This is a genomic window from Caulobacter sp. Root487D2Y (genome assembly GCF_001427165.1).
Classification (GTDB): domain Bacteria; phylum Pseudomonadota; class Alphaproteobacteria; order Caulobacterales; family Caulobacteraceae; genus Caulobacter.
In genome coordinates, this window is record NZ_LMFD01000015.1 from 64,608 (window position 1) to 122,278 (window position 57,671).

Annotated in this window: 43 protein-coding genes, 1 pseudogene and 1 riboswitch (2 of these 45 cut by a window edge); of the genes and pseudogenes, 28 read left to right on the forward strand and 16 right to left on the reverse strand. The window is 69.1% G+C overall.

Translation table 11 applies throughout. The annotated features are described in order from the left end of the window. The 3 genes from iolD to ASD38_RS21825 form a co-directional block, all read right to left on the reverse strand. Positions 1-837 carry the 5' end (the start) of a 3D-(3,5/4)-trihydroxycyclohexane-1,2-dione acylhydrolase (decyclizing) gene (iolD, locus tag ASD38_RS21815; protein ID WP_056463429.1) on the reverse strand. 1,011 nt of this gene lie to the left of the window's left edge, so only the first 837 of its 1,848 coding nucleotides appear in the window; it begins with the start codon at positions 835-837; its stop codon lies beyond the left edge, outside the window. Beyond that, a complete protein-coding gene (locus ASD38_RS21820; RefSeq protein ID WP_056463432.1) occupies positions 837-2,762 on the reverse strand; it encodes a bifunctional 5-dehydro-2-deoxygluconokinase/5-dehydro-2-deoxyphosphogluconate aldolase in 1,926 nt (641 codons plus the stop codon). Before ASD38_RS21820 ends, iolD begins: the two co-directional genes overlap by 1 nt. Before the next feature lie 114 nt (positions 2,763-2,876). After that, entirely contained in the window at positions 2,877-3,764 is an 888-nt protein-coding gene (locus ASD38_RS21825; protein ID WP_056463436.1) for a MurR/RpiR family transcriptional regulator, read from the reverse strand. Between the two features lie 170 nt (positions 3,765-3,934). Here ASD38_RS21825 and iolG (ASD38_RS21830) point away from each other — a divergent pair, with 170 nt between their 5' ends. Both iolG (ASD38_RS21830) and iolG (ASD38_RS21835) read left to right on the forward strand, forming a co-directional pair. Next, on the forward strand, positions 3,935-4,921 hold the full coding sequence (iolG, locus tag ASD38_RS21830) for an inositol 2-dehydrogenase (RefSeq protein WP_056463438.1): 987 nt from the start codon (positions 3,935-3,937) through the stop codon (positions 4,919-4,921). 17 nt (positions 4,922-4,938) lie between these two features. Further along, entirely contained in the window at positions 4,939-5,925 is a 987-nt protein-coding gene (gene iolG, locus ASD38_RS21835) for an inositol 2-dehydrogenase (protein ID WP_056446999.1), read from the forward strand. A 178-nt stretch (positions 5,926-6,103) separates the two neighbouring features. Here the strand turns inward: iolG (ASD38_RS21835) and ASD38_RS21840 are convergent, their stop codons facing one another. Further along, positions 6,104-7,345, reverse strand: coding sequence for a histidine-type phosphatase (locus tag ASD38_RS21840; protein WP_235523929.1), 1,242 nt, complete (start codon positions 7,343-7,345; stop codon positions 6,104-6,106). A gap of 213 nt (positions 7,346-7,558) precedes the next feature. Here ASD38_RS21840 and ASD38_RS21845 point away from each other — a divergent pair, with 213 nt between their 5' ends. From ASD38_RS21845 to ASD38_RS21865, 5 genes are all read left to right on the forward strand, one after another. Beyond that, positions 7,559-9,592 (forward strand): phytase, encoded by a 2,034-nt coding sequence (locus ASD38_RS21845; protein ID WP_056463446.1) that lies wholly within the window; start codon positions 7,559-7,561, stop codon positions 9,590-9,592. A 119-nt stretch (positions 9,593-9,711) separates the two neighbouring features. Further along, positions 9,712-10,410, forward strand: coding sequence for a NifU family protein (locus ASD38_RS21850; RefSeq protein WP_082554915.1), 699 nt, complete (start codon positions 9,712-9,714; stop codon positions 10,408-10,410). A 146-nt stretch (positions 10,411-10,556) separates the two neighbouring features. Next, positions 10,557-10,814: a MoaD/ThiS family protein gene (locus ASD38_RS21855; RefSeq protein WP_056447006.1), complete on the forward strand. Its 258-nt coding sequence runs from the start codon at positions 10,557-10,559 to the stop codon at positions 10,812-10,814. Positions 10,815-10,816: 2 nt separating this feature from the next. Then, complete coding sequence (gene moaB, locus ASD38_RS21860; RefSeq protein ID WP_056447010.1) at positions 10,817-11,386, forward strand: molybdenum cofactor biosynthesis protein B; 570 nt, start codon at positions 10,817-10,819, stop codon at positions 11,384-11,386. After that, entirely contained in the window at positions 11,383-12,570 is a 1,188-nt protein-coding gene (locus ASD38_RS21865) for a molybdopterin molybdotransferase MoeA (protein WP_056463449.1), read from the forward strand. The genes moaB and ASD38_RS21865 overlap by 4 nt, the downstream gene beginning before the upstream one ends. Here the strand turns inward: ASD38_RS21865 and ASD38_RS21870 are convergent. After that, positions 12,459-13,121, reverse strand: coding sequence for a hemerythrin domain-containing protein (locus ASD38_RS21870; RefSeq protein ID WP_235523930.1), 663 nt, complete (start codon positions 13,119-13,121; stop codon positions 12,459-12,461). The genes ASD38_RS21865 and ASD38_RS21870 overlap by 112 nt on opposite strands. Positions 13,122-13,306: 185 nt before the next feature. Here ASD38_RS21870 and ASD38_RS21875 point away from each other — a divergent pair, with 185 nt between their 5' ends. The 3 genes from ASD38_RS21875 to moaA all read left to right on the forward strand — a co-directional run bounded on the left by ASD38_RS21875 (position 13,307) and on the right by moaA (position 17,961). Continuing rightward, a complete protein-coding gene (locus ASD38_RS21875) occupies positions 13,307-15,571 on the forward strand; it encodes an adenosylcobalamin-dependent ribonucleoside-diphosphate reductase (RefSeq protein ID WP_056447019.1) in 2,265 nt (754 codons plus the stop codon). Positions 15,572-15,623: 52 nt separating this feature from the next. Further along, a complete protein-coding gene (locus ASD38_RS21880) occupies positions 15,624-16,799 on the forward strand; it encodes an NnrS family protein (RefSeq protein WP_056447023.1) in 1,176 nt (391 codons plus the stop codon). 57 nt (positions 16,800-16,856) lie between these two features. Further along, positions 16,857-16,994, forward strand: a riboswitch (molybdenum cofactor riboswitch). After that, positions 16,984-17,961, forward strand: coding sequence for a GTP 3',8-cyclase MoaA (gene moaA / locus ASD38_RS21885; protein WP_056463454.1), 978 nt, complete (start codon positions 16,984-16,986; stop codon positions 17,959-17,961). Its footprint overlaps the riboswitch before it by 11 nt. Before the next feature lie 9 nt (positions 17,962-17,970). On the opposite strand, the gene ftrB is transcribed toward moaA, so the two are convergent. After that, a complete protein-coding gene (ftrB, locus tag ASD38_RS21890) occupies positions 17,971-18,741 on the reverse strand; it encodes a transcriptional activator FtrB (RefSeq protein ID WP_056463634.1) in 771 nt (256 codons plus the stop codon). A 270-nt stretch (positions 18,742-19,011) separates the two neighbouring features. Between ftrB and ASD38_RS24115 the strand changes: the two genes are divergently transcribed. From ASD38_RS24115 to hemN, 11 genes are all read left to right on the forward strand, one after another. Further along, positions 19,012-20,370 carry an MFS transporter gene (locus ASD38_RS24115; protein ID WP_056463457.1) on the forward strand — a complete coding sequence of 453 codons (1,359 nt, stop codon included), beginning with the start codon at positions 19,012-19,014 and terminating at the stop codon, positions 20,368-20,370. Between the two features lie 17 nt (positions 20,371-20,387). Then, a complete protein-coding gene (locus ASD38_RS24120; RefSeq protein ID WP_056463460.1) occupies positions 20,388-21,803 on the forward strand; it encodes an MFS transporter in 1,416 nt (471 codons plus the stop codon). Then, a complete protein-coding gene (locus ASD38_RS21905; RefSeq protein ID WP_056463462.1) occupies positions 21,800-25,531 on the forward strand; it encodes a nitrate reductase subunit alpha in 3,732 nt (1,243 codons plus the stop codon). The genes ASD38_RS24120 and ASD38_RS21905 overlap by 4 nt, the downstream gene beginning before the upstream one ends. Beyond that, entirely contained in the window at positions 25,528-27,051 is a 1,524-nt protein-coding gene (narH, locus tag ASD38_RS21910; RefSeq protein WP_056447040.1) for a nitrate reductase subunit beta, read from the forward strand. The genes ASD38_RS21905 and narH overlap by 4 nt, the downstream gene beginning before the upstream one ends. Before the next feature lie 4 nt (positions 27,052-27,055). Further along, the gene (gene narJ, locus ASD38_RS21915) at positions 27,056-27,775 is read left to right on the forward strand and encodes a nitrate reductase molybdenum cofactor assembly chaperone (RefSeq protein WP_056447042.1); all 720 of its coding nucleotides are present in this window, start codon (positions 27,056-27,058) and stop codon (positions 27,773-27,775) included. 2 nt (positions 27,776-27,777) lie between these two features. After that, complete coding sequence (gene narI / locus ASD38_RS21920) at positions 27,778-28,557, forward strand: respiratory nitrate reductase subunit gamma (RefSeq protein ID WP_056447046.1); 780 nt, start codon at positions 27,778-27,780, stop codon at positions 28,555-28,557. Between the two features lie 3 nt (positions 28,558-28,560). Next, entirely contained in the window at positions 28,561-29,667 is a 1,107-nt protein-coding gene (locus tag ASD38_RS21925) for a peptidylprolyl isomerase (RefSeq protein WP_056463465.1), read from the forward strand. Between the two features lie 89 nt (positions 29,668-29,756). Beyond that, complete coding sequence (locus ASD38_RS21930) at positions 29,757-30,314, forward strand: hemerythrin domain-containing protein (RefSeq protein WP_056447051.1); 558 nt, start codon at positions 29,757-29,759, stop codon at positions 30,312-30,314. Continuing rightward, positions 30,311-30,973 carry a carbonic anhydrase gene (locus tag ASD38_RS21935; protein WP_056447054.1) on the forward strand — a complete coding sequence of 221 codons (663 nt, stop codon included), beginning with the start codon at positions 30,311-30,313 and terminating at the stop codon, positions 30,971-30,973. The genes ASD38_RS21930 and ASD38_RS21935 overlap by 4 nt, the downstream gene beginning before the upstream one ends. Positions 30,974-30,975: 2 nt before the next feature. Further along, the gene (locus tag ASD38_RS21940) at positions 30,976-31,620 is read left to right on the forward strand and encodes a molybdenum cofactor guanylyltransferase (protein ID WP_056447057.1); all 645 of its coding nucleotides are present in this window, start codon (positions 30,976-30,978) and stop codon (positions 31,618-31,620) included. Between the two features lie 54 nt (positions 31,621-31,674). Then, positions 31,675-33,060, forward strand: a complete 1,386-nt coding sequence (gene hemN, locus ASD38_RS21945) for an oxygen-independent coproporphyrinogen III oxidase (RefSeq protein ID WP_056447059.1) — start codon at positions 31,675-31,677, stop codon at positions 33,058-33,060. Positions 33,061-33,244: 184 nt separating this feature from the next. Here hemN and ASD38_RS21950 read toward each other — a convergent pair whose 3' ends face one another. The 6 genes and pseudogenes from ASD38_RS21950 to ASD38_RS24820 form a co-directional block, all read right to left on the reverse strand. Beyond that, positions 33,245-34,396, reverse strand: a complete 1,152-nt coding sequence (locus ASD38_RS21950) for an NAD(P)/FAD-dependent oxidoreductase (protein ID WP_082554917.1) — start codon at positions 34,394-34,396, stop codon at positions 33,245-33,247. After that, positions 34,378-35,283: a ubiquinone anaerobic biosynthesis protein UbiV gene (ubiV, locus tag ASD38_RS21955; RefSeq protein ID WP_056447062.1), complete on the reverse strand. Its 906-nt coding sequence runs from the start codon at positions 35,281-35,283 to the stop codon at positions 34,378-34,380. Before ubiV ends, ASD38_RS21950 begins: the two co-directional genes overlap by 19 nt. Next, positions 35,280-36,272, reverse strand: coding sequence for a ubiquinone anaerobic biosynthesis protein UbiU (gene ubiU, locus ASD38_RS21960; RefSeq protein ID WP_056463469.1), 993 nt, complete (start codon positions 36,270-36,272; stop codon positions 35,280-35,282). Before ubiU ends, ubiV begins: the two co-directional genes overlap by 4 nt. Further along, entirely contained in the window at positions 36,272-36,826 is a 555-nt protein-coding gene (ubiT, locus tag ASD38_RS21965; protein ID WP_082560847.1) for a ubiquinone anaerobic biosynthesis accessory factor UbiT, read from the reverse strand. The genes ubiU and ubiT overlap by 1 nt, the downstream gene beginning before the upstream one ends. 137 nt (positions 36,827-36,963) lie before the next feature. Next, positions 36,964-38,481, reverse strand: coding sequence for an acetolactate synthase large subunit (locus ASD38_RS21970; RefSeq protein WP_056463472.1), 1,518 nt, complete (start codon positions 38,479-38,481; stop codon positions 36,964-36,966). 82 nt (positions 38,482-38,563) lie between these two features. Then, positions 38,564-41,125, reverse strand: a pseudogene (locus ASD38_RS24820) (FAD-binding protein); the annotation flags it as partial. A gap of 275 nt (positions 41,126-41,400) precedes the next feature. Here ASD38_RS24820 and ASD38_RS21990 point away from each other — a divergent pair. The 3 genes from ASD38_RS21990 to tpiA all read left to right on the forward strand — a co-directional run bounded on the left by ASD38_RS21990 (position 41,401) and on the right by tpiA (position 44,781). Then, complete coding sequence (locus ASD38_RS21990; RefSeq protein ID WP_056447075.1) at positions 41,401-41,808, forward strand: hypothetical protein; 408 nt, start codon at positions 41,401-41,403, stop codon at positions 41,806-41,808. Between the two features lie 300 nt (positions 41,809-42,108). Continuing rightward, positions 42,109-43,959: a phosphoenolpyruvate carboxykinase (GTP) gene (locus ASD38_RS21995; RefSeq protein WP_056463484.1), complete on the forward strand. Its 1,851-nt coding sequence runs from the start codon at positions 42,109-42,111 to the stop codon at positions 43,957-43,959. Between the two features lie 78 nt (positions 43,960-44,037). Then, positions 44,038-44,781 carry a triose-phosphate isomerase gene (tpiA, locus tag ASD38_RS22000; RefSeq protein ID WP_082560848.1) on the forward strand — a complete coding sequence of 248 codons (744 nt, stop codon included), beginning with the start codon at positions 44,038-44,040 and terminating at the stop codon, positions 44,779-44,781. A gap of 9 nt (positions 44,782-44,790) precedes the next feature. Here tpiA and ASD38_RS22005 read toward each other — a convergent pair whose 3' ends face one another. From ASD38_RS22005 to ASD38_RS22020, 4 genes are all read right to left on the reverse strand, one after another. Next, complete coding sequence (locus tag ASD38_RS22005; RefSeq protein ID WP_056463487.1) at positions 44,791-45,801, reverse strand: cupin-like domain-containing protein; 1,011 nt, start codon at positions 45,799-45,801, stop codon at positions 44,791-44,793. A 36-nt stretch (positions 45,802-45,837) separates the two neighbouring features. Next, a complete protein-coding gene (locus tag ASD38_RS22010; protein ID WP_082560849.1) occupies positions 45,838-47,184 on the reverse strand; it encodes an alpha/beta hydrolase family protein in 1,347 nt (448 codons plus the stop codon). Beyond that, positions 47,181-48,314: an endo-1,4-beta-xylanase gene (locus ASD38_RS22015; protein ID WP_442857063.1), complete on the reverse strand. Its 1,134-nt coding sequence runs from the start codon at positions 48,312-48,314 to the stop codon at positions 47,181-47,183. The genes ASD38_RS22010 and ASD38_RS22015 overlap by 4 nt, the downstream gene beginning before the upstream one ends. Positions 48,315-48,508: 194 nt before the next feature. Then, positions 48,509-51,769, reverse strand: a complete 3,261-nt coding sequence (locus tag ASD38_RS22020; protein WP_056447087.1) for a TonB-dependent receptor — start codon at positions 51,767-51,769, stop codon at positions 48,509-48,511. Positions 51,770-52,117: 348 nt separating this feature from the next. Between ASD38_RS22020 and ASD38_RS22025 the strand changes: the two genes are divergently transcribed. The 4 genes in view from ASD38_RS22025 to ASD38_RS22040 are tightly spaced (each overlapping or abutting the next) and all read left to right on the forward strand, a layout consistent with a single transcriptional unit that may run on beyond the window. Then, positions 52,118-53,650 carry a tryptophan halogenase family protein gene (locus ASD38_RS22025; protein WP_056463492.1) on the forward strand — a complete coding sequence of 511 codons (1,533 nt, stop codon included), beginning with the start codon at positions 52,118-52,120 and terminating at the stop codon, positions 53,648-53,650. After that, positions 53,647-55,104: a tryptophan halogenase family protein gene (locus ASD38_RS22030; RefSeq protein WP_056463495.1), complete on the forward strand. Its 1,458-nt coding sequence runs from the start codon at positions 53,647-53,649 to the stop codon at positions 55,102-55,104. Before ASD38_RS22025 ends, ASD38_RS22030 begins: the two co-directional genes overlap by 4 nt. Beyond that, on the forward strand, positions 55,101-56,675 hold the full coding sequence (locus ASD38_RS22035) for a tryptophan halogenase family protein (RefSeq protein WP_056463498.1): 1,575 nt from the start codon (positions 55,101-55,103) through the stop codon (positions 56,673-56,675). Before ASD38_RS22030 ends, ASD38_RS22035 begins: the two co-directional genes overlap by 4 nt. After that, positions 56,672-57,671, forward strand: partial view of a tryptophan halogenase family protein gene (locus tag ASD38_RS22040; RefSeq protein WP_056463500.1) — the 5' portion only. Its footprint extends 506 nt past the window's final position; 1,000 of the gene's 1,506 nt are visible here — the first part of the coding sequence; its start codon is at positions 56,672-56,674; its stop codon lies off the right edge, out of view. The genes ASD38_RS22035 and ASD38_RS22040 overlap by 4 nt, the downstream gene beginning before the upstream one ends.

A 57,671-nucleotide genomic window follows, 5' to 3' on the forward strand; every position in this document is an offset into this window, starting at 1 on the left:
GCCCAGATTGCGCGGATGATCCCAGACCAGAGCGCCCTTGCCGCCCTGCGTCTCGGCGACCGGCAGACCGGTGTCGAAGGCCAGGGCCGCCAGGGTCGCCTCGGCGCGGGCGTAGAGCACCCCGCCCCCGGCCACGATCAGGGGCGCCTTGGCGGCCTTGATCAGGCCGACCAGATCGTCCAGCTCGCGCGGATCGGGCCGCGGCGCGCGGATGCGCCAGACGCGCCTCTCGAAGAAGGCTTGCGGATAGTCGAAGGCCTCGGCCTGGACATCCTGGCAGAAGGCCAGGGTCGCCGGACCGCAGGTCGCCGGGTCCAGCATCGTGGCCAGCGCGCGTGGCAGGGCGTCCAGAATCTGCTCGGGCCGCACGATGCGGTCGAAATAGCGCGACACCGGCTTGAAGCAGTCATTGGCGCTGATCGTGCCGTCGCCGAAGTCCTCGACCTGTTGCAAGACGGGGTCCGGCCGGCGGCTGGCGTAGACGTCGCCGGGCAGGAACAGCACCGGCAGGCGGTTGACGTGGGCCAGGGCCGCGGCGGTGACCATGTTGGTCGCGCCAGGGCCGATCGAGGTGGTGCAGACCATGGCCCGCTCGCGCCGCGACTGCTTGGCGAAGGCGATGGCGGCATGGGCCATGCCCTGCTCGTTGTGGGCCCGGTACGTCGGCAGCACGTCGCGGACGCCGTGCAAGGCTTCACCGAGGCCGGCGACGTTGCCGTGGCCGAAGATCGCCCAGACCCCGGCGAAATACGGGATGACGCCCTGGCGGGTCTCGACATGTTGCTGGCTCAGCCAGCGAACGGTCGCCTGGGCGGCGGTGAGACGAACAGTAGCCATTACGCGGCCTTCTCCACTGCGGCGCGGGCCCGCCGCCAGGCCTCGACCAGAACCGTAAGCTTGCCGGCCAACGCCTCGACGGCGGCGGCGTCGTCCAGGCGATCGCTCAGCCACTCGCGGGCGACATCGTAGAAGATGGTCCGTCCCACGGCGAAGCCCTTGATGATCGGGAAGCGGGCGGCGACTTCGAAGGAAGCTAGCAGTTCGGCCTCCGGCGCCGACAGGCCCAGCAGCACGACCCCCCGGCACAGGGGGTCGTTCTCAACGATCGCCTGCTCGATCTCCCGCCAGGCGGCCGGATCGGCGACAGGCTCCAGCTTCCACCAATCCGGCCGCACGCCGATGGCGTAGAGCCGGCGGATGGCCCGGGCGACGGTGTGGGAGTCGCCCTCCATGCCCTTGGGCAGGATCACCTCGACCAGCAGTTCGTGACGGGTCTTGCGGCAGGCGTCGAACAGGCGAAGCAGCTGGCGCTCCTGGCGCTCGCGCAGCTCGATCTCGTCGTCGGGGTGATAGAAGACCAGGCACTTGACCACGTGGTTCAGCGGCCATTCGGCCAGTTCTGTGGCCACGTCGGCCGAGCTCTCGAACGCCAGCGGCCGAGATTTGGGCAACTCGATCGGACGACCGATCCAGTACGGACGGTCGGCGGCCAGGGCCAGGGCGTCGAAGCCGAAACGGCCGTCCAGCAGCACGCCGAACCGGTGGTCGCCGCCGGCCACGACCTCGACGGCGCGCAGGGCCAGGGTCTTGAAATGCGGAATGCGCGCGACGTCGCCGCCGGTCTCGGCGATCAGGTCCTCGAACTGGCTGCGGTGGTCCATGGCCAGCACCGTCAACTCGTCATGGACGCCCTGGCGGGTAGTGGCCCAGTGTGTGTGCTCCAGGTCGGCGTCCTCGCGCAGGCGGAACGGCCGTTCGCGCTCGCTCAGGAACTGCTCCAGCTCGATCCAGGTCGGCATGGCCGGGGCGCAGCCGTGGCGCGAAACGACGATGGCCCCGCAGGCGTTGCCCCACTCGCAGCAGGTCTCGAGGCTTTCATGGCGCAGCCAGCCGCGCAGGAAGCCGGCCATGAAGGCGTCCCCTGCCCCCAGCACGTTGAACACCTCGACCTTGAAGCCGCGAGCGCTGACGCCCTCGTTCAAGCTGTCGGGGATCGCGCCCGGGAAGGCGACGCAGCCTTCGGGACCACGCTTGCAGACCAGCAAGGCGTCCGAGCCCTTCCGGATCTCGCGCAGGGCGGCGATGGTGTCGGTCGCGCCGCCCAGGATGTGGATTTCTTCCTCGGTGCCGACGATCAGGTCGCAGAGGGTCAGAACCTCCTGCAGCTTGCGGGTGACGTCCTGGTTCTCGACGAAACGGTTCTCGCCCGCGTCCTTGCCGGTCAGCCCCCACAGCACCGGGCGGTAGTCGATGTCGAAGGCGACCCGGCCGCCGGCGGCCTTGACCGTCTTGGCCGCCTTCAGGCTGGCCGCGTAGACGTTGGGTTGGGACAGATGGGTGCCGTTGATCAGCACGGCCCCGGCCTGGGCGAACCAGGTCTCGTCGACGTCGCCCGCCTCCAACGCCATGTCGGCGCAGTTCTCGCGATAGAAGATCAGCGGGAAATTGACCCGGTCGCGGATGCCCAGGATGACCAGGGCGGTCAGACGCTCGGGGTCGGTCAGAACCCCGGACACGTCCACGCCCTCGCGGGCCAGTTGTTCGCGAATGAAACGGCCCATGTGGTCGGCGCCCACTCGGGTCAGCAGACCGGTCTTCAGACCCAGGCGCGCGCCGCCCGAGGCGGTGTTGGTCGGACTGCCGCCCAGGTACTTGGCGAACGACGCCATGTCCTCCAGCCGGCCGCCGATCTGCTGGCCGTAGAGATCCACGCTGGACCGGCCCACGGCGATCAGATCGAGAATTTTAGCGTCCTGCGCCATGCCAGTTCCACGTCACTTGGAGCCGGCTGCTCACCGGCGATATGTAACGCATATTCTAACTCTGGAACGCTTGCAATATCCATTTCATTTTGACGGCAAAATGGAACAGGTCGTTCAACCCGGCTTGGCGGCCTTGGCCGAGCGTCCCTTGGCCCGCGAGCTCTCGAAGGCGAATCCGATGACCAGGGCCTGGGCCAGGCAGATCGACGCGGCCAGCGAGCGGAAGGTCCGCACCTCCGATTCGCGCACGTGCAGCACCAGGCTGGCCGGCTTGGCGATCGGGCTGACCAGGCTGTCGCTGATCGACAGGATCGCCGCCCCGCGCGCCGCCGCCATCTCGACCGCCTGGATCGTCTCCTCGGCATAGGGGTGGTAGCTGACGGCGATCAGCACGTCCTTGGGGCCGATGGTCTGGACCTGCTGCTTGGTCAGGCCCGCCACGCCGTCGATGAACAGGGTGCGCTTGTTCACCTGTTGCAGCGAGTAGGCCAGATAGGAGGCCACCGGGAACGAGCGACGGAAGCCGACCACATAGACCGTCTCGGCCTTGTCGATCATCTTCACGGCGTGGGCCATGTCGTCTTCGCTGACCGTCTGGGCCAGGTTCTGCAGCGCCAGGGTGTTGCCCTCGACGAACTCGGCCAGCACGTCCGCCCCGCCCTCGGGCTTCTTGGCCACCGCCTCGTTGAAGTGACGCACCCGCTCGCCGTAGCCCAGGGCCGCATGCCCCGACAGCAGACCGTCGCGGAACAGCCGCTGCATCTGGCTGGCCCCGGGATAGCCGAAGCTCTTGGCGAAACGGACGATGGCAGAGGGCTGCACGCCGCAACGCTCGGAGATCACCGCCAGGGTCTCCAGCGCCATCTCGTTGGGCTCGTCCAGCACATAGCGAGCGATCTGCTGCAGGCGTTTGCTTAGCGAGTCGTAGCGCTCGAGAATCGCCGCGCGCAGCTCCTCGGCCGTCTTCGGCGCGGTTTCCAACGCCGGGGTCGCTTCGTCCATCGGTCCCTCGATATGATCGCTTTGAATTTAGAATATCCGTTCCGCGCGCGAACACAAACGCACTAGATTCGCCCCGACATTCCACTTTCTATCTGGAAGGAATTTTTGTTCCATATTACAGCAGGGTGGACGGGGCCCGGAGAGCGCCGCCACGTCGGGGAGTGACGGACATGATCAAGGTGGCTCAACTGGGCGCGGGGCGGATGGGGGCGATCCATGCCCGCAACGCCGCCGCCAATCCCCGCCTGGATCTGGTCGCCCTGGTCGATCCCCGCCCCGACGTCGCCGGCCCGTTGGCCCAGGCGCTCGGCGCACGACTGGCCCGCTTCGAGGAGGTGCTGGCCGATCCGGACATCAAGGGGATCATCGTCGCCAGCTCGACCGACGCGCATCTGGACAATGCGCTGTCCGCCCTCCGGGCGGGCAAGATCGTGTTCTGCGAAAAGCCGTTGGACCTGGACCTGGCCCGTCTGCTGGCCGCCTCGGGCGAACTCGACAAGGCCGATGGCAAGCTGTTCGTGGCCTTCAACCGCCGCTTCGACCCGCACTACCAGGCCCTGAAGGCCAAGATCGACAGCGGCGAGATCGGCAAGCTGGAAAGCCTGCACATCGTCAACCACGACCCGGCCGCCCCGCCTCCGGCCTTCATCCCGACCAGCGGCGGCCTGTTCAAGGACTTCACCATCCATGACTTCGACCTGGCCCCCTGGCTGATGGGCGAACGACCGGTCGAGGTGTTCGCCTGGGCCAGTTGCCTGATCGATCCGGAGATCGGCCGCCTGGGCGACGTCGACACCGCCAAGGTCGTGCTGACCACCGCCTCGGGCCGCCTGTGCATGATCAGCAACAGCCGCCGCAGCGGCTATGGCTACGACCAGCGCATCGAGGCCTTCGGCTCCAGGGGCGCGGCTCGGGTCGACAACCTGACCAACACCGCCGTGTCGGTGTGGGGCCAGACCGGCGCGCTGGCCGACAGGTTCCCCTACGCCTTCATCGACCGCTATGCCGGCGCCTACGCCGCCGAGATGGACCATTTCGCCGACATTCTGGAAGGCAAGGCCGCGCCCGAAACAGGCTTCGCCGCCAGCGTCGCCTCCCTGGAACTGGCCGAAGCCGCCGCCCGCTCGGCGACGACCGGCGCCCCCGTCCGACTTTAGAGAGTATCGAGGTTCCCATGCACGACATCGCCATCCTGGGCGCCGGCCGCATCGGCCGCATCCACGCCAAGAACGTCGGCGGCCAGCCCGGCCTGCGGCTCAAATACGTGGTCGATCCGGTCGCCGCGGCCGCCGACGGCCTGGCCGCCGAGACCGGCGCGACCGTCACGGACCTCGAGACCGCCCTGAACGATTCCGCGGTCGCCGGCGTGATCGTCGCCAGTTCAACCGACACCCACCTCGACTACTGCCTGAAGGCCGTGGCGGCGGGCAAGGCGGTGTTCTGCGAAAAGCCGATCGACCTGGACCTGGCCCGAGCCCGCTCGGCGCAAGGTCTGCTGGGCGGCAAGGACGTCAAGCTGTTCCTGGGCTTCAACCGCCGCTTCGACCCCAACTTCCAGGGCCTGAAGACGCGCCTGACCAGCGGCGTCGTGGGCGCGCTGGAGACGGTGCATATCACCAGCCACGACCCGGCCCCACCGCCGGTGTCCTACGTCAAGGTTTCGGGCGGCCTGTTCAAGGACATGGCCATCCACGACTTCGACATGGCCCGCTGGCTGCTGGACGAGCCGGTGATCGAGGTGTTCGCCGCCGCCAGCTGCCTGGTCGATCCGGCCATCGGCGAGGCCGGCGACGTCGACACCGCCAAGATCCTGCTGCGCACCGCCTCGGGCAAGATCTGCGTGATCAGCAACAGCCGCCGCAGCGGCTACGGCTACGACCAGCGCATCGAGGCCTTCGGCGCCAAGGGCCTGGTGCGGGCCGACAACGTCATGGAAAGCACCGTCTCTGTGTGGGGCGAAGCCGGCGCGGCCAGCGACAGCTTCCAGAACTTCTTCCTGGATCGCTACGCCGAGGCCTATCGCCGCGAGATGGCGCATTTCGCGGGAATCCTGCGCGGGGATGAGCTGCCGTCGGTGGGCTATGCCGACGGCGTCGAGGCCCTGGCCTTGGCGGAGGCCGCGGGCCAGTCGGCGCGCACCGGCCAGGTCGTGAAGCTCTAGACGCCCTTCCCCCTCGCCAAACGCATGAGGGCCGCACGGCGAAAACCGTGCGGCCCCTTGTCGTTTTGCAATCCGCGGCCCCCTCGCCCGCCCCGCCAAGCCCTCGACCCAGGACGCAAAAGGAACGGCGGCCCTCTCGCGAAGGCCGCCGCTTTCAGTTGCACCAAGATCGAAAGGTTCAGTTCTTCGCCGGGTTCGCCAGCTTGCCGCCGACGATCTTCTGGAAGGTCTCCAGCGGACAGACCGTGGCGTCGCCCTTCACGCCGCAGCCCGGGATCGGAAGGTAAGAGAAGGCCGGCGGGTTGCCGGCGGTCAGCGGCTGCAGCTCGCGCAGCTGGTCCATGCTCTGGGCCGTGTAGAAGGCTCGGACGAAAGCCTGGCCGCCCCCGTCCTTCAGCAGTTCGAAGCCCATGGCGCCGCCGGGCGGCGGATCGTCCCGAGGATAGTCGGCGGCGGTGAAGTGGGCGCCGAAGAAGGCTCGCAGGGCGGCGATGTTGGTGTCGTGGCCGACCAGCAGGGTCAGACGGCCCGTATCGGCCTCGCCGTTCAGCGCAGACAGCACGCGCTTGGCGATCGGGGCGGCGTAGCGCTCGGCGATATAGGGCGCGCCGACCTCGTAGTTGAACTTCACCGGATGGAAGCGGAGCATGGCCTGGATGTCCGCCTTGGAGGCGCGCCCCCAACCGACTTCGTTCATCGGCTTGCCCTCGACATATTCCAGCAGGACGGTCTGGCCGCCGGTCGAGGCGATCGACAGCGCGCCTTCCAGGTCGGGGCTGTCGCCTTTGTTGCCCTTCAGCGAAGACGGCCGCTTGGCGATGTCGCAGCCGGCCTTGGTGGCCAGGTCGCAGCCCAGCACCTTCTGCAGGACCGCGAAGTCCTCGGCATGGACGCGCGCTTCGGCCGCGACGCCGGGCTTTTGGCGCTGAGCGGCCTTCAGCGCGACGGCGCCGTCGATGCCCTCGGCCGGATGGAAGACCGGATCGTTGTCCTCGGTCACGGGATGATCGACCACGAGCCCGCAGCCGGCCTGCAGGCCGTCGACGAACGACTCGGCGGTCTTGATGGCGCGGGACTTGCCGCTGGCCCAGACCACGATCTCGCCCTTGGGCGCGCAGCCGGCGTTGGGGATCAGCCCCCGAGAGGCCAGGAAGGTGCGGTTGTAGGCGCCCATCAGCCGCGCGCCTTCGATCCCATGCGGGGTCAACTCGCCGAACGGCGTGGTCCAGGTCGACCAGGGCTGGGCGGTCGTGCCTTCCGGCGTGGCGGGCGATTTGGTCGGTGGACGGACGCTGTGGCGCATCAGCATGACCACGCGCTCAAGCTTCAGGTCGCCGGTCGGACCGCCGCTCGAAGCGGCGGCCGCCGGGCTGGCGATCCCAGTCGCGATCAGGGGCGCGGCGATCATCGCGGCCGTCATCAATGCGTTTCGAAGTCTCGCCATAACGCCTCCCTCGCCGCTCACCCTTGGCGACATGTTGTTGACCGGGTTGTACGAATGGATATTCTATTTGGCAACTAAATTGGAATTTTTAGTGCAATTTTTGACGCCCGGCCCGATTTCGTCAGCGGGGCGTCAGGGCGACCGCTCTAGCCAAGTCGCACGATTTGAGATGCGACATCAGGGGACCACATGATCCATCGCCGCGCCACCTTCGCCGCCGCCAGCGCCCTAGCCTTGCTGATCGCCGCCCCTGCTCTGGCCCAGACCGCTGGCGCCCAGACGGCCAGCGTCGCGCCGGTCGGCGCGACGGTCCCCACCGCGCAAGGCGGCGCCAACGCCTCGGCCCTGCTCTACAACGCGGCCGACCCGGCCAAAAGCGTCATCGCCGCCACCGGCGAGCTGGGCGGGCTGGAGTTCTACGGCCTTGACGGCCAGCACCGCTCGGCCCTGCCCGGCGGCGAAACCTACGGCGTCGATGTGCGCGGCGACCTGATCGCGGTGTTGGACCGCAAGGACGGCCGCCTGCGCCTGTCGCGCTACGACTTCGCCAGCGGCGCCGCCGCCGGCGTCGACGCCCGCCCCCTGACCCTGGGCTATGCCGGCGAAGGCCTGTGTCTGCACAAGAGCCCCCGCGACGGCGCGCTCTACGCCTTCACCCTGGGCGGCGAGGGCCAGTTGGACCAGTGGCTGCTGTTCCAGGCCGCCGACGGCAAGCTGGACGGCCGCATCGTTCGCCGCCTCCACCTGTCGTCCGAGGCCAAGTACTGCGTCGCCGACGACGCCAGCGGCGTGCTCTATATCGCCCAGCAGGCCGTCGGGATCTGGCGTTACGACGCCGACCCGGAAGCCGAGGCCGTGGCGACCGTGATCGACATCAACCGCCTGGGCCGCATCAAGGGCGAGGTCGGCGGCCTGGCTGTCCTGAACGGCGGCCCGCAGGGAAACTACCTGGTGGCGGCCAATGCCGACGCCGGCGATTACAACGTCTATGACCGCAACGCCGATGACCGGTTCCTGGGCGCGTTCCGCATCCAGGCCAATGGCGCGGACGTGCTGCAGGGGCCGTCGGGGTTGTTTGGTCTGCGCGCGCCCGTCGGTCCGGGCCTGCCGGCCGGCGCCCTGCTGGTCACCGACGACCGCAAGGCCGGGGCCAACACCCAGGTGCTGTCGTGGAAGGACGTCGCCGCCGCCCTGAACGTCTCGCCCGGCGACGATGCGCCGGTCGTCGCCGCCAGCAAGCTGGCCCTGGTCACGGCGACGATGGAAACCCAGCCCGTCGACCACGGCGGCGACGCGGCCGACGATCCGGCCATCTACGTCCACCCGACCGATCCCGGCAAAAGCGCCATCATCGCCACCGACAAGAAAGGCGGCATGCTGGTCTACGACCTGGCGGGCAAGCCGCTGCAGTACCTGCCCGACGGCAAGATGAACAATGTCGACCTGCGCCAGGGCTTCAAGCTGGGCGGCAAGAGCGTCACCCTGGTCACGGCCAGCGACCGCACCCACAAGGCCATCGCGATCTACACGATCGATCCCGACACTCGACTGCTGACCAGCGTCGCCGACGGCGTCCAGGCCACGGGCCTGTCGGACCCCTATGGCCTGTGCATGTACCGCAACCGAAAGGGCGCGACCTTCGTGTTCATCAGCGATCCCGACGGCCTGGTCCGCCAGTGGAAGCTGGTCCCCACCCCGGCCGGCAAGGTCCGCGCCGAGGCTGTGCGCGACGTCAAGTTCGAAACCCAGACCGAGGGCTGCGTCGCGGACGACGAGACCGGCAAGCTCTATGTCGCCGAGGAAGACGTCGCGCTGTGGAAGCTGGGCGCCGAACCTTCGACCGGCGTGGCCCGGACCGCCGTCATCCATGTGAAGGACAACCCCGCCCTGAAGGACGACCTGGAAGGCGTGGGGCTCTACGCGCAAGCCGCGGGCAAGGGCTATCTGGTGGTCTCCAGCCAGGGCAACAACAGCTACGCTCTGTTCAAACGCGAGGGCGACAACGCCTATGTCGGCAGCTTCGCCGTGATCGCCGACGGCGCGAGCGGCGTCGACGGCATCTCCGAAACCGACGGCCTGGAGGTCACCAGCGCCTCGCTGGGCGCGGGTCTGGAGGGCGGAGCCTTCATCGCCCAGGACGGCCGCAACGTCTCGCCGCCGGAGAACCAGAACTTCAAGCTGGTCCCATGGGCCGCGATCGCCCGGAAACTGGGCCTGGACTGAGGCGAGCGGGATTGAGTTATAATATGTATTTATGATACATGTTATAGTCTGACCGACCCGCCGTCGCGGCCGACGCCCGCCTTGGTTCCGGACGCCACGAACAGGGAAGCAAGGCCCGCATGTTCATCCTGACCGAACAGACGCCCAATCCCGCGGCCATGAAGTTCATTCCGCACTGCGTGGTGACGTCTGATCCGGCCCAGGCGTTTCGTCGCGTCGATCACCAGGCCGGCCGGTCGCCGCTCGCGGACCGTCTGTTCGAATTGCCCGCCGTCGACGGCGTCTTCATCGCCCACGACTTTGTCACCGTGACGCGAGCGCCGGACGGCCCGCCGTGGAGCGTCCTTCGTCTCGAGGCGATCGCCGCCCTGGCCGATCACCTCGCCAGCGGCGCGCCGGCCGTGATCGGATCGGCGCCGTCCACGGCGATCAGCGGCGGCGAAATCGAGGATGAGATCCTGGGCGTCCTGGGGCTCTATGTCCGTCCCGGCGTCGCCCGCGACGGCGGCGACGTGGTGTTTGATCGCTTCGATCCGGACACCGGCGTGCTGTGGATCGAGATGCGCGGCGCCTGCGGGGGCTGCCCTTCGTCGCAAATGACCCTGAAGACGAGCATCGAGACTATCGTGCGCCGCTACGTGCCCGAGGTGAAGCGGGTCGAGGCGACCGCGGCCGCCGAAGACGCGGCGCCCAGTCGCCTGCGAACCTGGATGGCCAAGCTGAAGGGCGTCAAATCCCAGGGCGCACGCCCTGTCTTCACCCACAACGGCGAGCCCGCGGCGTCGGACCTGGCGCCGCCGGCGACTTCATCGACCTAGTCCCCGCCGAAACGGCCCTGCGACATATCCGGCCGCTTGATATGGGACAATCGGCCCACCTCGCGACCGGTGTAAATCCCATCCGCCAATCAGGCCGACAGCGATCGAGGTCTTTCGTGCTTCAAAACTTGACGTCGTCCCCCGGCTTGACCGGGTCCGTCCAGGTCCGCTTCTTCGGTAAGATCGCAGACCATTTCGGCCGCACGGCGACCGTGGAAATCCCCGCCGGCGGCTGTTCGCTGCCATGGTTCAAGGCCCGCCTCGCCGACCAGGTCGAAGGCGGCGCCGAAGCCCTGGCCGAGCGCGGCCTGCGGACGGCGATCGATCACATGGTCGTCGGCGGAGCAGCCTGGATCGGTTCCGGACAGGAAGTGGCCTTCCTGTCGATGTTCTCAGGAGGTTGACCATGGATGACGCCCCGCCGGCCGTGAAGAGTCGCAAGCCCGGCATCGACGAGCGCCTGCCCTTCTACCCGCTCAACATCGCCGTCCTGACCATTTCCGACACCCGCAACCTCGACACCGACACCTCGGGCGCCCTGCTGGCCGATCGCCTGACCGCCGCCGGTCACGGCCTGGTCGGACGGATCATCGTGCCCGACGAGGTGGAAGCCATCCGCCGCCAGGTCCGGGCCTGGGCCGACGACGAGGCGGTCGACGTCATCCTGACCACCGGCGGCACGGGCTTCGCGCCACGCGACGTCACGCCCGAGGCCCTGCAACCGCTGTTCCGTCGGACCATGGACGGCTTTTCGGTGGTGTTCCATCAGGCCAGCCAGGGCACGGTCGGGGTCGCGACCCTGCAGTCCCGCGCCCTGGCCGGCCAGATCGGCGAGACCTTCGTGTTCTGCGTGCCGGGCTCGACCGGCGCCTGCAAGGACGCCTGGGACCTGGTGCTGGGCCAGGAGCTGGACAGCCGCTTCAAGCCCTGTTCGCTGGTCGGCCAGATCCCCCGCTATCGGGGCCTTTGCAGTTGATCAGCTTCGAGCAAGCCTCGGCGCTCGTCGCCGATCTGGCGCAGGCCCTGCCCCACGAAACCGTCGGCCTGGCCCTGGCCGACGGCCGAATCCTGGCCAAGCCGATCGTCGCCCGCCGCACCTCGCCGGCCACCGACGTCTCGGCCATGGACGGCTACGCCGCGCGCGACGACGACCTGGCCGAGGCGCCCGTGCGTCTGGCCGTCATCGGTGAAGCCTATGCAGGCCAGGCCTTCGACGGCGTTATGGCGCCCGGCTCCTGCGTGCGCATCTTCACCGGCGCGACCGCGCCGATCGGAACCGATCGGGTGGTCATCCAGGAAGAGGTCCGGCGTGAAGGGCCTCGGGCGGTGTTCCTGCAAACACCCCGGGGCGGCCGCAATCTGCGCGCGCCCGGCTCCGACTTCGCGGCGGGAGACGTTCTCGTCGAGCCCGGCGTTCGGCTCAACGCTCAGCGCATGGTGGCGGCCGCGGCGGCCGACCTGGCGCGGGTGTCGGTGATTTCTCGCCCCAGGGTCCTGATCATCAGCACCGGCGAGGAGCTCGACGAGCCGGGACGCCCCTCCAAGCTTCGGCCCGGGATCCCCGAGAGCGTGTCCTTCGGCGTCGCCTCGCTGGTTCGCGCCTGGGGGGGCAAGGTGGTCGATCGCTGGCGCCTGGGCGATGATCTGCCGACGCTGGAGAAGGCGGCCCGCTCGGCGGTCGGTCGGGCCGACGTGGTCGTCGTGACCGGCGGCGCCTCGGTGGGCGAACGCGACTTCGCCAAGGCGATGTTCGCGCCGCTGGATCTGCAACCGATCTTCTCGAAGGTGGCCATCAAGCCGGGGAAGCCGATCTGGATCGGGCGGGCGTCGGGCGCCCTGGTCGTCGGCCTGCCGGGCAATCCGACCTCGGCCCTGGTCACCGCGCGACTTTTCCTGGCCCCGCTGATCGCGGGCCTCGCCGGACTGGGATCGGCCGCGGCGACGGACTGGCGCTCCGTGGCTCTGACCGGCTCGCTGGGCCCCTGCGGTGATCGCGAGACCTTCGTCCGCGGACGACGAACCCAGGGCGGCGTCGAGCCGATCGGTGATCAGGACTCTTCGGCCCAAAAGGCCCTGGTCCTGAGCGATGTGCTGATCCGCCGCCGCCCCAGCGACCCGGCGAGCGAGACCGGGGCGTTGGTCGAGATCCTGGATTTCTGATCAGCGGCCTGTGGCGCGCCGACGAAGTGCGGGAAGAGGACCGTGTCCTCCAGGTGCATGTGCTCGCGCAGCTCGTGATCCAGCTTGCGGCAAAGCTGGTCCAGGGCCCGCCACGTTCCGCAGGCGCCTTCCGGCACGGAAAAGTTCCGGGTGATCTCCGCCAACCGCGTCAGTTGCCCGGTCAGGTCGCCATGCTCGACCTGCATGCGGGCGATGGCGACCCGCAGCATCGACCCGCGGCCGGCGCGCATCATCGGAAACAGGACCTCCTCCTCCTTCTGCTGATGGCCAACCAGGTCCTCGGCCATCATCTGGAGGTGATCGGCCAGGCCATGCGGACAGTCGGCGTCGCCGCCGTGCACCGCCTCGACCCTGCGCGCCAGGGCGATGGCCCGCGGAAAATCCTCCAGGTGGACGTCGTGGTAGCGCCGCATGATGCGGTCGATCAGCGGGCCGACCTGGCCGTCGGTCAGCGGTTCGCCCGGCGAATGCGGCGGGGCGCCGGCGTCCAAGGCGTGAGCAAGAGCGGCGGGGCTGGTGAGCGTGGTCATCTTTGGGTCTCCGCCCCGACCCCTAGGGGCTTCGCCGATCGATGACATTGAGCGGAACCGTCGCGCGCCTTGATGTTGCTCAAGGCCCGCCTTGGCGGATGTCGCAAGCTGCGCATCCCCGAGTCGCCTTCCGCGCGCCGCAGGGAATCGACCAGCCTTCACCTCCCCTTTCAGAGAGAGCGACCATGGCGTTCGACAATCCCTTCGCCGGCGAGATCTGGGCCAGCAAGTATCGTTTCGCGCCGCCCAGCGGCGGCGGCGGCGACGCCAGCGTCCTGGAGACCTGGAACCGTGTCGCCCACGCCGTGGCCCAGGCCGAGGCTCCCAAGCTTCGCAAGGGGTTCCACGCCGAGGTCATGGCGGCCCTCACCGATTTCCAGTTCCTGCCCGCCGGCCGCATCCTGGCGGGCGCGGGCACCGCCCGGGCCGTGACCCTGTTCAACTGCTTCGTGATGGGCCGGACCCCCGACGACCTGGGCGGCATTTTCGAGCACTTGCGCGAGGCGGCCATCACCCTGCAGCAGGGCGGCGGGGTCGGCATGGACTTCTCGTCGATCCGCCCGTCCGGGGCTCCGGTCGAGGGCGTGGGCGCCGACGCCTCGGGACCCCTCAGCTTCATGGATGTCTGGGACTCGATGTGCCGCACCATCCTCTCGGCCGGTCAGAGACGCGGCGCGATGATGGGGTGCCTGCGCATCGACCACCCCGACATCGAGGCCTTCATCGACGCCAAGCGCGCGGCCGGCCGCTTCCGCAACTTCAACCTGTCGGTGCTGGTCACCGATCCGTTCATGGCCGCGCTCGAAGCCGACGCCGACTGGCCGCTGAGCTTCGGCGGCCGGGTCCATCGCACCGTTCGCGCCGCCGAGTTGTGGGCGCGACTGATGCGGGCCACCTATGACGCCGCCGAGCCGGGGGTGATCTTCATCGACCGCGTCGACGCCGCCAACAACCTGGCCTACTGCGAGCAGATCCTGGCCAGCAACCCTTGCGGCGAACAGATGCTGCCGCCTTACGGCGCCTGCCTGCTGGGTTCGCTCAACCTGGCCCGCCTGGTCGACCGGCCGTTCGAGGCCGACGCCGCCCTCGACGAGGCCAAGCTCGGCGAGCTGACCCGCACCGCCGTGCGGATGTTGGACAACGTCATCGACATCTCGCGCTTCCCGCTGGCGGCCCAGGAAACGGAGGCCAAGGCCAAGCGGCGGCTGGGCATCGGCGTCACGGGCCTGGCCGACGCCCTGGTCTTCTGCGGCGCGCGCTATGGCGACAACCAGGCCGTGGCCCTCACCCAGCGCTGGCTGGGCGTCATCAAGCGGGAGGCCTATCGCGCCTCGGCCCTGCTGGCCGCCGAGAAGGGCGCCTTCCCGCTGTATGATCCGCGGATCCTGGACCGCCCCAACCTGACCAGCCTGGACCAGGAGACCCGCGCCCTGATCGCGGCCCATGGGCTGCGCAACGGCTGCCTGACCTCGATCGCCCCGACCGGCACCACCTCGCTGCTGGCGGGCAACGTCTCGTCGGGCATCGAGCCGGTCTTCGCCTACGCCTACACCCGCAAGGTGCGCCAGCCCGACGGAACCACCCGGGAGGAACAGGTCGAGGACTACGCCCTGGCGGTCTGGAAGCGGCTGCGCGGCGACGCCACGCCGCCGGCCGCCGTGTTCGTCAGCGCCCAGGACCTGACGCCCGCCGACCATCTGCGCATGCAGGCCGCCGCCCAGGGCCTGGTGGACAGCTCGATCTCCAAGACCGTCAACTGCCCGGAGACCATCGCTTTCGACGACTTCGCCGACATCTATCGCCAAGGCTATCGGCTGGGCTGCAAGGGCCTGACCACCTATCGTCCCAACGCCATCACCGGCTCGGTGCTGTCGGTCGCCCAGCCTCTGGAAAAGACCCCGGAAACCCCGGCGAACCCGCTGCCCGCGCCCGAGCCCGAGCCCAAGCTGGCCCCGCGCCCGGACGCCCTGGACGGAGCCACCTACAAGATCAAATGGCCCGACAGCGCCCACGCCGTCTATGTGACCATCAACGATGTGGAGACCGCCGACGGCGCTCGCCCCTTCGAGATCTTCGTCAACTCCAAGAACATGGAGCACTACGCCTGGACGCTGGGGCTGACCCGGATGATCTCGGCGGTGTTTCGCCGCGGCGGCGACGTGTCGTTCGTGGCCGAGGAACTGAAGGCCGTGTTCGACCCGCGCGGCGGCGGCTGGATCGACGGCCGCTACACCCCTTCCTTGCTGGCCGCGATCGGCGGGGTGATCGAGCGCCACCTGCGCGGCCAAACGCCGCACGAGCCCTCCGCCGACGCGCCGTCGCGGGCCGCGCCCTCGGCCAATCCGTTCGCCGCCAACAAGGTCGCGTGCCCACGTTGCGGCGGGTTCGAGATGGCCCGCAAGGAGGGCTGCGACACCTGCTTCGACTGCGGCTATTCCAAGTGCGGCTGAGCGGTTGACCGGCATCAAGGCGGCGGGGGGCCGTCCGACCTATACATCCGTCATGTCCACCGCAGCCGCCCGCCGCGCCTATCGCGGCCCCGCCTTCTTCAGCTTCGGCTTCCGGCCCTTCTATCTGATGGGCGCCCTTTGGTCGGCCCTGGTCGTCCCGCTCTGGCTCTGGAGCTATCTGGCGGGCGGGCCCGGCATGCTGACGCGCGACTGGCACGTGCACGAGATGCTGTTCGGCTTCCTGGCCGCCGTGATCGCGGGCTTCCTGACCACGGCGGTGCCCAACTGGACGGGGCGGATGCCGATCATCGGCGCCCCGCTTGCGCAACTGGCGGGCCTGTGGCTGGCCGGACGCGTGGCCATGCTGTTCCAGGCCAGCCTGGGCGCCGTCGCCACGGGGGTCATCGACAGCCTCTTCCTCGTGGTCTTCGCCGGCGTGATCTGGCGTGAGGTCCTGGCGGGCCGCAACTGGCGCAATCTGCCCGTCTGCGGCCTGGTGACCGCCCTGGCCCTGGGCAACATCGCCTTCCACGTCCACGGCGTCACCTGGGCGTCGGCGCTGGGCGAGCGGCTGGCCCTGGGGGTGGCGGCCTTGCTGATCGCCCTGATCGGCGGGCGCATCACGCCCAGTTTCACCCGCAACTGGCTGAAGGCCCGGGGCGCCGGCGCCCAGCCCGCCGTGTTCGACCGGATCGATCAAGCCGCCCTGGCCCTGACCGGCGTCGCCGCCGCGAGCTGGGCGGTTCTTCCCGACGCCCTGTTCAGCGGCGCTCTATTGGCCCTGGCCGGCCTGACCAACCTTGTCCGCCTGGCGCGCTGGAGCGGCTGGGCCACGCGATCAGAGCCCCTCGTCTGGGTCCTGCACCTTGGCTATGGCTGGCTTGGCCTGAGCCTGCTGCTCCTGGGCGCCTCGGTGCTCGATCCGGCCATTCCCCGCACCGCCGGGATCCACGCCCTGACCGCCGGCGCCGTGGGCGTCATGACCCTGGCGGTCATGACCCGCTCGAGCCGCGGGCACAGCGGGCGCGATCTGCACGCCGACGCGGCGACCACCGCCGTCTATGTGGCGATCAACGCCGCGGCCGTGGCCCGCGTCGCCGCCCCGTTCACCGGCCTCTGGCAGCAGAACCTGCTGATGGTTTCCGCCTTCCTTTGGATCCTGGCCTTCGCCGGTTTCGCGGCCAGCTATGGCCCGATGCTGGTGCTTCCGCGCCCGCTCAGGGCTTGACCGTTATCAAGTCCTGCGGCGCCCCGGGTCATGGCCCGCGGCGCCGTCCAGGCCTACCGATAGATCTCGCTCCGAGCGTCCAGGCCTAAAGCGCACCCGCGCCATGGCCCGGCCGCCGCGCCGGTTCGCCGGCAAGGGTGACGGGGGAAACGCCGTCGCCTCCCTTGCTTGGAAAGGAGCCCGCATGGGACGTCTGGTTGACGGCTTTGGCCGTCGCTTCCGCTATCTGCGCCTCTCGGTCACCGAGGTGTGCAACTACCGCTGCACCTACTGCCTGCCCGACGGCTTCAAGAAGTCCGGGGCGATGAGCTTCCTGACCCCCGACGAGATCGATCGCGTGGTGCGCGCCTTCGCCGGCTTCGGCGTCGCCAAGTTGCGCCTGACCGGCGGCGAGCCCAGCGTGCGGCGCGACCTGGTCGAGATCATCGCCCGCGCCGCGGCCACGCCGGGCATCGACAAGGTGGCCGTCACCACCAACGGCTGGAACCTTCGACGCAACGCCGCCGCCTGGCGCGACGCCGGCCTGACCAATCTCAATGTCAGCATCGACTCGCTGGATCCCGCCGCGTTCCACCGCATCACCGGCCATGATCAGCTGAAGGAGGTCGTCGCCGGGCTCGACCTGGCCCTGGCGCTGGGAACGCCCACGGTGAAGGTCAACGCCGTCCTGCTGCGCGACACCGTCGAAACCGGCTTCGACGCCTTCACCGACTTCGTCCGCGACCGGCCGATTTCCTTGCGCTTCATCGAACTGATGCGCACCGGCGACAACGCCGCCTATTTCGACGACCAGCACGTCTCCGGCGTCGACCTGCAGGGCTGGCTGGCGGCGCGCGGCTGGACGCCGGTGGCCAAGGCCTTCGACGATGGGCCCGCGACCGACTATGCGCACCCCGACAATGCCGGCCGCATCGGCCTGATCGCGCCCTACGCGCCGGGCTTCTGCGACAGCTGCAACCGCCTGCGCGTGACCTCCAGGGGCGCGCTGCGCCTGTGCCTGTTCGGCGAACTGGGCGTCAATCTGCGCGACCTTCTGGTCCCCGGCCAGGAAGAGGCTCTGCAGGCGCGCATCCAGGCGGCCCTGGTCGGCAAGCCGGCGGGCCATCGGCTACACGAAAACAACAGCGGCGACACCCGCCAGCTCGCGCAGTTCGGCGGCTGACTGAAGGTCCTAGGAGCCCGTGCGCTGGTGGCGGTCCGTGGGCCAGCGCTCGCGCTGGGCCTTGCCGATCGGCGCGTCGGTGGGCGGCGTGTGGTTGTCGATCAGGGGATCGGGCTTGGCCAGGCGCTCCAGCACCGAAGGTCGCGCGATCGTCACCTGCGGGCCGTTGATGACCACCCCGTAGTCGGCGATCGAGGCGAAGGCCCGCGACAGGTTTTCCGGAGTCATGCCCAGCACCGAGGCCAGGAGGCGCTTTTCGTGCGGCAGGGTGAAGGTGTCCGCGCCGCCCTGGCGGATCTTCTGGGTGATCAGGTAGTTGGCGAGGCGCTCGAGACCGCCGCGCAGCTTCTGGCTCTTGATGGCGCGAACCAGGCCGCGATAGCAGCCAGACAGCTCCTGGGCCACGGCGACCGAGAAGGCCGCGTCCTCCCTCATCGCCCGCCGCAGGGCCTCGCCCGACAGCATCAGGATGTCGGAGCGCTCGATGGTCTGGGCGCTCATCAGGGCGTCGGCGTCCAGCACCACGGCGGCCAGGATGAAGGTCGAGACCGGCCGCAGCACGGCCAGGGTGGTGTCCTTGTCGTTCCAGCTGGCCCCCAGCTCGACGCTGCCGTCGAGCAGCACATAGAGGAAATCGACGGTGTCGCCCTCGGTGAGCAGGGTGGTCCCGGCCGGGAACTTCTGCAGGAAGGCGCCGCCGGTGACGTCCCGAAACGCCGTGTCCGACATCACGCGAAACAGCGGCAAGCTTCTGACACGGTCCACATCGGCGCTTCTCATCATGCTCCACTCCTGAGCGCGCCAGGTGGCCGGGGCCTTGATGCAGATCAAACTCGCCCGTCACGATTGACATTTATCAAGCGTACGTTTGCGACACCAATAAAACCAAATTGACATTAGCAAACTGCGCTGTTTCGCCGCAGCGATGACTTGCGCGTTATCATCGGTTATTTGCCGGTGCTTGATATCCATCAAATACAGTGAAGACCTGCCCCCGCATTAGGTTGCACGCGGCAAACCATGTCGCGCGTTGCCTTTTCGAGGCCAGACATGAAGACGGCGATCCCATCGCAGCCGGGGGCCGGATCGGCCCTGACGATGAGCACCATCGCCTTCACCGCCTGTTTCGCGGTGTGGACGATCTTCTCGATCATCGGCGTTCGGATCAAACAGGACCTCGGCCTGACCGAGGCGCAGTTCGGCCTGCTGGCCGGCACGCCCATCCTCACCGGTTCGCTGACGCGCGTGTTCCTGGGCGTCTGGACCGAGCAGTACGGCGGGCGCCTGGTCAATCTGCTGGTCATGCTGTCGGCGGCGGCGGCGACCTACCTGCTCTCCCACGCCCACACCTATCCGCAGTTCCTGCTGGCGGCGTTGGGCGTCGGCATGGCCGGCGGCTCGTTCGCGGTCGGGGTGGCCTATGTCGCCAAGTTCTTCCCCAAGGAACGCCAGGGCGCGGCTCTGGGCATCTTCGGGGCCGGCAATGTCGGCGCGGCGGTCACCAAGTTCCTCGCGCCTTTCGTGATGCTGGCCCTGGGCTGGCAGGCCGTGGCGCAGATCTGGGCCGGGGCGCTGGCCCTGCTGGCGCTGGCCTTCTTCTTCTCGACCCGCGACGAGCCTGACCTGCAAGCCCGCCGGCGCACCGGCGCCAAGCCGCAGAACACCGCCGACCAGTTGGTGCCGCTGCGCAAGCTGCAGGTCTGGCGCTTCGCCCTCTACTACTTCTTCGTGTTCGGCGGCTTCGTGGCCCTGGCGCTGTGGCTGCCGCACTATCTGGTCGCGGTCTATCACCTCGACCTCATCACCGCCGGCATGCTGGCGGCCGCCTACTCCATCCCCGGCTCGCTGTTTCGAGTGTTCGGCGGCTACCTGTCGGACAAGATCGGCGCGCGCAAGGTCATGTATCTGACCTTCATCATCAGCGCGATCTGCGCGTTCCTGCTGTCCTATCCGGCCACCAGCTACGTGGTCGACGGCGTGCGCGGCCCGATCGCCTTCCGCCTGGCCACCGGTCTGGCGCCATTCGTGATCCTGCTGTTCGCGCTCGGCTTCGCCATGAGCCTGGGCAAGGCGGCGGTCTTCAAGCACATCCCGGTCTACTACCCCGACCACATCGGTTCGGTCGGCGGCCTCGTCGGCATGGTCGGCGGGCTGGGCGGCTTCGTGCTGCCCATCGCCTTCGGCGCGCTGAACGATCTCACCGGCGTCTGGACCAGCTGCTTCATGCTGCTGTTCGTCCTGGTCGCCGGGGCCCTGACCTGGATGCACCTGGCCATCGGCCGCATGGAGCGCGCCAACGCGCCCCAGCTGGCCGACCTGCCGCAACTTCCCGAAATGGCCGGCCTCAGCCGGGCCGCCTCGACCTCCACCGCGCCCGCCCGGCGCGTCGCCAACCCAACCGCCAGATAGCAAGTAAGGCGCAGTCCATGCCCACGACCAAACAAAGCCCGGTCCTGACCGACTGGCGTCCAGAGGACGCCGACTTCTGGCGCGCGAGCGGAAAAGCCGTCGCCCGTCGCAACCTGTGGATCTCGGTGCCCAACCTCCTGCTGGCCTTCTCGGTCTGGATGGTGTGGTCGATGGTCATCGCCAAGCTCAAGCTGGTCGGCTTCAAGTTCACCACCGAGCAGCTGTTCTGGCTGGCCGCCCTGCCCGCCCTGTCGGGCGCCACCTTGCGGGTGTTCTACAGCTTCATGGTGCCGATCGTCGGCGGCCGGCGCTGGACGGCGCTGACCACCTTGTCCCTGCTCATCCCGGCCATCGGCATCGGGGTGGTGGTGCAGGACCCGACCACGCCCTACGGCGTCTTCGTCGGCCTGGCCCTGGCCTGCGGCCTGGGCGGCGGGAACTTCGCCTCCTCCATGGCCAACATCTCGTTCTTCTTCCCCAAGAGCGAGAAGGGCGCGGCCCTGGGCGTCAACGCCGGGTTCGGCAACCTCGGCGTCAGCGTCATGCAGTTCCTGGTGCCGGTGGTGATCGGCCTGGCGCTGTTCGGCCCCCTGGCCGGCGCGCCGCAGACCATCGTCGATCACGGGGTGACCAAACACATCTGGCTGCAGAACGCCGCCTATGTCTGGGTTCCGTTCATCATCGCCGCCGCCGTGGCGGCCTGGTTCGGCATGAACGACATCGCCTCGGCCAAGGCCTCCTTCGCGGACCAGGCGGTGATCTTCAGCCGCAAGCACAACTGGATCATGTGCTGGCTCTATCTGGGCACCTTCGGCTCGTTCCTCGGCTTCTCGGCCGCCTTCCCGCTGCTGACCAAGACTCTGTTCCCCGACATCAACGTCCTGCAGCTGGCCTTCCTGGGCCCGTTGATCGGCGCGGGCTCGCGCGCCCTGACGGGCGGCGTTTCCGACCGCTTCGGCGGCGACCGCGTCACCCACTGGTCCTTCCTGGCCATGGCCGCGGGCGTGATCGGCGTGCTGGCCGGGGTCGGCGCCTACGGCTCGGCGCCGTCCTTCCCGATCTTCTTCGCCAGCTTCCTGTGGCTGTTCTTCTGGACCGGCGTGGGCAACGCCTCGACCTTCCAGATGATCCCCACCATCGTTCGCGCCGACATGCCCCGGCTGATGCCGCGGGCGACCGCCGAGGCCAGCCAGCGGGCCGCGGAAATGGAGTCGGCGGCCATCGTCGGCTTCACCTCGGCCGTCGGCGCCTTTGGCGGCTTCTTCATCCCCAAGGCGTTCGGCGACTCGCTCAAGGCCACCGGCAACCCGCAGTTCGCCCTCTACATCTTCCTCGGCTTCTACGTCAGCTGCGTGCTCGTCAACTGGGCCTTCTACGCCCGCAAGACGTCGCTGCTGCGCGCGCCCGCCCTCATCAAGGTTCCCACCCAATGAGCCATACCCTGGATCGCCTCGCGTTCTTCACGCGCAAGACCGAACTGTTCTCCGACGGCCACGGCGTCATGAATGACGACGACCGTACCTGGGAGCAGGCCTATCGGAACCGCTGGCAGCACGACAAGATCGTCCGCTCCACCCACGGCGTGAACTGCACCGGCTCGTGCTCGTGGAAGATCTACGTCAAGGGCGGCATCGTCACCTGGGAAACCCAGCAGACGGACTATCCGCGCACCCGGCCCGATCTTCCCAACCACGAGCCGCGCGGCTGCGCCCGCGGCGCCAGCTACAGCTGGTACCTCTATTCAGCCAACCGGGTGAAATACCCGCTGATCCGCTCGCGGCTGCTGAAGCTGTGGCGGGCGGCGCGGGCCACCCGCACCCCCGTGGCCGCCTGGGCCTCGATCCAGAACGATCCCGCCCAACGCGCCGACTATGTGACGCGGCGCGGCGGCGGCGGTTTCATCCGCGCCACCTGGGACGAGGTCACCGAAATCATCGGCGCGGCCAACGCCTACACGGTCAAGACCTGGGGTCCCGACCGGGTGTTCGGCTTCTCGCCGATCCCGGCCATGTCCATGGTCTCTTACGCCGCCGGGGCGCGTTACCTGCAGCTGATCGGCGGAGTCTGCGGGTCGTTCTACGACTGGTATTGCGACCTGCCCCCCGCCTCGCCCCAGACCTGGGGCGAGCAGACCGACGTGGCCGAGAGCGCCGACTGGTTCAACTCCAGCTTCATGATCCTTTGGGGCTCCAACGTCCCGCAGACCCGCACGCCCGACGCCCACTTCTATACCGAGGCCCGTTATCGCGGCGCCAAGTCGGTGGTGATCTGCCCCGACTATTCGGAGGCCTCCAAGTTCTCCGACCTCTGGTTGGCCGTGAAGCAGGGCACCGACGCGGCCCTGGGCATGGCGTTCGGCCACGTGATCCTCAAGGAGTTCCACGTCGACCGTCAGGTCCCCTACTTCCGCGACTATCTGCGCAAGTATTCCGACCTGCCGATGCTGGTCCGCCTGGTTCCGCAGGATGGCGCCTATGTGCCCGAACGCCTGCTGCGCGCGGCCGAGTTCGACCAGGCCCTGGGCGAGACCAACAATCCCGACTGGAAGACCGTCGCCCTCGACGACGCCACTGGCCAGGTGGTGGTCCCCAACGGCTCGATCGGCTTCCGCTGGGGCGAGGACGGCAAGTGGAACCTGGAGGAAAAGGACGGCGCGGGACGTGAGACCACGCTGCGCCTGGGCCTGAAGGGCGTCCACGACGACGTCGCCGGCGTGCGCTTCCCCTATTTCGGCGGCGCGGCCACCAACGGCTTCGCCATGACCGACCATCCCGACGTCCTGGTGCGCAACGTGCCGGTCAAGCGGATGATGCTGCCCGAGGGCGAGACCCTGGTGGCCTGCGTCTACGACCTGTTCCTGGCCAACTACGGCGTCGATCAGGGTTTCGGCGGCGACCACATGCCGACCGACCATGACGACGTCCAGCCCTACTCGCCGGCCTGGGCCGAAGCCATCACCTCGGTGCCGCGCGAGCAGATCCTGGCCGTGGCCCGCGGCTTCGCCGACAACGCCGAAAAGACCAACGGCAAGTCGATGATCATCATCGGCGCGGCGATGAACCACTGGTACCACATGGACATGAACTACCGCGCCGCCATCAACATGCTGGTGATGTGCGGATGCGTGGGCCAGTCGGGCGGCGGCTGGTCGCACTATGTCGGCCAGGAAAAGCTGCGGCCGCAGACTGGCTGGGCCCCGCTGGCCTTCGCCACCGACTGGGTCAAGCCGCCTCGCCAGCAGAACTCCACCTCGTTCTTCTACGCCCACAGCAACCAGTGGCGTTACGAGACCGTCGGCATGGACGAGATCCTCTCGCCGACCGCGCCCGAGGGCGTGTGGAACGGTTCGATGATCGACTTCAACGCCAAGGCCGAACGCCTGGGCTGGCTGCCCTCGGCTCCCGCCCTGAAGACCAACCCGCTGGAGGTCGCCAAGGCCGCCGCCGCCGCGGGCCAGGACCCCAGGGCCTATGCCCTGGAGCAGCTCAAGGGCGGCAACCTGCAGATGTCGTGCATGGATCCCGACGATCCGGCCAACTGGCCGCGCAACATGTTCGTCTGGCGCTCCAATCTCCTGGGCTCCTCGGGCAAGGGCCACGAATACTTCCTCAAGCACCTGCTGGGCGCGTCGCACGGCGTGCAGGGCAAGGACCTGGGCCAGACTGGCGGGGTCAAGCCCACCGAGGTCGCGTGGCATGACAAGGCGCCGGAGGGAAAGCTCGACCTGCTGGTGACGCTCGACTTCCGGATGTCGACCACGGCGGTCTATTCCGACATCGTCCTGCCCACCGCCACCTGGTACGAGAAGAACGACCTCAACACGTCCGACATGCACCCCTTCATCCACCCGCTGAGCGCGGCCGTGGACCCGGCTTGGGAGTCGAAATCGGACTGGGAGATCTTCAAGGCCATCGCCAAGGCCTTCTCCAAGGTCGCCCCTGAGGTGTTGGGTGTCGAAAAGGACGTCGTCCTGACCCCGATCCAGCACGACAGCGCCGCCGAACTGGCCCAGCCGTTCGACGTCCGCGACTGGTCCAAGGGCGAGTGCGAGGCGATCCCCGGCAAGACCATGCCGCAGATCACCATCGTCGAGCGTGACTATCCCAACACCTACAAGCGCTTCACGGCGCTGGGTCCGCTGCTGGCCCAGAGCGGCAACGGCGGCAAGGGCATCGGCTGGAAGACCGACCACGAGGTCGATCTGCTCAAGGCGCTGAACGGCGTGGTCCTCGAAGAGGGCGCGACCCAGGGCCTGGCCCGCATCGACAGCGATATCGACGCCTGCGAGACCATCCTGATGCTGGCGCCGGAGACCAATGGCGAGGTGGCGGTCAAGGCCTGGGAAGCGCTCGAAAAGCAGACCGGCCGCGAACACGTCCACCTGGCCCTGCCCAAGGAAGACGAGAAGATCCGCTTCCGCGACCTCCTGGCCCAGCCGCGCAAGATCATCACCTCGCCGACCTGGTCGGGCATCGAGAGCGAGAAGGTCTGCTACACGGCCAGCTACACCAACGTCCACGAGCTGATCCCGTGGAGGACCCTGACCGGCCGTCAGCAGCTGTATCAGGATCACCTGTGGATGCGGGCGTTCGGCGAGGCCCTTTGCGTCTACCGCCCGCCCATCGACCTGAAGACCACCCACGTCATGGGCGCCAAGCCCAACGGCGAGAAGGAGATCGTCCTCAACTTCATCACGCCGCACCAGAAGTGGGGGATCCACTCCACCTACAGCGACAACCTGATGATGCTGACGCTCAACCGCGGGGGTCCCGTGGTCTGGGTGTCGGAGGTCGACGCCAAGAAGGCGGGTCTGGTCGACAACGACTGGATCGAGGTCTTCAACGCCAACGGCGCCCTGACCGCGCGGGTGGTGGTGTCCCAGCGGATCCGTGAGGGCACGACCTTCATGTATCACGCCCAGGAAAAGATCGTGAACACCCCCGGGTCTCAGATCACCGGCCTGCGCGGCGGCATCCACAACTCGTGCACCCGCACCGTGCTCAAGCCGACCCACATGATCGGCGGCTACGCCCAACTCGCCTACGGCTTCAACTACTACGGCACCGTCGGTTCCAACCGCGATGAATTCGTGGTCGTCCGCAAGATGACCAAGATCGATTGGCTGGAAGAACCGCTCGTTCAGAAGGATTTCGCCCAATGAAGGTGCGAGCGCAAATCGGCATGGTGCTGAACCTCGACAAGTGTATCGGGTGTCACACCTGCTCGGTCACCTGCAAGAACGTCTGGACCAACCGCGAGGGCGTCGAATACGCCTGGTTCAACAACGTCGAGACCAAGCCTGGCATCGGCTTTCCCAAGGATTGGGAGAACCAGAAGAAGTGGAACGGCGGCTGGATCCGCAAGGCCAACGGCAAGATCGAACCCAAGATGGGCGCCAAATGGCGCATCCTGGCCAAGATCTTCGCCAACCCCGATCTGCCGGAAATCGACGACTATTACGAGCCGTTCGATTTCGACTACGCCCATCTCCAGAACGCTCCGGAGATGAAGCACTTCCCGACCGCGCGGCCGCGCTCGAAGATCACCGGCCAGCGCATGGAGAAGATCGAATGGGGCCCCAACTGGGAGGAAATCCTGGGCGGGGAATTCTCCAAGCGCTCCGCCGACGCCAACTTCGAGGGCATCGAGAAGGAGATCTACGGGCAGTTTGAAAACACCTTCATGATGTACCTGCCCAGGCTGTGCGAGCACTGCCTGAACCCGGCCTGCGTGGCCGCCTGTCCCTCGGGCGCGATCTACAAGCGCGAAGAGGACGGCATCGTCCTGATCGACCAGGACAAGTGCCGCGGCTGGCGGATGTGCGTCTCGGCCTGTCCCTACAAGAAGATCTACTACAACTGGGAATCGGGAAAATCCGAGAAGTGCACCTTCTGCTTCCCGCGCATCGAGGTGGGTCTGCCGACCGTGTGTTCGGAGACCTGCGTGGGCCGCATCCGCTATCTGGGCGTGCTGCTCTATGACGCCGACCGCATCCAGGCCGCCGCCGCGACGCCCGACGAGAAGGACCTCTACCAGGCCCAGCTCGACATCTTCCTGGATCCCAACGATCCGGCGGTGATCGCCCAGGCGCGCGCCGACGGCGTTCCCGAGGCCTGGCTCGACTCGGCCCGCAAGAGCCCGGTCTACAAGATGGCCGTCGACTGGAAGATCGCCTTCCCGCTCCACCCCGAATACCGGACCCTGCCCATGGTCTGGTACGTGCCGCCGCTGTCGCCGATCCAGTCGGCCGCCTCGTCCGGCGCGCTGGAAATGGACGGCGACATGCCCGACGTCGCCTCGTTGCGCATTCCGGTCCGCTACCTGGCTAACCTGCTGACCGGCGGCAACGAGCCGCCGGTGGTCCAGGCGCTGGAACGCATGCTGGCCATGCGCGGCTACATGCGCGCCAAGACCGTGCACGGGCGCATCGACCACGCCATCGCCGGCAAGGTCGGGCTGACCGCCGCCCAGGTGGAGGACATGTATCGCTACATGGCCATCGCCAACTACGAGGACCGCTTCGTCATCCCCTCGGCCCACCGCGAAGCCGCCGAGGACGCCTACGACCTGCGCGGTTCCTGCGGTTTCACCTTCGGCAACGGCTGCTCGGGCGGCCGCACCGAATTGGGCCTGTTCGGCGCCAATCCGCGCTCGCGCGCCAAAAACCCGATGGAGGCGTAAGCCGATGGCCCGCACCTACAAGGCGCTTGCCCTGCTGCTGACCTATCCCACCCCGGAACTGCAGCAAACCGCCCCCTATGCGCTCGGGGAGATCATTCAAGAGAACCTGCTGACGCCGGCCCTGACCAAGGCGCTGGCGCGGCTGGTCTCGATCCTCGCCGACGGCGACATCTACGACCTGCAGGAGAGCTACACCGAGCTCTTCGACCGCACGCGTTCGCTGTCGCTGAACCTCTACGAGCACGTCCATGGCGAAAGCCGCGACCGCGGCGAGGCGATGGTGGCGCTCCTGGAGCTCTACCGCACCAAGGGCCTGGACCTGACGGCCAACGAACTGCCGGACTTCCTGCCGGTGTTCCTGGAGTTCCTGTCGATCCTGCCCGACGCCGAGGCCGCCTCGCTGCTGGGCGAAGCCACCCACGTGCTGGACGCGATGGGCGAGCGCCTGAAGAAGCGCGACAGCGCCTATCGCGCGGTGTTCGGGGCCCTGGCCAGCCTGGCCTCGCAAAAGGCCGATCCGGCCGTGCTCGCGGCCCTGCTGAGCGAGCCCGACGAGAATCCCGACGACCTTGAGGCCCTCGACAAGGCCTGGGCCGAAACCGCCGTCACCTTCGGTCCCTCCGACGTCGGCTGCCCCAAGGCCGGCGCCCTGGTCGAGGCCATGCAGGCCGAAACTGGCCGCGTCCCGCGTCGGCCCCGCGCCAGCGCCGCTCAAGGAGTCTAGTCATGGGCCTGCTCAACCAATTCCTGTTCGGGGTCTATCCCTACATCTGCCTGGCGGTGCTGGTGCTGGGCTGCGTGCTGCGCTTCGACCGCGAGCAGTACACTTGGCGGTCGGGCTCCTCGCAGTTGCTGCGCCGCCGCCAACTGGTGGCGGGATCGGTGATGTTCCACCTCGGCGTCCTGGTCATCTTCGGCGGCCATTTCGTCGGCCTGCTGACGCCGATCTGGGTGTTCGACGCCCTGGGCGTCCCGCACGGAGCCAAGCAGATCCTGGCCATGGTCGCCGGCGGCCTCGCCGGAATTCTATGCCTGGCCGGCGGCCTGCTGCTGCTGCATCGGCGGCTGTTCGACCCGCGCATCCGCAAGACCTCCAGCTTCAGCGACATCGCCATCCTGGTGATCCTGATGGTGCAGCTGATGCTGGGCCTGTCGACCATCGCGATCTCCGCCCATCACCTGGACGGACACGAGATGATCAAGTTCATGTTCTGGGCCCAGGGCGTCTTCACCTTCAAGCCGGGGGTGGCCGCCTACGTCGCCGACGTGCATCCGATCTTCAAGCTGCACCTGGTGCTGGGGATGACCATCCTGCTGTTGTTCCCGTTCACCCGCCTGGTCCACATGCTTTCGGCGCCGATCTGGTACCTGAACCGCCGCGGGTGGCAGCTGGTCCGGACCACCCGTCGCCTGCCGATCAAGCCGGAGGCCGCGGCCCCGACCTACCGCGACGCCGTCAGCCCGCCCTGGCCGAACGCCACCTCCGCCTTCAAGGCTCGGGAGTAGACGATGACCGCCACCACCGTTGTCGACGGCGTCGAGATCCCCGAATTCCTGATCGCCAAGGAAGCCCAGAACCATCCCAGCGCTTCGGCGGGCGAGGCCCGGCGGGCGGCCGGCAAGGCCCTGGCCGTACGCGCCCTGCTTCTGCATCGCGCCGACGAACTGGGACTGCGTCCCGAGCCGCAAATCGACGAGATGGGCCGCGAGGAGACGGACGAAGAGGCTCTGATCCGCGCCGTTCTCGACGAGGAAGTCGAGATCGAAACCCCGTCCGTCGCGCTTTGCCGTCACATCTACGACACCCAGCGCAACCGCTTCACCAGTCCGGCCCTCGTAGAGGCCGCCCACATCCTCATCGCGCCGGCCAGCCCGGACGATGCGGATTGGGAGGCCGCCCGCCGGGTCGCGCTGGACGCGGTGCAGACCCTGACCCGAACCCCGGGGCAGTTCGCCGCCCTGGCCAAGTCCCTGTCCGCCTGCCCTTCCGCCGAGGTCGGCGGCTCGCTGGGCCAGCTCGGTCCGGGCGACGTGGTCGGCGAGATCGAGCAGGCCCTGTCGGGGCTGCGGCCCGGGGAAATCCTGGACCGTCCGGTGCGGTCGCGGTTCGGGTGGCACGTGCTCAAGCTGGACCGCCGCATCGAGGGGCGCGAACTGCCCTTCGACTATGTCGAGGACAAGATCCGGCTGCATCTGGAAAGCCGGGCCTGGACGGCGGCGGCCACCCGCTACGTCTCGGATCTGGCCGAGCGGGCCCGCGACCGGGGCGTGGCCTTCAGCCTGACTCCCGACGGGCGCTTCGACACCGGCGCCCTGTCGCTGGGCCAGCTCCTGGCCGGCGCCTCGGCGGCCGGTTTGGAGGCCTGGCTCGACGCCTCCGATCCGGACTTGGCCGAACGGGTGCGCGCGGCGGCTCTCGGCGCCGGGATCGATCTGGAGGCTTTCGTCCAGCGCGCGGTCCACGACTTCGTCAACACCGCCGGCGACGAGTCCTGGACCCATCTGATCTCCGCCGCCCAAGGCGCCGAGGACCCGGCGGTGGCCGCCATCGCCTCGCTGCTCCGCACCAGGCTCACGCCCAAGGCGCGCGCCTACACGATCTTCCGGAAGGTCTAGGGCGCCATGCGGATTCACCGGTCGCGCAAAGTCGAGGCGACCGCCGGCCCGCGCGCTTTGGCGCGGGGCCCGGCCGAGGCGAGAAGGCCATGACGACGAGCACCATCGAGTCCATTCCTCCGCGCCTTCTGGCCGAACCCATCGAATGGTTCTTCGCCGAGCATTATCGCCACCGGCAGGCCTGCAAGATGATCGAGGAGGTCGCGGCCGCCATGGTGTTCGACCGGCCTCGGGTCATCGAACTGATCGTCTTCCTGGATCAGGACCTGCCCCTGCATGTGATCGACGAGGAAGAGGACTTCTTTCCGCTGCTGCGTCGTCGCTGCGAGCCCGGAGACGATGTCGAACGGGTGCTAGGCATGCTGTCGGCCGAGCATCGGGCCGACGTGGTCCAGGCCAGCGCCGTGCGGGATCATCTTCTGGCCTGTTTGGAGACCGAGCGCGCGCCCGGGCTGGACGCGACGCAGCGCAAGGCGATGATCGCCTTCGCCGCTCAGGAGCGCCGCCACCTGGGCCTGGAGAACGCCATCGTCCTGCCGATCGCGCGACTGCGATTGGCTCCCGAAGACCTCACGACCCTGGGCCGTCGGCTGGCGGCCCGCCGCGGGCGGTTGCTCGACGTCGCCGTCGGAGCTGACCAGGCATGAGCGAAGCCCTGCTGGCGGACAACCTCGCCTGGGCGGCGGGCCGCCACGGTGATCGCGACTTCTTCACGCGCCAGGCGGCTCCGCGACAGGCCGAGCACCTCTGGATCGGCTGCGCCTGCAGTCGGCTGTCGGGTCAGGACCTGACCGGCCTGCCGCCCGGCGCGATTTTCGCCCTCGCCAATCTGGGCAATCTCGCCCTGTCCCAGGACATCGGGTTCCTATCCGGCCTGCAGTACGCGCTGGAGGTGCTGAAGGTTCGCCACGTGGTGGTCTGCGGCCATTATGGCTGCGGCGCGATGGGCGCGGCGCTGTCGGACCCGGCGCCGGGCCTGGTCGATCACTGGCTGGCCCCGGTGCGGGCCTTGGCCTGGCGGCATGCCCAGGACCTGGAGACGATCCTCGATCCGGCCGCGCGGGCCAACCGGCTTTGCGAACTCAACGTGGCCGCCCAGCTGGCCCAACTGGCCGCCAATCCGCTGGTCCACGAGACCTGGCGGCGCGGCCAACCCCTCAGTCTGCACGGCTGGATCCACTCGGCGGCCGACGGCCTGCTGCGCGATCTGGAGACCTCGGTCAGCAGCCCGAGACAGGCGATGGCCCTGGTCGGCGGCCCGATGGATCAGGTCGGGCGGCGGCGCGGCAAGCGGAAGGCCTCCTGACCATGACCGAGCCTTGCGTGGCCGTGGTTCTGGCCGGCGGCGCCGGCCGGCGAATGGGCGGCGGCAAGCCCCTCCGCGCCTGGGGCGAGACCTCGCTGCTGGGCCGCGCCCTGGCCCTGGCGCGAAGCTATGCCGACGAGGTGGCCGTCGCCGTCCGGGACGCCGACCAGATCGGCGGCGACGTCGGCGCGCCGCTGCTGTTCGACGATCCCGACGTGCCGGGCCCCCTGGCCGGCCTCGCCTCGGCCCTTGCCTTCGCGCGCGTTCGCGGCGCGGCCAGGGTTCAGGTCCTGGCGTGCGACATGCCGCGCCTGCCGGCCGACCTGACCCCGCGCCTGGCCGCGGCCTTGCGCGCGGGCGCCAAGGTCGCCCTCCCCGCCAGCAACGGTCGCCTGCATCCGGTCTGCGGCCTATGGAGCATCGCGGTGGAACCGCTGTTGGCCGACTATCTGGCCCGGGACCGTTCATCGCTTCGGGGCCTGGCGGCGGTCAGCGGCCAGGCCGTGGTCGACTGGGGAACGATCCAGCCCGACCCGTTCGTCAACCTCAACACCCTGGCCGAACTCCAGGCCCAGCAACCGCCGCGGCAATCTGGCTTGCGGTGGATCAAGGTCCAGCGCGGCGCGGTCGATCAGACTGCGGTCTAGGAGACCACCGATGCCCGAACCCGCCGATCCGGTCATGGCCTGACCCGTCCAGCCATGCTCGCCACCCTCGTCGCCCCGCCCAGCGCCCGCCCGGTCGCCGACCTGATCGCCAGGTACGACGGCCGCGCGCCGCGCTACACCAGCTATCCGCCGGCCACCCAGTTCACCGCCGAGGTCACCGCCGACCGTTACCGCGACTGGCTGGCCGCCCTGCCGACCGACGAAGCGGTTTCGCTGTATCTGCACATCCCGTTCTGCGCCCGGCTCTGCTGGTACTGCGGCTGCAACACCCGGGCGGTGAACCGCCATGAACCGGTCGGCGACTATGTGCGGCTGCTGCTCGACGAGATCGACCTGCTGGGCGCCGCCCTGCCCGGCCGCCTGAGCGCCGGCGCGGTGCACTTCGGCGGTGGCACGCCCAACATGCTGTCGCTGGGCGAGATCGACGCGATCTTCGACCGCCTGGGCCAGGTCTTCGACCTGACGCCGGACATCGACGTGGCCATCGAAATGGACCCGGCCGTGCTGACCCGCGATTGGGTCCAGGCCGCCGCCGCCCGCGGCATGAGCCGCGCCAGCCTGGGGGTGCAGAACCTCACGCCCGAGGTTCAGGCCGCCGTCAATCGCCAGGACACCTTCGAGCACATCGCCGACTGCGTCGCCTGGCTGCGCGAGGCCAAGGTCGGCTCGATCAACCTGGACCTCATGTACGGCCTGCCCCATCAGACCACGGCCAACACCCTGTCGACGCTCGACCAACTTCTCAACCTGCGTCCCGAGCGGTTGGCCCTGTTCGGCTACGCTCATGTGCCCTGGATGAAGAGCCATCAGAAACTGATCGACGAGGCCGCCCTGCCGGGGCCCGAGGCGCGCCTTGATCAGAGCGAGAGCGCCGCCGAAAGGCTGGCCGCGGAGGGTTACGTGCGCATCGGGCTCGACCACTTCGCCCTGCCCGACGATCCGATGGCCAAGGCGCTGGCGGCCGGGACCTTGCGCCGAAACTTCCAGGGCTACACCACGGATCCGGCCGCCACCCTGCTGGGCATGGGAGCCTCGGCCATCGGCGGCCTGCCGCAGGGCTTCGTGCAGAACGCCACGCACGAACTGACCTGGCGCGCGGCGGTCAAGGAAGGCCGACTGCCCGTGGCGCGCGGCGTCGCCTTCAGCGACGAGGACCGCTTCCGGGCCGAGATCATCGAGCGGCTGATGTGCGATTTTTCCGTCGACCTAGCGGCCGTCTGCGCGCGGCACGGACGTCTTCCGCACAGCCTGGCGGCCGAACTGGCGCGCCTGGCGCCCTTCACGGCCGACGGTCTCGCCGAGGTCCGGGGATTCCGCGTCCAGGTCCTGCCGCCCGGCCGCCTGCTGGTGCGGTCGATCGCGGCGGTGTTCGACGCCTATTTCAACGCCGACGGCCAGCGCCACGCCAAGGCGATCTGAGGTCCTAGAGGGTTGATCGGCATTCGGCTTCGGAAGCGAAAACCTCGTCCTTCGACAAGCTCAGGATGAGGTTTTCTACTGCCCCGGGATGACGTCCTTCTATTGCCACGGCCTGTATAACGGTCCTCATCCTGAGCTTGTCGAAGGACGAGGACCAAGCACCGCGCTTGAATGCCGATCAGCCCTAACCCGCCGGCCTGAACCGCTCCGGCGCATAGGCCTCGACCCGCACGCCATGATCGACCAGATCGCTCGGGACCGGGCGCCCCTCGACCAGGGCCGCCGCCAGCCGGCCCATGGCCGGCGCGGTCTGGATGCCGAAACCGCCAAGGCCCGCCAGCCAGAAGAAGCCGGGGCGGCTCTTGGACCATCCGACCACCGGCGCGCGGTCGGGGGCGAAGGTGCGTAGGCCCGCCCACCGTCCGATCAGGTGGCGCACGGGATGATCGGCGGCGGCCTCGAACCGCGCCATGCCCACGGCGATGTCCATTTCGTCGGCGGCGGCGTCGCAGGGCGGGCTTGGCGTCTCGTCGGCCGGGGTGATCAACATCCGGCCGCCGCAGGGTCGGAAATAGAACCGCTCGTCGATGTCCTTGACCACGGGCCAGGCGGCGAACCCGGCCTGATCCGGCGCCCTGGCCAGCATCACCGTGCGGCGCAGCGGGGTCAGCCCCAGCGGCGCCAGGCCGGCCCCGATCACGACCTCGTCGGCCCAGGCCCCCGCGGCGTTGACCAGGATGGGCGCCGAGATGTCCAGGCTGGGCGTACGAACCCGCCATTCGGAACGCTGGAACGCGATCGCGCCGGCCCCGGCGCCGGTCAGCACCTCGGTCCCCGCCTGCTGGGCGCGGCTCAGATAGGCCGCGTGCAATCGGGCGACGTCGAGATCGCCGGCGTCGGCCTCGATCAGCGCCGCCGCCACCGCCCGGGCTCGGAGGATCGGCACGCGGACCCGCGCCGCACGGCCGTCGAGGACTTCGAACCCGCCCCGCATGGCGGCGAAGGCCTCGAGGCGATCGGTCCGGCCGGCGTCGGCGATGTGCATCACCGGCCTTGGCGTCAGCAGCGGCGGGCCGAAGCCGGCCGGCGGATCGAGGAAGAACGCCCGGCTGGCCAGGGTCAGTCCGGCGATCGCCGCCCCGCCGTATGAGGGGATGTACATCGCCGCCGACCGACCGGTGGTGTGGTAGCCCGCCACCGGCTCGCGCTCGACCAGCGCCACCCGGGTTCGCGGGTCCAGATTGGCGGCCAGGGCGGCGCCGGCCATGCCGCCGCCCAGGATGATCACGTCGAAGGTCCGTTGGGAGGGCATGGCGTTCATGAACGCGCCGTCCATTGGGCCCCGGCTCCGCCTCGCGGATAGCCGTTGACCAGGGGACCGGGAGGATCGGTCGCGCGGATCGCCGCCGCCAGGTCGGCGGGAGCCAGGACACCGTCGGCATAGGCCCGGAAGCCGGCGATCACCTTGGCCATGTCGCCCGAATGGGGCGACAGGCGCAGGGCCGTGACGCCGGCGGCGCGCAACTCAGCCACCGGATTGTCGACGACCTGCACCCCATGGGACAAGGTCTGGACCCCGTTGACCGCCAGGAAGCCGACGCCGTCGAGAGTCTCGACCGTCAGGCCATCGGGGTCGCGATCGCAGACGAACTGGCAATTGTCCTTGTGCAGACCATGGCCGCGCGCGTGATAGCACCGGCCAGACAGGGCCAGCGGCAGCCTGCCGAAGGCGAAGATTTCGATCTCCAGGCCAGGGCACGGCGCCGTCAGCGCCGCCACGGCGGTCAGGGACATCTCGACATTGGCGCACAGCCGCACGCAGCCGCGGGCGATCAGCTCGCCGGCCGCCGCCTCGTTATAGACGTTGAGCAAGGGACCCGCGACGAAGGGCGCGCCCGGCGGGCGATGCGCCAGGGCCGAGATGTCGTTGATCTCGATCAGGGCCGGATCGGCCGCCAAGGCGGCGGTGACCTGTCGATCGCGCGGCAAGGCTGGGAGGGCCAGGGTCGACCAAACCACGGTCTTGCCGGCCGCTTGGAGGAGATCCGCCGCCTCGGCCAGGGCGTGGGCCAGCAGCGGACCGCGTTTGCCGCAGACCACCTCGCCCAGATAGACCCGGTCGACCGCCGGGTCGCGGGCGATCTGGCCGTAGAAGGCCGCGACGCGTTCCGGCGACCAGTTGAACAGCAGGGGGCCGATGGTCAGTTCCAGTCGCGGGCTCATCGCCAGGTCTTCCGGTAGGCGCCCGCCGTCTCGCGACCTCCCTCGGCCAGGCTCGACAGCAGACGTTCATAGGGCTGCGTGGACTCGCCGCGATCCAGGGCGTCGAGGGCGGCGCGGAACGCCGCGGCGACCCGCGCGACATAGGCCTTGCCGCGCTGGCGGCCCTCGATCTTCACCGCGGTGACGCCGGCCTTGGCCAGATCGGCCAGCAGCCCCATGGCGTTGAGGCTGGTGGGCTCCTCGAACAGATAGGACGCCTCGCCACCGGCCTGGAAGCGTCCCTTGCACAGGGTCGGATAACCCGCGGCCTCGCCGGCCTCGAAGCGATCCAGGGTGAAGCCGGCCAGCCGGGAGGTCAGCTGGCCTTGATGATCCTCGAACGCCACCGCCTCGGGCGGCGAGCAGACGCCCGACAGATTGGGCGAACGGCCCGTGGCGTAGGACGACAGGGCGCAGCGGCCCTCGGCCATCACGCACAGCCCGCCAAAGACGAAGGCCTCGGTCTCGACGCTGATCTGGCGGTTGAGCGCGGCGATCTCGGGGGCCGACAGCACGCGCGGCAGCACCACGCGGCGCACGCCATAGGTCTTGGCGTAGTAGTCGATCGAGTCGACCGAGCCGGCCGCCGCCTGCACCGACAGATGCAGACGAAGATCGGGATGGGCGTCCCGCGCATAGGCCAGGATTCCGAGGTCGGCGACGATGACCGCGTCCGCGCCCGCCCGGGCCGCCGCGTCGACCGAGGCTCGCCAGGTGTCGACCGCGCCGACCCGCGCGAAGGTGTTGATCGCCACCAAGACCTTGGCGCCGCGCCCGTGGGCCCAGTCGGCCGCATCCTTGAGTTCCTGGGGCGAGAAGTTGAGGCCCGGGAAGTTGCGGGCGTTGGTTTCGTCGCGCAGGCCGCAATAGACGCTGTCGGCGCCGGCTTCGATGGCGGCGCGCAGCATGGCCGGCGATCCGGCCGGACAGACCAGTTCGATGCGGGCCATCAGGCGCTCGCCCGGGCGGTTCGCGCGGCCAGGCCGCGCAGCAGCCTGGACAGGCTGGCGTTGGCCATGCCCCGCGCGGGGGCGGGCAAGCCCAGGAGATCGGCCAGGGTCAACTCGGCCGCCTCAAGGGCGTTGTGCAGGGCCATCACCGCCTGAACGTCGCCTTCGACCCTGATGCTGCGCGAAAAGAAGGCCGCATCGGCGTCGATCGAGCCGTCGAACAATCCCAGCAGCGCGGTCAGCGGTCCTCGGATACGGGCCGTGCCCGCCATCGGCGCCGTCGCGCGCACAACCCGCACGACGCCCCGGCCGGCGCAAGGCCGCAACTCGAACACCACCGGCCAGTCGTCGGGGGCGAGAACGAACAGGGCGTCCTGGAATCCGTCGAGGCGGTCGAAGATCTCCGGCCGCCGCCGCGCCGCCCGCCGCAGTCCGGCGGTCAGGAGATGCTCGACCGGCCCCCGCAGAGCCATCAACACATCGGCCGCGTGACGATCGAGCGGCGGCGTCGACCGCCGCGATGAAGCCGCGTGGCGGCGAAATCCCTTGGGCATGAAAGGTCCTCTCACCGGGGGGTATGCCTCGCCGCCCGCGGCGCGCGATAGCGGGTCCAGGGCGTCGCGTTCACGCGCTTTGCTCAAGCCGGGCCTTGCTGATCGTCAAGCCGGCCGCCGATGCCACGCCTGCAAGCTTACAGCGCGGCCTCGATGAAGGCCGGCCCCGGGCGCGCCATGGCCCACGCCATGGCTTCGTCAAAGGCTTGGGCGGTGTCGGCCCGCGTCGCGGGAAGCCCCAGCGCCCTGGCCAGGTTCAGCCAGTCGATGCGCGGCGCGCCCAGGTCCAACAGTCCCCGCGCCGCGGGGCCCGCCGGACCGCCGCTGGTGCGGTACATCTCGATGTCGAGGATGCGGTAGGCGTGGTTGGCGAACACCACCACGGTGACGTCGAGCTGCTCGCGAACGATGGTCCACAGGCCCTGGACGGTGTACATCGCCGCCCCGTCGCCGCTCAGGGCCACGACCTTGCGGTCGGGACAGGCCACGGCCGCGCCGATCGCCAAGGGAATCCCCTGGCCGATGGCGCCGCCGGTCAGCATCAGCCAGTCATGAGACGCCGCCGTCTGGGTGGCCTGGAAGATCGGCAGGCCGCAAGTGACCGCGTCGTCGCTGACGATGGCCCGCGCCGGCAGATGGCGGGCGACCGACTGGCCGATGGCGGCGGGGGTCAAGGGCCCTTGCGGCGCCGAGGGACGAACCAGCGACTCGACCGGTCCCTCGGCCGGCGCGTCGAGGGCGTCGGCCAGAGCCCGCAGGGCGGCCGTCCCGTCCGTCCCACGACCGCCCAGAACGACGGTGTCGCAGCCGTCCGGGACCAGCACGCTGGGCCGCTCGGGATAGGCGAAGAAGGCGACCGGCCGCGTCGTGCCGACCAGGGCCATCAGGTCGACGCCCTCCAGGTCGCCAAGGGCCATTTCGCCGAAATAGTGCATGCGGTCGGGCGCGAACCGGCCCGCGCCGCGCGCTTGCCGCGCCACGAAGGTGTCGGTGAGCACGCGCACGCCGGCGGCGGCGATCCGGCCGGCCGCCGCCAGCCCCGCCTCGCCGCAGGCCGCGCCGCCGATCAGCAGCACCGGTTTGCGGGCGGCCTTCAGACGCGTCGCCAAGGCTTCGACCTCGTCGAGGTCCGGCTCGACCCTCGGCGGCGCCGTCACCACCGGCCCGATCACCGTCGTGGCGCTCCAGGCGCTGTCGGCGGGCAGGATCAAGCAGGCGTTGCCACCCGGCGGCCCGAGACTGGCGGCCACGGCCTCGGCGGCCAGCGGTCCGACGGCGTCGGCCGTCTCCGCCGATTTGATCCACAGCGAGTTGGGCGCGGCCAGGGCGGCGATGTCGGAGTTCAGGGGCGCGTCGTGGCCGCGGTGAAAGGTGGCGTGGTCGCCGATGATGTTGACCACCGGGGTGAAGGCGCGGCGGGCGTTGTGCAGGTTGGCCGCGCCGTTGGCGTAGCCTGGCCCCAGGTGCAGCAGGGTGCAGGCCGGCGTCCCGGTCATCCGGCCGTAGCCGTCGGCGGCCCCGGTCGCCACGCCCTCGAACAGGCACAGCACGCCGCGCATCCGCGGCTCGCGGTCCAGAGCCGCGACGAACTGCATCTCGCTGGTGCCGGGATTGGCGAAACAGGCGGTGACGCCGTTGTCGGCCAGGGTGGCCATCGAGGCTGGACACGGGAGCAAGGACCTTGCCCGGATTGAGGACGCCGTCCGGATCAAGGGCGTGCTTGAGCCGCCGCATCAGGTCGATCTCGGCCGGGCCGCGCGACAGGTGCAGGAACGCGCGCTTTTGCAGGCCCACGCCGTGTTCGGCCGAGATCGATCCGCCCACCGTCTGAAGGGGTCCGTAGACGATGTCCTCGACCGCCCGGCGACCGGCTGGCGTGACCTCGGCCAGGCGGACGATCAGATGCAGATTGCCGTCGCCCAGGTGGCCGAAGACGGCCGGAGGTCCCAGATCCGGCCAACGCGCCGCCAGTTGCGCCTGCACCGTCGCGACATAGGCTTCCATCGCCGCGATCGGCAGGCTGACGTCGAAGGCGATGATCGGCCCGTCGCGCGCCGTCTGGGCGACGTCGTCGCGCAGGGCCCACATCGCCTCGCGCTGGGCCTTGGAGCTGGCGACAGCGGCGTCGGCGATCTCGCCGGCCTCGAGGGCCTTGGCCAGGGCGGCTTCGAACCGGGCCGCGTCGCCGGCGACATCGCCGCCCAGGCTCTCGACCAGAACATAGAACGGGTAGCGCCCGTCGAGCGGCGGGCGGCCCCGGGCCGGCGGGCTCGTGACCAGGTCGTGGAAACCGGACCACATCACCTCGAAGGCCGACAGCAGGCCGCCGAGATCTCGCTCCAGACGCCGCAACAGCTGCGGCAACGCCGAAAAGCGCTCGACGCCGACGATGGCGGTGTCCTGGCTGACCGGCGCGGGGCGCAGGCGCAGCACCGCGCGGGTGACCACCCCCAAGGTGCCTTCCGAGCCGATGAACAGCTGCTTGAGGTCGTAGCCGGCGTTGTTCTTGATCAGCGGGCTCATGGCCTGGATCACCGTCCCGTCGGCGAGCACGGCCTCCAGGCCCAGGACCATGTCGCGCATCATGCCGTAGCGCAGGACGCGGTTGCCGCCCGCGTTGGTGGCGATCGTGCCGCCGATCGTGGCCGAACCACGCGAGCCGAGATCCAGCGGCAGCAGCAGGCCTTCGGCGGACGCGGCCTCGCAGGCGGTTTGCAGGACGCAGCCGGCCTGGACGGTCATGGTTCCGGCGACCGGGTCTATCGCCTCGATGGCGGCCATGCGGTCCAGAGACAGGGCCAGGGCGCCGTCGGCCAGGCAGCCGTCGACCAGACCGGTGCGCCCGCCCCACGGAACCACCGCGGCGCCCGCCGCCGACGCCAGACGAAGAATCTCGGCCACGGCCTGGGTCGACGCGGGCCGCAACACCGCCAGGGGCGCGCCCAGCCGGGTCCAGGGACTCTGGTAGCGCTCCTCCAGCGCGGCGCCCGTCAGGACCCCATCGGCCCCTAGGGCCGCGCGTAGAGCGTCGATCAGCAGGTCCATGCGTCTCCCCTTTTGTTGAGCGACGCTAGCGCTGCGCCGAGAAAGCTGAATTGACCCAGGCCAAACCGGGTCTGGTCTATTGTCAGGTCGCGCCAGCAGGTGACGGGCGATGACGTCGCGCTGCATTTCGCTGGCGCCGGAATAGATCGTGGCCGCGCGCAGGCTCAGGCGTCGGGCCATGGCCAGCGCCCCGGCGTCCAGAGCCTCGCCCCCGGCCAGACCGCCGGCGACGCCCACGGCGCCGAGCGCGGCCGCCGCCGGACTCCCGACGATCTCCATCGCCAGCTCGGCGACCTGCTGGTGCAACTGCGTGCCGACCAGCTTGAGCATGGACGGCGCGATCGGGTCGTGCGGCCCTGGCCGGCCCGAGGGCAAGACGGCCAGTTCCAGTTGCTCGAAGGCTTCCAGGTCGACGGACAGGCCGGCCAGGCGGGTGCGCAGGCCCGGCTCGACATCCGGCCCGGCCTGGTTCAACGCCTCGGTGGCGCGGCGAAGAGCACGACGCACCAGGGCGGCCGGGGTGTTGTTGGCGCGCGCTAGCTGCATCAGGCGCTTGGCCATCGACCAGCCGTCGTTCTCGGCCCCCACGCGGTCGGCGACCGCGACCGGCACATCGTCGAAGAACACCTGGTTGAAGTCGTGCTGTCCCGCCAGGTCCAGGATCGGCGAGACCGTCAGGCCAGGGCTGTTCATGTCGACCAGCAGGAAGGTCAGCCCCTGCTGGCGGCGCGCGCCGTCGGCGGTGCGGAAGATGCCGAACATCCGATTGGCCAGATGGGCGCCGGTGGTCCAGATCTTCGTGCCGGTGATGCGATAGACATCGCCATGGCGCACCGCGCGGCAGGACACGGCCGCCAGGTCCGATCCCGCGCCGGGTTCCGAAAATCCTTGGCACCAAAGATCCTGGCCCGACAGGATCGGCGGCAGATAGCGCGCCCGCTGCGCGTCGTCGCCCTGCTCGATCAGCAACGGGCCCAGGCTGCGCAGGCCTGCGGCGAACAGCACGGGCGCGTCGTTCAGGGCGCATTCGCGGTCGAACAGGAAGCGCTGGCGAGGGCTCCAGCCGGTTCCGCCCCAGGCCTCGGGCCAGGCCGGGGCGATCCAGCCTCGGGCGAACAGCTTGGCGTGCCAAACCCGGCAGGCCTCGATGTCGGAATGGACGCCCAGGGTTCGTCGCCCGGCGGCCCGCAAGTCTGGCGTGAGCGCCTTCGCCAGGAAGGCGCTCACCAAGGCCAGGAAGGCCTCGTCCGACATGGACCGCACCGAAGCTGGACTCGGAAAGGGGATCGATTGACGAACCACGAAGCCGGCCCTTGAAACCGCGCGACCCGCGGCCCCTGGACCCTAGGTCAGGCGTCGGGCGAAAACCTTGACCAAGCGCAAGCCCCGAAACCTAGATCACCGTTCGTCGACTTGACCCGCGGCAAGTCGGGACCGTGGACGGCGCCCTAGCCGTCGATGAACCCGGCGATCGGGCGATTTGATCTGACGCAAGGCCCGGACGCCAAAATCCGCCTAGCTGCCGCACCATGACCGAAGACTCCCATTTTCAACAGCTTCTGAGCACCGCGGCCGCCCAGGCCCAGCCGCATCGCCTGCTGTTCGTGTTCGCCGCCGCCGAACTGCCCGATCACCCCACCCCGGCGCAGCGCGAGGCTTTTCTGGCCGGTCGCGGCGGGGCTCTGGCCCCGCTGATGTGCGTCGACAAGGGGGCGGGCGAACTGGCGGACTTCGCCGGACTGGCCGCGGAATCGAAGACCGCCGGACCGCCCTGGCAGGTGGTGTTCGCCGCCGCTCTGCCGGGTCGCGACGGCCTTGCGCCTTCCAAGGCGGAGATCGACGCGGCGATCAAGACGATGGTCGAGGCCGTCCGCCTGGGCGGCGTCGACAAGTACGCGGCCTTTGATCAGGACGGCGAGCCTCTGCGCCTAAGCTGAACCGCCGCCGCCCTAGCAGGCCTTCCCAGGGTCGCCTAGGCGCCAGGCGACAAGGTTCTTGATTCGCTCAAACGACCCGCCCGAGGCGAGGCCCATCGACGCGGCGACGCCCGCGCCCAGGATCGACTTCCTCATAATCAGGCGCCGGGCGCGAAAACATGCCGCCGGCGGAGCACCTGGCGCGCCGATTTTTGACGACAACGTTGTCATTGAAAACATTGGCCTTTTCCCGACGGTTCGTCACGCTATGGTGCGCGCCAAGGCGAGCAATAGTTTCGCCAACATGCAGCAGGACGTGAAATGCAGAACCAAGGGCCGGGCGCTGAAGCGCCCCCGACGAAACACGCGCGTCTATTGGCCTGGGTGGACGAGGTCGCCACGCTGACCAAGCCGAAGGCCGTTCACTGGTGCGACGGCTCCGACGCGGAATGGACCGCCCTGACCGACGAACTGGTCGCCCTGGGCACGCTGAAGCGCCTCAACCCCGACCTCCGCCCTAACTCGTTCTACGCCGCCTCCGATCCGCGCGACGTCGCCCGGGTCGAGAGCCGCACCTTCATCTGTTCGCGGGATCAGGCCGACGCCGGCCCGACCAACAACTGGCGCGATCCGGACGAAATGCGCGGGCTGCTGAACGGTCTGTTCGACGGCTGCATGCGGGGACGGACGATGTATGTCGTGCCGTTCTCGATGGGTCCGGTCGGCTCGCCGATCAGCGCCCTGGGCGTGGAGATCACCGACAGCGCCTATGTCGCCGTCTCGATGCGGGTGATGACCCGCATGGGCCAGGCCGCGCTCGACGCCCTGGGCGAGGACGGCTTCTTCGTGCCTGCCCTGCACACCCTGGGCGCGCCCCTGGCGGAGGGCGAGGCCGACGTGGCCTGGCCGTGCAATGACGACAAGTACATCGTCCACTTCCCCGAAAGCCGCGAGATCTGGTCTTACGGCTCGGGCTACGGCGGTAACGCCCTGCTGGGCAAGAAGTGCTACGCCCTGCGCATCGCCTCGGTGATGGCCCGCGACGAGGGCTGGCTGGCCGAGCACATGCTGATCCTCAAGCTGACCTCGCCGGCCGGCAAGGTGCGTTACGTGGCCGCCGCCTTCCCCAGCGCCTGCGGTAAGACCAACATGGCCATGCTGCAGCCCACCCTGCCGGGCTGGAAGGCCGAGACGATCGGTGACGACATCTGCTGGATGCGCTTCGGCGCCGACGGCCGCCTCTACGCGATCAATCCCGAGGCCGGCTTCTTCGGCGTCGCGCCCGGCACGGGCGTGAAGACCAACCGCAACGCGGTCGACACCCTGCATTCCAACTGCGTCTACACCAACGTGGCCCTGACCGCGGACGGCGACGTCTGGTGGGAGGGCCTCACCGACGTCCCGCCCGAGGGCCTGACCGACTGGAAGGGCCGGGCCTGGACCCCGGCGTCCGGCGAGCCCGCCGCCCATCCCAACGCCCGCTTCGCCGTGCCGGCCGGCCAGTGCCCGGTGATCGCCGACGAGTGGGAGGATCCCGCCGGCGTGCCGATCTCGGCCATCCTGTTCGGCGGCCGCCGCGCCTCGGCCGTGCCGCTGGTCACCGAGGCCTTCGACTGGGAGCACGGGGTGTTCCTGGCCTCCAACGTCGCCTCGGAAGGCACGGCGGCGGCCGAGAACAGCATCGGCGAGCTGCGTCGCGATCCTTTCGCCATGCTGCCGTTCTGCGGCTACAACATGGGCGACTATTTCGATCATTGGCTGAAGGTCGGAGCCGCGGCCGATCCGGCCAAGCTGCCCCGCATCTACTTCGTCAACTGGTTCCGCAAGGACGAGCGCGGCAAGTTCGTCTGGCCCGGCTACGGCGAAAACAGCCGGGTGCTGAAGTGGATCGTCGACCGCCTGGAGGGCCAGGTCGAGGCGGTGGACAGTCCGATCGGCCGCCTGCCCACGCGCGACGGTCTGGACCTGACGGGCTTGGACCTGACCGACGCCCAGCTGGACCTGCTGCTGACCGTCGATCCGGCCATCTGGCGCGCCGAGGCCGCCTTGATCCCCGAGGCCTATGAGAAGTTCGGCGCGCGCCTGCCGCCGGCCCTGTGGGAACAGCTGGCCGCGCTCGGCGGGCGGCTGGCCCGCCTGGATCATCCCGCCAGGATGCTGGAGCAGGCCTGATCACCGGCTTTCTCCCCTCCACCTTCAAGACGCGAGCGCCGGACAGGATCGGCGCATGGAGACCGAATGCACGTCGCTATGGATAAGCCCACCCGGAAGTTCGTGGTCGGCAATTGGAAGATGCACGGCAACCTGGCGGCCCTGCCGGTCCTGGGCGCCATCGACGCGGCGGCGCGCGAGGCGCCCGCCGTGGACGTCGGGGTGGCGGTCCCGGCGACCCTGATCACCGCCGCCGGGCACGCCGCCGGCGCGATCCATGTCGGCGCCCAGGACATCCACGCCGCCGACAAGGGCGCGCACACCGGCTGCCTCTCCGCGCCGATGGTCAAGGACGCCGGCGCGGTCTTCACGATCGTCGGTCACAGCGAATGCCGGGCGGGCCGCCAGGAGACCGACGCCGAGGTGCGCGGCAAGGCGCAGGCCGCCAGGCGGCACGGCCTGTCGGTGATCCTCTGCGTCGGCGAGGCGCTGAACATCCGCGAGGCCGGCCAGGCCGAGGCGGTCGTTCGCGCCCAGCTGGAGAACTGCCTGCCCGACGACGCCGACGGCGACTGGCTGTCGGTGGCCTACGAGCCGATCTGGGCGATCGGCACGGGCCGCTCGGCCACGGGGGACGACATCGCCGCCATGCACGCGGTGCTGCGCGAGACCTGCCGCGCGGTCCTGGGCCCGGCCGGCGACCGCGTCCGGCTGCTGTACGGCGGTTCGGTGACCCCGGCCAACGCCGCCGAGATCCTGGCGACGCCGAACGTCGACGGCGTGCTGGTCGGCGGCGCCAGCCTGACGGCCGAGACCTTCCTGCCGATCATCGCCCACGCCTGAGGCGACAGGTCAGCCGAAGGCGCGCTTGAGGAAGCCGCGGATGTTCTGCGCCAGGCGCGGCGTCAGGGGCCCCAGCACGCCCTTGCGCTCGTCCGGCAGATGGGCGGCGGGGTCGCCGTTGGTCTCGAACAGGTAGTGGTCGAAGATCGCCCGCCAGGCGTCGCGCTGCGGCTTCGGCAAGTGACGCACCGCCAGCAGGCCGTGGACCAGCACGTCGAACGGCGTACCGGCCTCGGGCGGCAGGTCGCGCCACCAGTAGTTGACCAGCACGTTCAGGCTGTCGAGCGACTGGACGTGATGCCACCAGGCGGTGGGGATGTAGATGGCGTCTCCGGGCCCGAGTTCGGCGGTCAGGCCATGCTTGGCCGCCTCGGCGAAACGCGGATAGCGGTCCAGGTCGGGCGCCTCCAGCTGGACCATGCTGATCGGCTGGCCGGCCAGGGTGAAGTCCAGCGGCCCGACATAGAGGTTGGTCGTCTGCTCGGGCGGAAACAGGGTGAAGCGCCGGCGCCCGGCCACCACCACGGCGATGTTGTCGGCCATGTCGTAGTGGGTCTGCACCCGCACCGCGTTGCCGAACCAGATGCGCGGCTCGACCGGCACGGCCAGCATGTCGTGGCTGTTGGCCTCGGCGAAACCCGGCAGCACCTGCGGCGCGAGGGCCGAGCCGACATAGACCGACGGCGGCCGAGCCTCGGCGCCCAGGGCCAGGATGTCGTCGAGGATGGCCGAGATCCCGCCCGGCCGCCGCTCGAAGTTCACCGCCCGCTCGGCGTCGCTGTAGAAGAAGCGGCCGCCGATTTCCGGCGGACCGACGAAGGCCTCGACCGGCGCGCCCTTGTCGAAGCGCTTGATATAGGCCGCCGTCGCGTCCGCCCCCTCGAGACCGGCGCGCGCCGCCGGCCAATCCGCCGCGAAGCCGCGGAACACCACGGGCCGGTAGGCCGGGACGATCTCGGCCCGCAGGATCTCCCGCGTGACGTTCGAACGCTCTTCGAGGGGGGAAAAAGACTGGCTCATGTTACGCTCGAACGGAAACTCGGCGGATGACGACCGCTACGGGCGCTCAAGATAGCGCGAAGCGAAGTCCAGAAAGTAGGGCCAGTTCGGTCCGGGCGTGTGACCGCCCTCGTGCTGGCGGAACGCCAGCTCGCCGTCGGCCACCAGGGTCAGGGGTTCCGGAAAAGCGGTGACGCCCAGGTCGCGGGCTCCCAGCAGCCGATAGACCGGACCGGCGGCGACCGCGGCCATGAACATGCCGCGCGAGTCCACCCAGCCGTCGGCCTGGTCATTGCCGACGCTGATGAACAGCGGCCGGGGCGCGCACAAGGCGATCAGTTCGTGGGCGTCGACCGGCAGGTCGTCGACGGTCAGCGGCCCGGCGTAGCGCAGGAAGTTGCCGGCCATCCAATGATACTCGCCGCTGGCCGCCAGGTTCTCCAGCTGCTCGCCGCGCTTGCGCCGGTGCAGCTTGGCCCCGCCCTCGCCGGACGAGGCGACCAGTCCGGCGGCGAAGCGCTGGTCGTAGGCCATGGTCACCAGCGCCGCCTTGCCGTAGCGCGAGAGGCCTTCGATCGCCACGCGGCGGTCGTCCACGGCCGGATCGGTCGCCAGGAAGTCCAGCACCCGGCCGGCGCCCCAGGCCCAGGCCCGCAGAGCGCCCCAGTCGTCCGGCGCGCGCGGACGGCCGTGATTGACCAGGCCGATCACGCCTCGGCTCAGGCCCGCGCCGTTGTCGGGCTGGACGCTGGTGGGATCGAGAATCGCATAGCCCCAGCCCCGGGCCAGGACCAGGTCGCGCCAATCAGGTCCGGGCGGCGCCGGCCGGCCCTTCATCCAGGGCGCGCCGTCGGGAAAGCCGAACTCCAGCACCAGGGGCCGCCGGCCCTTCCCTTCCGGCGTCACCAGCAGCAGGTCGAGGCTGACCGAGACCGCGGGATAGGCGCGGTTGTCCAGATCGCCGGCCAGCCGCCGTTCGAGCACCGCCACGCCGTTACGGACGTCATGCTTCTCGCTGACGATCCGCCAGCGGACCGCCGGCGTATGCTTGGGCACACGGCCGTGCTCCTCGCGCGAGAACAGCTCGACCAGCTCCGGGCGGCGGCGCTTCCACCAGTCGTCCGGCGTCGCGACCGGACGACCGTCCGGGAACGCCAGCGGATCGGGCAGCAGGCTGAACGGTCCGGCCTTGGCCTCGTCCTGGTTGACGAAGTTGGGCGCGGCGGAATTGTAGCCGTCGACGCCCGGCCGCAGGGCCTTGATCTTCAGGCGGTCGAGCATCAGTTGGTGGTCTTGCTCGGCGGTCAGGGCCGAGGCGGGCGTCGTCTGGGCCTGCGATGGGGCCAGGCCGCCGGCGAGGGCGACCAGCACCGCGCCGACCAGCGCCGACGCCCGGCGGGTCATGTCCGCACCGGCGCGGCCCGGAAGGCCGCCGCCACCGCCTCGCGCATCGGCTTGGGCTTGTAGGCGTCGTCATAGAGCGTCGCGCGCTTGGGCAGGCCGTCCTTGCGCGGCGTGAAATTCTGCAGCCAGGAATATTTGTCGACCATGCCCCAGGCCAGGACCTCCTTGGTCTGACGATAGTCCAGCATCAGGTCGAGATAGGCCTTGGCGACCGACGCCCCCGCCGTGTCGCGGGTCGCGACGTCGCCCGGCAGGTCCCGGTCGTTGACGTCGAATTCGGTGATCAGCAGGTCGTAGCCCATGCCGGTCGCCTCATCGAGGAAGGCGCGCCACGGCTTGTCCTGGGGCCGCCCCAGACTGCCGGGCGCGGCGGGATCCTCGGTGCCCAGGTGGCTCTGCACGCCCAGGGCGTCGACCGGCGTTCCGCGCTTGCGGAAGCCTTCCAGAAGCTTCAGCACTCCGGCGCGGTGCGCCTCGTTGCCGGCCTCCCAGCCCATGTAGTCATTATAGACCAGCCGGGCCTTGGGCGCGAAGGCGCGGGCCGTCTGGAAGGCCACGTCCAGGGTCGCCTCCTGGCCCATCACGTCCGACAGGACGGTCCGGCGGATCGAACCGTCCTGGGGATCGATCGTCTCGTTGACCACGTCCCAGGAGTCGATTTGCGGATAGTGCTTGATGACCTTGGCGATGTGGCTGACCAGCATCGCCTGGGCTTCGGCCTTACCGGCCGGGCCCGAACCGAAATCGTAGTGGTTCAGCCAGGCGGGAAACCACTTGGGGTGATGCCACAGCAGGGTGTGGCCGCGCAGGGCGATGTCGTGGGCCTTGGCGAAGGCGGCGATGCGGTCGGCCCGCTCGAAGGCGAAGGCCTTGGCGTCGGGTCGCAGGGCGTACCACTTCAGCTCGTTCTCGGGGACCAGCACGCCGCATTCGTCGATCAGGACCTGACGATAGCGGGGATCTTCCAGCGAGCCGGTCAGCGAGCCGGGCTTGCCCGCGCCGACGGCGCTGCCGAACCGCACACCCTTGGCCTTGGCGAGGGCGGAGAGCGACGGCCCAAGAGGCCGCTCCCCGGCCTGGGCGAGGGCCGGAACCGCGCTGGCGGCCGCCGCGGCGGCGCCCAGCCCCATGAAGCCTCGCCTCGAAAAGGGAGAAAGGCGGAACGTCATGATGAAGCCCTCTCAACAACACAAGAACACCGCGCGACGTCGGAAGACGGCGCGCGGTGAGTTTGGGGTAGAAGAGCCCTCGTCCACGGAAGGTCGAAGGGTATGCGCCCAGGATGACCCGACCGGACGACGTCCGGCCGGGCTCGCCTTGGGATCTAGAAGCTGGCGCGCAGCACGAAGGTGTAGCGCCGGTCGTTCATGAACCACGACCGTCCAGCCTTGAGCAGCTGGTCGTTCAGGACCTGCGTGGTCTTGGTGATCTCGTTGGTCAGGTTCACGCCCTGCACGCCGACCTTCACCTTGTCGTTGATGGTGTAGAAGATCGAGCCGTCCAGCTGGCCGGTGGCCTCGTTCATGATCGGCGCATAAGGCACGATCACGTCGCGGACCGTCAGCAGGAAGTCCGAACGCCAGTTGTAGGCCAGGCGAGCCGAGATCGCGCCCTTCTCGTAGATGGCCGCCAGGTTGGCGTTGTGCTTGGACAGACCCTGCAGCGGCAGCAGGCCGGTGTTGACCGTCGAGACGCGGCCGGCGGCCACGTCGGGGTCGGTCGCCGACAACGTGCTTTGCGGCACGCCCTTGCTGTCGATGTAGCTGTAGTTGGCGTTGATCCCGAAGCCGTCGAAGGGCGCGGGCAGGAAGTCATAGAATTGCTGGTAGGCGACTTCGAAGCCCTTCACGTGGGCCTTGACGTCGGAGTTGCCCGGCGTGGTGACCGCCACGTTGAAGGTCGCGCCGTTGTTGGTGAACGGAACGCGTTCGGTGGTGTTGGTCGCGACGTCCTTCAACTCTTTCCAGAACAGCGCGAAGGTCAGCGAGCCCACCGGCGCGAAGTACCACTCCGCCGAACCGTCGAAGTTGATCGACTGCGTCGGCTTCAGGAGCGGATTGCCGACGGTGACGGTGCCCGTGAGGCTGTCGGCCGTCACGGGAGGGCCGGCGATCCCCGCATCCGTCGTGTCCAGAGCGATGTTGTAGTAGTTGCGGGTCAGGCCGATATCCGGCGGCGTGATGGTCTTGGAGGCGCCGAAGCGCAGTTGCACCTTGTTCGGCAGCGCCACCTTCACGTTCAGGCTGGGCAGCCAGTAGTCGTAGCTGATGTGCGCGGTGTTCGGGACCGTCGCGCCATTGGAGAACGCCACGGCCGCCTGCTGCACCGACACCGGAAGTTGGCAGTAGTCGGAAGGCACGAACGGCGGCTTGGGATCAGGCAACGCCTGCCAGTTGGCCAGGGACGTGGCGCAGCTCTGCGGGTTCGTCGCGGTCGGCGAGGGATAAGCCAGGAAGCCGGAGGCCTCGCGCTTGGTCTTGGTGTAGCGCAGGCCGAAATTGCCGGTGACCCGGACGTCGCCCTCGAAGTCGTGCTTGAACCGCAGCATGCCGTAGGCCGACTGGGTCTGCTCGTTGACCGGATTGATTTCAGCCGGCCGGAACGGCGTTCCGGCGGTCACGCCGCAGCGCTGGGCCAGCGGCACCCAGTTCTGCGGGCAGCTGCCCGAGAGGCGGGCCCGCCATTCGTCGCCGATAGCCAGGGCCGTGGCCGACATCGCGGCGTAGTCCTGGGCGGGATTGCCCTTGTAGAACGGCCGGGCTTCCAGACCGGTCGGGGCCGGAACCTCGCCGCGCATGAAGTCGGTGAACGGATAGAGTTCGGTGAAGGCCGCGCTGCTCGAACCGCCCGCCGTGGCCGGGTTGCTGTTGATCGGCTCGTCGAACCACACCGGTCCGCCGCCGCCCCAGATTTCGCTCAGGACGCCCCAGTTGTAGGACGTGAAGCGCGTGGTCTGGTCACGTTCGGACCAGCGAACACCGACCCGCGCGGAGTCCAGCCAGCTGTTCTCGGCGAAGCGGTAGTCGACGTCGAGCTTGACGGCGTCTTCCTTGCCTTCGCTCTGCTCGATGTGGTCCATCGCCGAGCGCCAGAAGCTGTTGTAGGGGTCCTGGAAGTTGTTGTGCCCGCCGCGATAGTAGGACGAGCAGCTGCTGTTGAACGGCGTACAGTTCGACGGCGCCGCGCCGCTGGCCGGCGGGATGAACGTGAAGACCGGCATGTCGGAGCCGTTCAGCTTCAGGTCCAGGTTCTGGAAGGTCGAGGCCCAAACGCCGACGTCCAGATTATCGACGGACGAGTCGACGTGCTGGACGTCGAGGGCGACGCCCCAGGTCTCGTTCGGCGTCCACTTGAAGTTGAAGCCGTAGTCCGAGGTCAGGTACTTCTGCTCGACGCTGCGGGTGATGTTGTTGCTCTGCAGGCCGTTGGCGGGCGTGCGCGGATTGGAGCCGTTCTGGTCATCGCGCCAGCCCTGCGAGCCGGTGATGATGCCGTTGGTGAAGATGCCGTCGCTGTCGACGCCGAAGGTGGTGCCGTCGATCGGACGCGAGTCCCCGTTCGAGGTCACGTTGTCGGTGGCGATTTCCATCGCGTGCTCGGTCCAGGACTGCGTCGATTCCGAGCGCAGGTACTGGAGGGTGGCCAGCATGGTGTCGTCGTTGCTGCGCCATTGACCGGCCGCCGCGTAGCCCGTGCGGTCACGCTCGGTCTCGGTGCTGCGGAAGGCCGCGCCGCGCGGGAACCACACGCCCTTGCCGGTATTGTTGGGGCAGTCGACGGCCTGCGGATTGGCGGTCTGAGCGGCGGTGAAGTTGGTGCGGCAGCCGAAGTTCGACACCTGGGTGCCGTCCGAACGGGTCCACAGCTTGGAATCGACGGCGCTCAGCAGCAGGCCGAACGTACCGGCCTCGGTGTCCCATTGATCGCTGTAGAGGGCCGAGAAGGTCGGAGCCCACTTCTTGACGAAGTCGCCGTAGCTGGCTTCGGCCGAGAGCGACAGCAGACGCTTGGTGCTGTCGAACGGCAGGCGGGTGCGCAGGTTCACCGTGCCCGAGATGCCGCCTTCGATCATGTCGGCCGAGGGGCTCTTGAACACGTCGACGCCGCCCATCAGTTCGGCCGGCACGTCCGCGAAGCTCAGGGCGCGGCCGTTGTTGGCCGAGAAGGTGTCGCGGCCGTTCAGTTCCGAACGGACGAAGTTCAGGCCGCGCACGACGACGCCGCTGCCTTCGGTCGAGAAGTGGTCGGGGTCGACGCCGGCGGCGAAGCGGTTGATGGCCACGCCCGGGATGCGCTGCAGCGCTTCGGTGACCGAGCGGTCCGGCAGGGCGCCGATGTCCTCGGCGGTGATCGAGTCGCTGATGATGTCGGAGCTCTGCTTGAGCTGCTGCGAGCTCTTCAGGCTTTGGCGAATGCTGGTGACGACGACTTCTTCGACCGTCTCCACGTCACTGGCCGGCTTGGTCTGGGCCATGGCCGGCGCGGCGACCAGCATGGCGCCGAGCGCCAGGGCGGATACGCCGTACTTGAGTTTTGAAGTTGAAATCGCACCCGCGCATGCGGGCGCACGTTGGACGTTGTCCATTTTAGTCTGCCTCCCCAGTTATTCTTTATGGCAGCTCGTTACCGCTACCATTGGTCGATTGAATCGACCATTATGGTCAGATGATATGGCAAAGCCCGCCTACGTCAAGGTACCGGTACCTTTAGTTAACGGAAAAGAAGGTTGATCCCACCCAACTTTCTGTTTTGTCATAATAATTGGGAAGCGAGCCAATCCGCTTCCCAACAAGATCTAGGGTACAGACCGTGCTTTCCCTCGCAAGGGGAAAAGTACGTCGTCTGACCAATCCGCCTGGACATCACCGTCCGTCGGGTCACACAGAATGACCGCCCGTAGAAGGCGGAACAGGGTCGCCAGAGGGGGAAGCGCATGACGGATCAGGCCGTCCGTAACATTCTAATCGTCGGCGGCGGCACCGCCGGCTGGATGACCGCGGCGGCCCTGTCGGCCAAGCTGGCCGGCCTGCCCATCGCCATCCGCCTGGTGGAATCGGCCGAGATCGGCACCGTGGGCGTGGGCGAGGCCACAGTGCCGCACATCAGGCATTTCAACGCCGCCCTGGGCCTCGACGAAGCCGATTTCATGCGCAAGACCCAGGCGACCTACAAGCTCGGCATCGAGTTTCGCGACTGGGGCAAGCTGGGCGACAGCTACGTCCACCCGTTCGGCGCCTACGGCGCGGCGATCGGCGGCGTGGGCTTTCACCATCACTGGCTGCGGGCCCGCCAGGGCGGCGACCCCACGCCGCTGGAGGCCTATTCCCTGCCGATCCAGGCCGCGCGCCTGGGACGATTTGTCCCACCCTCCTCCGACCCGCGTTCCCTGGCCTCGACCTATTCCTACGCCTACCAGTTCGACGCGGGGCTCTACGCGCTCTATCTGCGCGCCTATGCCGAGGCGCGCGGCGTGGTCCGCACCGAGGGCAAGGTCGCCGACGTCGTCCTGCGCGGCGAGGACGGCTTCATCGAGGCGATCACGATGGAGAACGGCGAGCGCATCGAGGCCGACCTGTTCATCGACTGCTCGGGCTTCCGGGGCCTGCTGATCGAACAGACCTTGAAGGCCGGCTACGAGGACTGGACGCGCTGGCTGCCCTGCGACCGGGCCGCCGCCGTGCCGTGCGACACGGTCGAGCCGTCGGCCCCCTACACCCGCTCCATCGCCGACAAGGCCGGCTGGCGCTGGCGCATCCCGCTGCAGCACCGGGTCGGCAACGGTTACGTCTATTGCAGCGACCATATCAGCGACGACGAGGCCGCCGCCGCCCTGCTGGCGGGGCTGGAGGGCAAGGCCCAGGCCGAGCCGCGCTTCCTGCGGTTCGTCACCGGCCGGCGCAAGAAGCAATGGAGCAAGAACTGCGTGGCCGTGGGCCTGTCGTCCGGCTTCCTGGAGCCGCTGGAGAGCACCAGCATCCACCTGATCCAGGTGGCGGTCACCACCCTGCTGGAGCTGTTCCCCGATCGAGGCTGCGACCAGGCCGACCAGGACGAATACAACCGCGTCATGGATCTGGAGTTCGAGCGCATCCGCGACTTCCTGGTGCTGCACTACCACGCCACCCAGCGCACCGACGCGCCGTTCTGGAACGAGCGCCGCACGATGAGCATCCCCGACAGCCTGGCTTACAAGATGGATCTGTTCCGCGAGCGCGGGGTGGTCGTGAAGTACAAGGACGGCTTCTTCCTCGAGCCCAGCTGGCTGGCGGTCTATCTGGGCCAGAACGTCGTGCCGCGGGCCTACGACCCGGTCAGCGACAGCGTGCCCGACGCCGTCCTGACCCAGCGGTTGAAGGCGATCCGCGACTCCGTCGCCGACACCACGCGCTCCATGCCCAGCCACGCCGACTGGATCGCCCGGTTCTGCGCCGCCGCGCCCCCAAGTGCGTCTGGAGAGGCCGCATGAGCCTCGCCGCCTTGAACAGCGTCGCCATCCTGGGCGGCGGCGTCGCCGGCTGGATGACCGCCGGCGCCCTGGCGCGGGCCCTGCCCGTCGATTGCACGATCCGGGTGGTCGAGACGGCGGACTCCGCGTCGCGCGGAGCCCTGTCCACCCTGCCCGCCCTGCGCACCTTCCATGGCCTGCTCGGCCTGGACGAGGCCGTCCTGATGCGCGCCGCGCGCGGGACCTTCAAGCTGGGCGCGCGATACAGCGGCTGGACCGGCTCCGGCCAGAATGGGGACCATGTCGAGGGCTTCAGCGACGCCGGCGCCAATCTCGACGGCGTGGCCTTCCACCATCACTGGCTGCGGGCCCGCGAACGCGGCGACGTCGGGCGCTACGAGGACTACAGCCTGGCCGCCGTGGCCGGGCGGCTGGGCCGGTTCGCGCCGCCCAGCGAGGATCCCAGGTCGGTGCTGTCGACCCTGTCCTACGGCCTGCATCTGGACGCCGCCGGCTATGTCGCGGCGCTGCGGTCGACGGCGGGCCGCGCGGAGGCGCGGGGCGGAGAGATCGCCGAGGTCGCCCTGGCGCCGGACGGTCGGATCGCCGCGGTGACCCTGGCCGACGGCGAACGGATCGTCGCCGACCTGTTCATCGACGCCACGCCGGACGGCCGCCTGATCGCCGCCATGCCCGACGCCGCCTGGATCGACGAGTCCGCCGCCCTGGCTTGCGACCGCCTCGCCCTGCGGGAAGTCGCCCCCCGCGCCAACCCGCCGCCCCTGACCGAATTCGAGGCCGTCGCCGAGGGCTGGCTGCGGCGCGTTCCCCTGCGCGGCGGCGACGCGGTGACCCTGGCCTACGCCAGTGGTCAGACCTCCGACGACGCGGCGCGCGACATTCTGGGCGGAGAAGCGACGATTGTCTCACTGCGCAACGGCCGTCGCCGGCGGGTCTGGTCCGGCAATTGCCTGGCCATCGGCCCGGCGGCGAGCCAGCTGGAGCCGCTGAACGGCGACGACGCGCGAGCGATCCAAAGCGGCGTCGGCCGGCTGATCGCCCTGCTGCCCACCGCCGAAGGCTCGCCCCTGGCCGCGATGGAATACAACCGCCTGATGGCCGAGGAACAGGAGCGGGCCCGCGACATGGCCGTGTTCCGCTACGCCGCCGCCGCGCGGACCGACCCGTTGTGGGTCCAGGCCCGGCGCGCCCCGCCTTCCGCGGCCCTGGCCTATAAGCAAGCCCAGTTCGAGAGCCGGGGCCGCGTGGTGCTGTACGACGAGGAAAGCTTCGTGGAGGGGGCCTGGGTCGGGGCCTTCCTGGGCCACGGGATCACGCCGCGGCGTCACGACCGGTTGGCCGACCGTCTGCCCGGCGACCAGGCCGACGCGGCCCTGGCCCGACTGCGCGGCTTGATCCGCCAGGCCGCACAGGCCATGCCGCTTCACGCCGACGCCCTGAAGGATCGCCCATGACGCCCTCTCCCATTGGCGCTCCCATCCGCCCATCCCCCATCCGCAAGGTGCTGGTCCTGGGCGGCGGAACGGCCGGCTGGATGACCGCCGCGGCCCTGTCCAAGGTGCTGGGCGGCCAGGTCGAGGTCGTGCTGATCGAGTCCGAGCAGATCGGCACGATCGGGGTCGGCGAAGCCACCATCCCGCCGATCCTGACCTTCAACGCCATGCTCGGCATCGACGAGCGCGAGTTCATGCGGGCCACCCGCGCGACCTTCAAGCTGGGCATCGAGTTCCGCGACTGGACCCGTATCGGCGACCGCTACATCCATCCGTTCGGGAGCTTCGGCCTGGATATCGAGGCCCTCAAGTTCCACCAGGTCTGGCGCAAGGTGCGCGACCAGGTCGGGCCGATCGAGGACTTCAACCTGGCCGCCGTCGCGGCGCGTCAGAACCGCTTCGCCATGCCCGACCCCGATCCGGCCAAGGTGCTGTCGAGCCTCAAATACGCCTTCCATTTCGACGCCGGCCTCTATGCCCGCTTCCTGCGCGGCTTCGCCGAGGCGCGCGGCGCGACGCGGGTGGAAGGCAAGGTCAAGGACGTCGCCCTGCGCGGCGAGGACGGCTTCATCCAGTCGGTCACCCTGGAGGACGGCCGCGTCTTCGAGGCCGACCTGTTCATCGACTGCACGGGCTTCCGCGCCCTGCTGATCGGCCAGACCCTGGGCGGGACTTATGTCGACTGGAGCCACTGGCTGCCCAACGACCGGGCCGTGGCCCTGCCCTGCGACACCGGCGGCGACGGCCTGACGCCCTACACGCGCGCCACCGCCGACAAGGCCGGCTGGCGCTGGCGCATCCCGCTCCAGCACCGCACCGGCAACGGCTATGTCTATTCCAGCGCCCATATCGGCGACGATGAGGCCTTGGCCGCGCTGAAGGCGGGCCTGGACGGACCCGCCCAATCTAACGAAAGGGGCGCCGATCCCAACTTCCTGCGCTTCCAGCCCGGCCGCCGCGACCGGGCGTGGATCAAGAACTGCGTCGCCATCGGCCTGTCGTCCGGCTTCCTGGAGCCGCTGGAGAGCACCAGCATCCACCTGATCCAGGCCGCGATCACCAAGCTCCTGGCGCTGTTCCCGGACACCAGCTTCGATCCGCTGGAGATCGACGAGTACAACCGCCTGACCGCCCAGCAGGTCGAGCTGGTCCGCGACTTCATCATCCTGCACTTCAAGGCCACGGAGCGGTCGGACACGCCCTATTGGGACTATCTGCGGACCATGGAGATCCCCGAGAGCCTGGCGCGCAAGATCGACCTGTTCGCCGGGCGCGGGCGGTTGTTCCAGTCCGACTACGACCTGTTCGCCGAGCCCAGCTGGATCGCCGTGCTGATGGGCCAGGGGATCGTGCCCCGCCAATACGACGCCCTGGTCGACAGCCTGCCGCAGGCCGCCCTCGTTCAGCGCCTGCAACGGATGTCGGCCCTGATCGGCCAGACCGCCCAGGCGATGCCGAGCCACCAGGCCTTCATCGCCCGTTATTGCGCCGCCGAGGCGGCCGCCAACACTCCTGTATCGAGGCCCGCATGACCGACCAACGCCTGCGCAAGATCGTCATCGTCGGCGGCGGCACCGCCGGCTGGATGACGGCCGCGGCGCTCGGCCGCTTCCTGAAGGACGGCCACACCCAGGTGACCCTGGTGGAGTCCGAGGAGATCGGCACGATCGGGGTCGGCGAGTCCACGATCCCGCAGATCAACATCTTCAACCGCATGCTGGGCCTGGACGAGAACGAGTTCGTCCGCCGGACCAAGGCGACCTTCAAGCTGGCCATCGACTTCGTCGACTGGAAACAGATCGGCCACAGCTACTACCACCCGTTCGGCCCCTACGGCGTCGACATGGAGGGCGTGTCGTTCCACGCCTACTGGCTGCGGCTGAAGGCCATGGGCGAAGCGGCCGACCTGACCGACTACTCGCTGCAGGCCCTGGCGGCCGACCAGGGCAAGTTCATGCGGGCCAACGGCCAGGCCAACTCGCCGCTGGGCACGATCGCCCACGCCTATCACATCGACGCCGGCCTCTACGCCCAGTACCTGCGCGGCTATGCCGAAGATCGCGGCGTGCGCCGCCAGGAAGGTAAGATCGTCCAGGTCCACCAGCGCGCCGAGGACGGCTTCGTCGAGGCCGTAACCCTGGAAGGCGGCCAGCGCGTCGAGGGCGACCTGTTCATCGACTGCTCGGGATTCCGCGGCCTGCTGATCGAGCAGACCCTGAAGACCGGCTTCGAGGACTGGTCCCACTGGCTGCTCAACGACCGCGCCGTGGCCGTCCCCTGCGAGTTGGCCGGCTCGCGCCAGCCGGTGACCCGCGCCACCGCCCGCCCCGCCGGCTGGCAATGGCGCATTCCGCTGCAGCATCGCCTGGGCAACGGCTACGCCTATTCCAGCGAGCACATCAGCGAGGACGAGGCCACCGCCTACCTGCTGGCCAATCTCGACGGCGCGCCGCTGCGCGATCCCTTCACCCTGCGGTTCAAGGCCGGGCGGCGTCTGAAGAGCTGGAACAAGAACGTCGTGGCCATCG

Bases quoted from the DNA above. Each gene is read 5' to 3' on its own strand.
- ASD38_RS21940 (WP_056447057.1), top strand. From the start codon at position 30,976: ATGACCGAGCCTTGCGTGGCCGTGGTTCTGGCCGGCGGCGCCGGCCGG.
- ASD38_RS21925 (WP_056463465.1), top strand. From the start codon at position 28,561: ATGACCGCCACCACCGTTGTCGACGGCGTCGAGATCCCCGAATTCCTG.
- iolG (WP_056446999.1), top strand. From the start codon at position 4,939: ATGCACGACATCGCCATCCTGGGCGCCGGCCGCATCGGCCGCATCCAC.
- ASD38_RS22010 (WP_082560849.1), bottom strand. From the start codon at position 47,184: ATGACCCGCCGGGCGTCGGCGCTGGTCGGCGCGGTGCTGGTCGCCCTC.
- ASD38_RS21905 (WP_056463462.1), top strand. From the start codon at position 21,800: ATGAGCCATACCCTGGATCGCCTCGCGTTCTTCACGCGCAAGACCGAA.
- ubiU (WP_056463469.1), bottom strand. From the start codon at position 36,272: ATGGCCCGCATCGAACTGGTCTGTCCGGCCGGATCGCCGGCCATGCTG.
- ASD38_RS21990 (WP_056447075.1), top strand. From the start codon at position 41,401: ATGACCGAAGACTCCCATTTTCAACAGCTTCTGAGCACCGCGGCCGCC.
- tpiA (WP_082560848.1), top strand. From the start codon at position 44,038: ATGGATAAGCCCACCCGGAAGTTCGTGGTCGGCAATTGGAAGATGCAC.
- ASD38_RS22005 (WP_056463487.1), bottom strand. From the start codon at position 45,801: ATGAGCCAGTCTTTTTCCCCCCTCGAAGAGCGTTCGAACGTCACGCGG.
- iolG (WP_056463438.1), top strand. From the start codon at position 3,935: ATGATCAAGGTGGCTCAACTGGGCGCGGGGCGGATGGGGGCGATCCAT.
- ASD38_RS21950 (WP_082554917.1), bottom strand. From the start codon at position 34,396: ATGGACGGCGCGTTCATGAACGCCATGCCCTCCCAACGGACCTTCGAC.
- ASD38_RS21880 (WP_056447023.1), top strand. From the start codon at position 15,624: ATGTCCACCGCAGCCGCCCGCCGCGCCTATCGCGGCCCCGCCTTCTTC.
- ASD38_RS21930 (WP_056447051.1), top strand. From the start codon at position 29,757: ATGACGACGAGCACCATCGAGTCCATTCCTCCGCGCCTTCTGGCCGAA.
- narH (WP_056447040.1), top strand. From the start codon at position 25,528: ATGAAGGTGCGAGCGCAAATCGGCATGGTGCTGAACCTCGACAAGTGT.
- ASD38_RS22020 (WP_056447087.1), bottom strand. From the start codon at position 51,769: ATGGACAACGTCCAACGTGCGCCCGCATGCGCGGGTGCGATTTCAACT.
- ASD38_RS21825 (WP_056463436.1), bottom strand. From the start codon at position 3,764: ATGGACGAAGCGACCCCGGCGTTGGAAACCGCGCCGAAGACGGCCGAG.
- ASD38_RS22015 (WP_442857063.1), bottom strand. From the start codon at position 48,314: ATGGGGCTGGGCGCCGCCGCGGCGGCCGCCAGCGCGGTTCCGGCCCTC.
- ASD38_RS22030 (WP_056463495.1), top strand. From the start codon at position 53,647: ATGAGCCTCGCCGCCTTGAACAGCGTCGCCATCCTGGGCGGCGGCGTC.
- ASD38_RS21840 (WP_235523929.1), bottom strand. From the start codon at position 7,345: ATGACGGCCGCGATGATCGCCGCGCCCCTGATCGCGACTGGGATCGCC.
- ASD38_RS22025 (WP_056463492.1), top strand. From the start codon at position 52,118: ATGACGGATCAGGCCGTCCGTAACATTCTAATCGTCGGCGGCGGCACC.
- hemN (WP_056447059.1), top strand. From the start codon at position 31,675: ATGCTCGCCACCCTCGTCGCCCCGCCCAGCGCCCGCCCGGTCGCCGAC.
- ASD38_RS21850 (WP_082554915.1), top strand. From the start codon at position 9,712: ATGTTCATCCTGACCGAACAGACGCCCAATCCCGCGGCCATGAAGTTC.
- ASD38_RS21875 (WP_056447019.1), top strand. From the start codon at position 13,307: ATGGCGTTCGACAATCCCTTCGCCGGCGAGATCTGGGCCAGCAAGTAT.
- moaB (WP_056447010.1), top strand. From the start codon at position 10,817: ATGGATGACGCCCCGCCGGCCGTGAAGAGTCGCAAGCCCGGCATCGAC.
- narJ (WP_056447042.1), top strand. From the start codon at position 27,056: ATGGCCCGCACCTACAAGGCGCTTGCCCTGCTGCTGACCTATCCCACC.
- ubiV (WP_056447062.1), bottom strand. From the start codon at position 35,283: ATGAGCCCGCGACTGGAACTGACCATCGGCCCCCTGCTGTTCAACTGG.
- moaA (WP_056463454.1), top strand. From the start codon at position 16,984: ATGGGACGTCTGGTTGACGGCTTTGGCCGTCGCTTCCGCTATCTGCGC.
- ASD38_RS21970 (WP_056463472.1), bottom strand. From the start codon at position 38,481: ATGGCCACCCTGGCCGACAACGGCGTCACCGCCTGTTTCGCCAATCCC.
- ASD38_RS24120 (WP_056463460.1), top strand. From the start codon at position 20,388: ATGCCCACGACCAAACAAAGCCCGGTCCTGACCGACTGGCGTCCAGAG.
- ftrB (WP_056463634.1), bottom strand. From the start codon at position 18,741: ATGAGAAGCGCCGATGTGGACCGTGTCAGAAGCTTGCCGCTGTTTCGC.
- ASD38_RS21845 (WP_056463446.1), top strand. From the start codon at position 7,559: ATGATCCATCGCCGCGCCACCTTCGCCGCCGCCAGCGCCCTAGCCTTG.
- ASD38_RS21935 (WP_056447054.1), top strand. From the start codon at position 30,311: ATGAGCGAAGCCCTGCTGGCGGACAACCTCGCCTGGGCGGCGGGCCGC.
- ASD38_RS24115 (WP_056463457.1), top strand. From the start codon at position 19,012: ATGAAGACGGCGATCCCATCGCAGCCGGGGGCCGGATCGGCCCTGACG.
- narI (WP_056447046.1), top strand. From the start codon at position 27,778: ATGGGCCTGCTCAACCAATTCCTGTTCGGGGTCTATCCCTACATCTGC.
- ASD38_RS21870 (WP_235523930.1), bottom strand. From the start codon at position 13,121: ATGACCACGCTCACCAGCCCCGCCGCTCTTGCTCACGCCTTGGACGCC.
- ubiT (WP_082560847.1), bottom strand. From the start codon at position 36,826: ATGCCCAAGGGATTTCGCCGCCACGCGGCTTCATCGCGGCGGTCGACG.
- ASD38_RS21995 (WP_056463484.1), top strand. From the start codon at position 42,109: ATGCAGAACCAAGGGCCGGGCGCTGAAGCGCCCCCGACGAAACACGCG.
- ASD38_RS21820 (WP_056463432.1), bottom strand. From the start codon at position 2,762: ATGGCGCAGGACGCTAAAATTCTCGATCTGATCGCCGTGGGCCGGTCC.
- ASD38_RS22035 (WP_056463498.1), top strand. From the start codon at position 55,101: ATGACGCCCTCTCCCATTGGCGCTCCCATCCGCCCATCCCCCATCCGC.